The 57671-nt window shown below is 43.2% G+C and carries 46 protein-coding genes (2 of these 46 cut by a window edge); 29 read left to right on the forward strand and 17 right to left on the reverse strand.

Features of this window, described 5'->3' with window-relative positions; translation table 11 throughout:
- From cyoB to M9194_RS13500, 5 genes are all read right to left on the reverse strand, one after another.
- Positions 1-1965, reverse strand: partial view of a cytochrome o ubiquinol oxidase subunit I gene (cyoB, locus tag M9194_RS13480; RefSeq protein ID WP_250613198.1) — the 5' portion only. 63 nt of this gene lie to the left of the window's left edge; only the first 1965 of its 2028 coding nucleotides appear in the window; the start codon lies at positions 1963-1965; the stop codon falls past the left edge of the window.
- Between the two features lie 4 nt (positions 1966-1969).
- Positions 1970-2875: a ubiquinol oxidase subunit II gene (gene cyoA / locus M9194_RS13485; RefSeq protein WP_250613199.1), complete on the reverse strand. Its 906-nt coding sequence runs from the start codon at positions 2873-2875 to the stop codon at positions 1970-1972.
- Positions 2876-3379: 504 nt separating this feature from the next.
- Positions 3380-4030 (reverse strand): HAD family hydrolase, encoded by a 651-nt coding sequence (locus M9194_RS13490; protein WP_250613200.1) that lies wholly within the window; start codon positions 4028-4030, stop codon positions 3380-3382.
- A 133-nt stretch (positions 4031-4163) separates the two neighbouring features.
- Entirely contained in the window at positions 4164-5648 is a 1485-nt protein-coding gene (locus M9194_RS13495; protein WP_250613201.1) for an MFS transporter, read from the reverse strand.
- A 12-nt stretch (positions 5649-5660) separates the two neighbouring features.
- Positions 5661-7061 carry an alpha-amylase family protein gene (locus M9194_RS13500; RefSeq protein WP_250613202.1) on the reverse strand — a complete coding sequence of 467 codons (1401 nt, stop codon included), beginning with the start codon at positions 7059-7061 and terminating at the stop codon, positions 5661-5663.
- A 588-nt stretch (positions 7062-7649) separates the two neighbouring features.
- Here M9194_RS13500 and M9194_RS13505 point away from each other — a divergent pair.
- The 4 genes from M9194_RS13505 to M9194_RS13520 all read left to right on the forward strand — a co-directional run bounded on the left by M9194_RS13505 (position 7650) and on the right by M9194_RS13520 (position 11699).
- The gene (locus M9194_RS13505; RefSeq protein ID WP_250613203.1) at positions 7650-8060 is read left to right on the forward strand and encodes a GFA family protein; all 411 of its coding nucleotides are present in this window, start codon (positions 7650-7652) and stop codon (positions 8058-8060) included.
- Positions 8061-8460: 400 nt separating this feature from the next.
- On the forward strand, positions 8461-9645 hold the full coding sequence (locus tag M9194_RS13510; protein ID WP_348772054.1) for a hypothetical protein: 1185 nt from the start codon (positions 8461-8463) through the stop codon (positions 9643-9645).
- A 121-nt stretch (positions 9646-9766) separates the two neighbouring features.
- On the forward strand, positions 9767-10558 hold the full coding sequence (locus M9194_RS13515; RefSeq protein ID WP_250613204.1) for a substrate-binding periplasmic protein: 792 nt from the start codon (positions 9767-9769) through the stop codon (positions 10556-10558).
- Positions 10559-10709: 151 nt separating this feature from the next.
- Complete coding sequence (locus M9194_RS13520; RefSeq protein WP_431769411.1) at positions 10710-11699, forward strand: ABC transporter substrate-binding protein; 990 nt, start codon at positions 10710-10712, stop codon at positions 11697-11699.
- A 56-nt stretch (positions 11700-11755) separates the two neighbouring features.
- Here M9194_RS13520 and M9194_RS13525 read toward each other — a convergent pair whose 3' ends face one another.
- Positions 11756-12904: an S-(hydroxymethyl)glutathione dehydrogenase/class III alcohol dehydrogenase gene (locus M9194_RS13525; protein ID WP_250613205.1), complete on the reverse strand. Its 1149-nt coding sequence runs from the start codon at positions 12902-12904 to the stop codon at positions 11756-11758.
- A gap of 175 nt (positions 12905-13079) precedes the next feature.
- Between M9194_RS13525 and M9194_RS13530 the strand changes: the two genes are divergently transcribed.
- A complete protein-coding gene (locus M9194_RS13530) occupies positions 13080-13979 on the forward strand; it encodes a LysR substrate-binding domain-containing protein (RefSeq protein ID WP_250613206.1) in 900 nt (299 codons plus the stop codon).
- Positions 13980-14104: 125 nt separating this feature from the next.
- Positions 14105-14863 carry a substrate-binding periplasmic protein gene (locus M9194_RS13535; RefSeq protein ID WP_250613207.1) on the forward strand — a complete coding sequence of 253 codons (759 nt, stop codon included), beginning with the start codon at positions 14105-14107 and terminating at the stop codon, positions 14861-14863.
- A 39-nt stretch (positions 14864-14902) separates the two neighbouring features.
- Here M9194_RS13535 and pdxR read toward each other — a convergent pair whose 3' ends face one another.
- Positions 14903-16333 (reverse strand): MocR-like pyridoxine biosynthesis transcription factor PdxR, encoded by a 1431-nt coding sequence (gene pdxR / locus M9194_RS13540; RefSeq protein WP_250613208.1) that lies wholly within the window; start codon positions 16331-16333, stop codon positions 14903-14905.
- 99 nt (positions 16334-16432) lie between these two features.
- Between pdxR and M9194_RS13545 the strand changes: the two genes are divergently transcribed.
- From M9194_RS13545 to brnQ, 7 genes are all read left to right on the forward strand, one after another.
- Entirely contained in the window at positions 16433-17098 is a 666-nt protein-coding gene (locus M9194_RS13545; protein ID WP_250613209.1) for a pyridoxamine 5'-phosphate oxidase family protein, read from the forward strand.
- Between the two features lie 81 nt (positions 17099-17179).
- Entirely contained in the window at positions 17180-17938 is a 759-nt protein-coding gene (locus M9194_RS13550) for a DeoR/GlpR family DNA-binding transcription regulator (RefSeq protein ID WP_250613210.1), read from the forward strand.
- Positions 17939-17940: 2 nt separating this feature from the next.
- Positions 17941-18981, forward strand: a complete 1041-nt coding sequence (locus M9194_RS13555) for an oxidoreductase (RefSeq protein ID WP_250613211.1) — start codon at positions 17941-17943, stop codon at positions 18979-18981.
- A gap of 10 nt (positions 18982-18991) precedes the next feature.
- A complete protein-coding gene (locus M9194_RS13560; RefSeq protein WP_250613212.1) occupies positions 18992-19468 on the forward strand; it encodes a heme-degrading domain-containing protein in 477 nt (158 codons plus the stop codon).
- A 292-nt stretch (positions 19469-19760) separates the two neighbouring features.
- A complete protein-coding gene (locus tag M9194_RS13565; RefSeq protein WP_250613213.1) occupies positions 19761-21005 on the forward strand; it encodes an MFS transporter in 1245 nt (414 codons plus the stop codon).
- A gap of 684 nt (positions 21006-21689) precedes the next feature.
- Positions 21690-27854 carry a non-ribosomal peptide synthetase gene (locus tag M9194_RS13570; protein WP_250613214.1) on the forward strand — a complete coding sequence of 2055 codons (6165 nt, stop codon included), beginning with the start codon at positions 21690-21692 and terminating at the stop codon, positions 27852-27854.
- A 133-nt stretch (positions 27855-27987) separates the two neighbouring features.
- Entirely contained in the window at positions 27988-29322 is a 1335-nt protein-coding gene (brnQ, locus tag M9194_RS13575) for a branched-chain amino acid transport system II carrier protein (RefSeq protein ID WP_250613215.1), read from the forward strand.
- Positions 29323-29332: 10 nt separating this feature from the next.
- Here the strand turns inward: brnQ and M9194_RS13580 are convergent, their stop codons facing one another.
- On the reverse strand, positions 29333-29821 hold the full coding sequence (locus M9194_RS13580; protein ID WP_250613216.1) for a hypothetical protein: 489 nt from the start codon (positions 29819-29821) through the stop codon (positions 29333-29335).
- Positions 29822-30237: 416 nt separating this feature from the next.
- Here M9194_RS13580 and M9194_RS13585 point away from each other — a divergent pair, with 416 nt between their 5' ends.
- Positions 30238-31077 (forward strand): alpha/beta fold hydrolase, encoded by an 840-nt coding sequence (locus M9194_RS13585; RefSeq protein ID WP_250613217.1) that lies wholly within the window; start codon positions 30238-30240, stop codon positions 31075-31077.
- On the opposite strand, the gene M9194_RS13590 is transcribed toward M9194_RS13585, so the two are convergent.
- Complete coding sequence (locus M9194_RS13590; protein ID WP_250613218.1) at positions 31069-31212, reverse strand: hypothetical protein; 144 nt, start codon at positions 31210-31212, stop codon at positions 31069-31071. The two genes, M9194_RS13585 and M9194_RS13590, sit on opposite strands and share 9 nt — an antisense overlap.
- A gap of 252 nt (positions 31213-31464) precedes the next feature.
- Here M9194_RS13590 and M9194_RS13595 point away from each other — a divergent pair, with 252 nt between their 5' ends.
- From M9194_RS13595 to M9194_RS13635, 9 genes are all read left to right on the forward strand, one after another.
- Positions 31465-31971: a GNAT family N-acetyltransferase gene (locus tag M9194_RS13595; RefSeq protein ID WP_250613219.1), complete on the forward strand. Its 507-nt coding sequence runs from the start codon at positions 31465-31467 to the stop codon at positions 31969-31971.
- Between the two features lie 202 nt (positions 31972-32173).
- Positions 32174-32908, forward strand: coding sequence for a DUF481 domain-containing protein (locus M9194_RS13600; protein WP_250613220.1), 735 nt, complete (start codon positions 32174-32176; stop codon positions 32906-32908).
- Between the two features lie 119 nt (positions 32909-33027).
- Entirely contained in the window at positions 33028-34026 is a 999-nt protein-coding gene (locus M9194_RS13605; protein WP_250613221.1) for a 2-hydroxyacid dehydrogenase, read from the forward strand.
- A 295-nt stretch (positions 34027-34321) separates the two neighbouring features.
- Positions 34322-34741: a D-ribose pyranase gene (gene rbsD / locus M9194_RS13610; protein WP_250613222.1), complete on the forward strand. Its 420-nt coding sequence runs from the start codon at positions 34322-34324 to the stop codon at positions 34739-34741.
- A gap of 24 nt (positions 34742-34765) precedes the next feature.
- Entirely contained in the window at positions 34766-36271 is a 1506-nt protein-coding gene (gene rbsA / locus M9194_RS13615; protein WP_250613223.1) for a ribose ABC transporter ATP-binding protein RbsA, read from the forward strand.
- Complete coding sequence (gene rbsC, locus M9194_RS13620) at positions 36268-37251, forward strand: ribose ABC transporter permease (protein ID WP_250613224.1); 984 nt, start codon at positions 36268-36270, stop codon at positions 37249-37251. The genes rbsA and rbsC overlap by 4 nt, the downstream gene beginning before the upstream one ends.
- Before the next feature lie 59 nt (positions 37252-37310).
- Positions 37311-38189, forward strand: a complete 879-nt coding sequence (rbsB, locus tag M9194_RS13625; RefSeq protein ID WP_250613225.1) for a ribose ABC transporter substrate-binding protein RbsB — start codon at positions 37311-37313, stop codon at positions 38187-38189.
- Between the two features lie 127 nt (positions 38190-38316).
- Entirely contained in the window at positions 38317-39234 is a 918-nt protein-coding gene (gene rbsK, locus M9194_RS13630) for a ribokinase (protein ID WP_250613226.1), read from the forward strand.
- A gap of 11 nt (positions 39235-39245) precedes the next feature.
- Entirely contained in the window at positions 39246-40250 is a 1005-nt protein-coding gene (locus M9194_RS13635; RefSeq protein WP_250613227.1) for a substrate-binding domain-containing protein, read from the forward strand.
- A gap of 42 nt (positions 40251-40292) precedes the next feature.
- Here M9194_RS13635 and M9194_RS13640 read toward each other — a convergent pair whose 3' ends face one another.
- Entirely contained in the window at positions 40293-41087 is a 795-nt protein-coding gene (locus tag M9194_RS13640; RefSeq protein WP_250613228.1) for a substrate-binding periplasmic protein, read from the reverse strand.
- Positions 41088-41631: 544 nt separating this feature from the next.
- Positions 41632-43038, reverse strand: coding sequence for an MFS transporter (locus tag M9194_RS13645; RefSeq protein WP_250613229.1), 1407 nt, complete (start codon positions 43036-43038; stop codon positions 41632-41634).
- Positions 43039-43183: 145 nt separating this feature from the next.
- On the opposite strand from M9194_RS13645, the gene M9194_RS13650 reads away from it, so the two are divergent.
- Both M9194_RS13650 and M9194_RS13655 read left to right on the forward strand, forming a co-directional pair.
- Positions 43184-44023, forward strand: a complete 840-nt coding sequence (locus tag M9194_RS13650; RefSeq protein ID WP_250613230.1) for a helix-turn-helix transcriptional regulator — start codon at positions 43184-43186, stop codon at positions 44021-44023.
- A 53-nt stretch (positions 44024-44076) separates the two neighbouring features.
- Entirely contained in the window at positions 44077-44721 is a 645-nt protein-coding gene (locus tag M9194_RS13655) for a helix-turn-helix transcriptional regulator (RefSeq protein WP_250613279.1), read from the forward strand.
- 70 nt (positions 44722-44791) lie between these two features.
- Here M9194_RS13655 and M9194_RS13660 read toward each other — a convergent pair whose 3' ends face one another.
- Positions 44792-45238: a nitrogen fixation protein NifQ gene (locus M9194_RS13660; RefSeq protein ID WP_250613231.1), complete on the reverse strand. Its 447-nt coding sequence runs from the start codon at positions 45236-45238 to the stop codon at positions 44792-44794.
- 271 nt (positions 45239-45509) lie between these two features.
- On the opposite strand from M9194_RS13660, the gene M9194_RS13665 reads away from it, so the two are divergent.
- The gene (locus M9194_RS13665) at positions 45510-46205 is read left to right on the forward strand and encodes a PilZ domain-containing protein (RefSeq protein WP_250613232.1); all 696 of its coding nucleotides are present in this window, start codon (positions 45510-45512) and stop codon (positions 46203-46205) included.
- A 299-nt stretch (positions 46206-46504) separates the two neighbouring features.
- Positions 46505-48772 carry an ammonium transporter gene (gene amt / locus M9194_RS13670; RefSeq protein WP_250613233.1) on the forward strand — a complete coding sequence of 756 codons (2268 nt, stop codon included), beginning with the start codon at positions 46505-46507 and terminating at the stop codon, positions 48770-48772.
- Positions 48773-48867: 95 nt separating this feature from the next.
- Here amt and M9194_RS13675 read toward each other — a convergent pair whose 3' ends face one another.
- Together M9194_RS13675 and M9194_RS13680 are read right to left on the reverse strand one after the other, a co-directional pair.
- Positions 48868-50457, reverse strand: a complete 1590-nt coding sequence (locus M9194_RS13675; RefSeq protein ID WP_250613234.1) for an APC family permease — start codon at positions 50455-50457, stop codon at positions 48868-48870.
- A gap of 449 nt (positions 50458-50906) precedes the next feature.
- Positions 50907-52028 carry an aminotransferase gene (locus tag M9194_RS13680; protein ID WP_250613235.1) on the reverse strand — a complete coding sequence of 374 codons (1122 nt, stop codon included), beginning with the start codon at positions 52026-52028 and terminating at the stop codon, positions 50907-50909.
- Between the two features lie 345 nt (positions 52029-52373).
- On the opposite strand from M9194_RS13680, the gene M9194_RS13685 reads away from it, so the two are divergent.
- On the forward strand, positions 52374-53603 hold the full coding sequence (locus tag M9194_RS13685; RefSeq protein WP_250613236.1) for a YjiH family protein: 1230 nt from the start codon (positions 52374-52376) through the stop codon (positions 53601-53603).
- Between the two features lie 147 nt (positions 53604-53750).
- Positions 53751-54629, forward strand: a complete 879-nt coding sequence (locus M9194_RS13690) for an NAD(P)-dependent oxidoreductase (protein WP_250613237.1) — start codon at positions 53751-53753, stop codon at positions 54627-54629.
- A 193-nt stretch (positions 54630-54822) separates the two neighbouring features.
- Here the strand turns inward: M9194_RS13690 and M9194_RS13695 are convergent, their stop codons facing one another.
- The 3 genes in view from M9194_RS13695 to M9194_RS13705 are tightly spaced (each overlapping or abutting the next) and all read right to left on the reverse strand, a layout consistent with a single transcriptional unit that may run on beyond the window.
- The gene (locus M9194_RS13695) at positions 54823-55920 is read right to left on the reverse strand and encodes an ABC transporter permease (protein WP_250613238.1); all 1098 of its coding nucleotides are present in this window, start codon (positions 55918-55920) and stop codon (positions 54823-54825) included.
- Positions 55917-56843, reverse strand: coding sequence for an ABC transporter ATP-binding protein (locus M9194_RS13700; RefSeq protein ID WP_250613239.1), 927 nt, complete (start codon positions 56841-56843; stop codon positions 55917-55919). Before M9194_RS13700 ends, M9194_RS13695 begins: the two co-directional genes overlap by 4 nt.
- A protein-coding gene (locus M9194_RS13705; protein WP_250613280.1) for an HlyD family secretion protein crosses the window boundary here: on the reverse strand, positions 56840-57671 show its 3' portion. The gene runs 107 nt beyond the window's last position; only the last 832 of its 939 coding nucleotides appear in the window; its start codon lies off the right edge, out of view; the stop codon is at positions 56840-56842. The genes M9194_RS13700 and M9194_RS13705 overlap by 4 nt, the downstream gene beginning before the upstream one ends.

A 57671-nucleotide genomic window follows, 5' to 3' on the forward strand; every position in this document is an offset into this window, starting at 1 on the left:
AAATTGTTCGCGGCGTTCGCCTTCTATTCGCTTAATCTCTTCAACAGGGACATAGTAATCTAGGTCTTCTTTGAAGCTGTGCTTAATACACATAAAGATGATACCGAAGAAGCTCAGGCCAGCTAACCACCAGATGTACCAAATCATCGCAAAGCCAAATACTAGGGCAAGTGCTGAGATAATAAACGCATCACCGTCGTTTTTAGGCATATGAATTGGCTCATATTCCGGCTCTTCCATTGGATTGAACTCGCCACGTTGCTTCTGATACCAGAACGAGTCGATTTCATCGCCTTTTGGAATCACGGCGAAGTTATAGAACGGCGGTGGAGATGAGGTAGACCATTCTAGAGTACGTGCATCCCATGGGTCGCCTGTAAGGTCACGACGGCTCTCACGAGTGCGGACACTGACGACGATTTGCGTCGCTTGGCAAATAATACCAGCAAGAATAACAACAGTACCAAATGCAGCAACGGCAAGCAGCGGGAAGAACTCTGGGTTGATGTTTTGGCTTAGACGACGAGTCATGCCCATAAAGCCAAGTGCGTACAGCGGTAAGAACGCCAATGCAAAGCCAAGAACCCAGCAGTAGAACGCGCGCTTGCCCCATTTTTCATCAAGAGTAAAGCCAGTCGCTTTCGGGAACCAATACGTGATACCAGCAAAGCAACCAAATACCACACCACCAATGATTACGTTATGGAAGTGAGCGATTAGGAATACTGAGTTGTGTAGTACGAAGTCAGCACCAGGTACGGCCATCAATACGCCAGTCATACCACCGATAGTGAAGGTGATAAGGAAACCGACGGTCCAAAGCATTGGAGTTTTGAACTCGATACGACCTTTATACATGGTAAAGAGCCAGTTAAAGATCTTAACCCCGGTCGGTATCGCTATGACCATAGTCGCTATACCAAAGAAGGCGTTGACGTTGGCACCAGCACCCATCGTAAAGAAGTGGTGTAGCCAAACAACGAATGCCAAGATGGTGATAACAACGGTTGCCCAAACAAGGGACGTGTAACCAAATAGTTTCTTACGCGAGAAAGTTGCAACAACTTCTGAGAAGACACCAAATACTGGTAGAACAAGGATGTATACTTCCGGGTGACCCCATGCCCATATCAGGTTGATGTACATCATCATGTTGCCGCCCATATCATTGGTGAAGAAATGGAAGCCTAGATAACGGTCAAGCGTCAATAGAGCGATAGTGATCGCCAAGATTGGGAATGAGATGATGATCAGAATGTTTGCACATAGTGATGCCCAAGTGAATACCGGCATTTTCATCAGTGGCATGGTAGGAGCACGCATACGCATGATGGTGACAAAGAAGTTCACACCAGTAAGCGTTGTACCTATACCAGAGATCTGCAGTGCCCACATCCAATAGTCGACCCCGACCCCAGGACTGGCTTTAATACCAGATAGAGGAGGGTAAGCTAACCAACCAGTACGGCCGAATTCACCAACGAACAGTGACATGTTAGTCAGAACCACACCTACAATGAATAGCCAAAAGCTCAGGTTATTCAAGTAAGGGAAGGCGACGTCACGCGCACCGATTTGAAGTGGTACGGCAATGTTCATCAAGCCAATGATCAACGGCATCGCTACGAAGAAAATCATGATTACGCCATGGGCAGTAAAGATTTGATCGTAGTGGTGAGGAGGTAGGTAACCTGCTTCGCCTGCGGATGACAATAGCTGTTGGCTACGCATCATTATCGCATCGGAGAAACCGCGTAAAAGCATGACCATAGCCACAGCTATGTACATGAAACCTATTTTTTTGTGGTCAATACTAGTGAACCACTCTTTCCATAAATATGTCCACTTACGCTGAATAGTCACGTAAGAGAGTAAAGCAATACCAAGTATGGCAACAACAATAAATGTTCCCACCAGAATTGGCACGTCGTATGGGATTGCGTGTAGACTCAATCTTCCAAACATCAGATTATCCTTCGGTAGTGTTCTTGCAAGCTTTGTCAGATGCACTCATGTTCATTGCGCCAGGGAACTGGGTCACAATGTCAGAGAAGAGGTACGGTGGTACATTAGAGAAGTACGTGACCGGTCCATTGACAGTTGGTTTTGCAAGCTCGCGATATGCATTAAAGTCGCTCAGCGTTTTTGGACTCGCTTGGACTTGTTTCACCCATTTGTCAAAACTTGCTTGATCAGGTAGAGCGTGAGCGGTGAACTTCATATCAGAGAAGCCTTTACCACTATAACTTGCCCCAATACCACGATAGTTTCCTGCTTCGTTGGCAATCAGATTAAGTTTTGTCACCATGCCTGGCATCGCGTAGATTTGGCTACCTAAGCGAGGGATGAAGAACGAGTTCATGATGTTGTCAGACGTGATCTTGAACAGGACAGGGGTATCTTTTGGAAACGCCAGATAGTTGACTGTTGCAATATGTTGCTTCGGATAAATAAACAACCACTGCCAATCCAGTGAGACAACTTCGATGGTCATTGGCTTAACATCACTAACAAGAGGTTTAGAAGGTGATAGTGCGTGTGTTGAGCGCCATGTAATCGTACCAAGGATTAAAATGATGATGAGAGGAACTGTCCATACCACCACTTCTACTTTGGTTGAGTGCGACCATTCTGGAGCGTATTCCTCATCAGAACCTTTACGAGCTCTATACTTATATGAGAACCAGATCGTCATTAAAATCACTGGGATTACAACGATCAGCATAAGGAATAGAGCGGTAATGATGAGTTCTTTTTCCTGAACACCGACAGTCCCTTTAGGGTTGAGCAGCGCAGAATCGCATCCGGAAAGTAACAGAACCATACCCAGTCCCACTACTTTAAGAAGGATGCTTTTTATTTTTGAAGCTTCCATTAACTTTCTCAATTAGTTTCGATAAACAAGGCATGACGCCTTGATAACCAGTTTTAGTTATTAGAATGTTTTACGTTGGGTGTATGTATTGATGTTATGTTGATAAAAAGCTCAGTATGGTTTGCATTCACAGGGGTGAACAAGGAATGCGTTACATGTGAAACATTCATCGAAACACATCGTTACAACCGTCGCATTATCCTTACATTAATTAGTAAGCTCACCACTCATAATTGGTATGTAAGTTTTTATTTATGATCTCACTGGGTGGTATTTGACCTAATTAAGCATCAAAACTGTAATGTAATATTGGATAAAGCTAGATAGGAAAAGGGTTGAAAGTGATGTAAACAACTGGTCAACATAGAGACGTTTAGTGATAAAAATCACCATGTTAACAAAATGTTTCGTTTTTTCACATTTAATATTTGTGATCTGTATCACAAATATATCGTTCGGTTAATGGAACTAATTACAAAAGTGTCGACCAAGTTATGTGCGCTTCTAGTCATTTTTTTGTAAATCATTCAGCACATCTGATAACGATGCACAGATCTTATGCCCGAGATTGATGACTTCTTGCGTTGGTTGAACCAAGTCAGGGATCTGATAAGCAATCATGTTCGCTGCAACGGCTGCCATTATTCCATTGTTCGAATCTTCAAACGCTAAGCATTGATCAGTTGGAACATTTAAGCGACTAGCGGCAAGCAAATATATCTCTGGATCGGGCTTGCTATTTGTTACTTCGCAGCCAGTGGTTACCACTGAAAAATACTGGTCGAGGCAGGCAAGTTTTAATTTAGTCTCCGCCACTGTGCGCTGAGTGGACGTTGCGACGGCGAGAGGAATGTCCTGTGACTTCAACCAGTCAAGTAACTCAATCACGCCTTGCTTAGTGGGGATAGCTTGATGCAATACCACAGCGTTATAACGCTTCTTCCATTCGTTATGTAAGGATGGATAATCTGAGCCATAACCTTGGGTTAGAATGGCTTCACACCGTTTGCTGTTGCAACCAATAATCTTGAGATAGACAGATTCAAGAAAGGGGAGGTTAAGTGCATGGCATGATTGCTCAAAAATGTTTTTGCATACGTGCTCGGTGTCGAGCAGAAGGCCGTCCATATCGAAAATGGCCGCGTTATACTTCATTGAATTAAAACCGCTTATAGTATCCAGACACTATTGTTACATAGATTTGCTGAATCGTCTTGAAGAGATTTAATCGAAGCGTAATAGTGAAGTGTGAAATCTCCCCTTAGTGCCGATGCTAAGGGGAGTATTATTATTGAGTATCTAGTTGTGTCTTAGAACGAATATCTTGCTCTTCGGCTTCTGTTTGGGTTTTGTCCTCCTTTATCCAGGCCCAAGCGAGCGCAGAAATCGCTAACGATGCAGCGCTGATCTGAAATACAACGCTTTTATCGGCGGCTTGGCTGATGAAAAGGCCGATACCTAGGCTGACTATCAGCTGTGGTAACACAATGGACAGGTTAAATAGACCCATGTAATAGCCCATCTTACGCTGCTCGATTTTTTCCGACAGGATGGCAAATGGCAAACTCACAATAGCAGACCAGCCAACACCTAGGGCAGCCATAAGGACATAAATGACTAAGTGGTTTGCACCGGCCCAGCTTAACAATAGGTAAGACACGGCCATGCTTGCCAAGCAAAATGAGTGGACTCTCGCTCGGCCAAATCGGTTCGACAGAGGTTCAAGAATGAGCGCGGGAACCACTGTGGCGACAGCACTCAAGATTAAAAAGCACAACGCGATGGTTTGACCGAGCTCGCTGCTACTTTCTTGTGGCATTTTGTCTTGGAGAAATGCGAATAAAAATACGAACATAGTTTGCACGCCTATCCAGCTAAAGGAGTGCGCGGCCAGTATTTTGCGAAACCCGATGACTCCGGCTTGAGTCGTGCTTTTCCCTTTTTCACTGGTGGCCAGAGCTTGGCCAACGAAATAGATGCTAATCACTACTGCAATCAGCTCAGCCCAATAGTGCTGAGTTTTTATTCCGGCTAGATGTAGAGATAGCGCATAAATATCGTAGATCAAGAAGCCCCAAAGTGGGCGAATATCCACAAGGAAAGTCAACAGTGATTGAGCGGTATTTGGCGCTTCTGACTCGCTAGGTAAATCCGCATGAAGGACTTTTGGCTCCGTTATTAACATCGCGGGTAAAGTGGATAGCAATAAAACCACTGCCGCACCGATATAAATAAGCGTGTAGTTTCCCCAAGCAGCGCCGATGGCGTAGGCAGTGACACCCAATACACCGGACATGGTTTGCATCCAAGTAAAGCCTTTGGTTCGCTTTTCTCCTTCCGGGGTTACATCTGCAATGATTGCTCGTGTAGGGTTAAAGCTCACATTGATTGACAGGTCGAGTGTTAGGGCAATAGCAATGGCGACGCCTAGTATTCCGTCAAGTCCTAAAGCCGATGAGATCACATCGATGTTCGGCAGCGCGAGTAACATTAGGGATGAAAGCACTCCGCCAATGATGATAAATGGCCGTCTTCGGCCATTCCAAAACCAAACCTTATCACTGATGATACCGACAATAACTTGGCCTAGAATCCCAGCAATCGGCCCCGCTGCCCATACCAGCCCAACTTGATGGATATCCAAACCATACTTGGTATTAAGAATCCAGCTTAAAGCTGAAATTTGTATCGATAGGGCAAACCCCATCGATGCTGAGGGCATGCTTAACAGCATAAAAAAGGAATTGGTTAGGGTACGTTGAATTTTATGCATAATTGGATTCCACTACATCATGTACATTCTGGCTGTACGTGCAGGCAGGTTAAATGTGTGATAGCGAGAGGTGATTTGTTCTTTCGCACCACTCAACACATCTTTGTAGTCGACGTACCAGTTAAGCTCATATTGATTTGTGTCCACCGTCACGTTTTGTGCATCACCACATTTATTGATGCCAACAATGCCTTGCTTGCCACGTTTGAACAAAAGTGTGCAGTGATCACTATGTAGTACCGTCATCGCTTTGCCTTGCATGGCGTTGTGGAAGGCGATCATCTCGACCATTTGAGTTTTATCCCAAACGTTTTTCCAACGTCCATTGTCCTTATCTTCGGAAGCGGGTAGCTCATCACTGTACACCAACGGCGTTCCTCCATCTCGGCCCAAAATGTAGGCGTAGGCAAGAGTTTCATCGGTTGGGTCCATGATCTGATACCGGAAGCCATCATTGTTCGGGATGTCATGAGTAATGGTGAATGTCACTGCTCTTGAGCCTTCTAATGCCGCTCCATAGGCTTGTGGGTCGTGAAGCTCGTTAAGCCCGCCATTGATTGAAAACGCGTCACGAATGGTGGCGAATAATGGGAAATCATAGGCGGCATGCGTGGTGTTGTTCAGGTAGGGCGCAAGAAATACGTCATAGCTAACATCGCCTTTTCCACCACTGGTGATCACTTCTCCAAACACGTACATTCCGCTGATAATACTCGGTGTGAAAATCTGATCGATTTGGTATTGACTCATGTGTTTAACCGCATCGATACGAAAGCCTTTGACTCCGAGATCTTTTAGCGCTTGTAGGTATAAACGCTGTTGAGACACAACCCAATTATTCGGATCAAGATCGGGTAAACCTGTATCACCGTTACCACCACACAAGCGCCAATATTGTACGTTGCCTGGGTCATTCCAATCGGTGATGCAACCTGCAGGATGAAAGTCGTTCGCCGAGAAGAGCTCTTGGCTCAAATCTCCAAACAAAGTTTGTTTGGCATAGTAGCTACTACGATTTTTATAATCAGCAAGGACATCGGTTCCTGGATAGTTTAAGTCACTGCGCTTCCAACTCTCATTGGCCATATGGTTTAGGACCACATCAGCATAGACCTCAACACCGACTTTCTTAAGCGCCTGAATCATGTTGACGAAGTCTTCTTTATTGCCCAACGGAGAATCGATGACTCTGTAATCTTGTGGTTGATATCGCGCCCACCATTGGTCTCCGCTAGATTTCATTGCAGGAGCGACAAGTACCTGCTTGTATCCCGCTTGGGCAATTTGATTGGCTTTTGCAGCGACCTCTGAATATTTCCAGTTAAACGCATGCAATATGGTGTCAGCACTGACACTTCGTATTACGCCGAAGGTAAAAGATAGAATTATTAGTATATTAACCACTGCTTTCATAGAGCATACCCCGCTTTGTTATTTTGGGGCTCATAATATTTAACTAATTATTAATGCAAAGATAGATATAAAAAACTTTAGGATTCCATCACTGAAAGGGATAACAAATCCGATGAATCCTTAGTTGAAACGACATTATGTATGGTTTGGTGTGGTTTGCTCTAATCGGTTTGTGGGTATCCACCATTTGTGATCTATATCACTAAAATTTACCGTATGGATTTTAGCTTGAGGTTATTGATATTAAACAACAACTTTAGTATCTTCAGCCGCTTTTTAATATATTCCACCAGTGTTTTGAAGTAATGTGATATACCCAAATTACTTCGAGATGCGAGTTTCAGCGAGATAGATAAGGCTTCAATGCTAGTCAGGGATGTGAGGCATAGTCATTCTACGTCGAGCAGCCCTAACAACGCAGTGAAGCCTTATCTACTCGCCCTTTGGGAGCGGTGTGAGTGGCCCACTTTCGCGTCAAAGGCCTTTGAAATGGATGGCCATTCCTGCAGACCTTTTCCTTAAATTGGGCCACTCACATCGCTCTGAATTCTGCATCTTGAAGTAACTTGGGTATAAAAAGGAGACAATATGAAAAACAAACTTCACCGTGGCTCTTGCCTTTGTGGTTCTACTCAATACGAACTTGAAGGGGAGTTTCAATCTTTTTTCTTGTGCCATTGCAGTCGATGCCAAAAAGATACGGGCTCAGCACATGCATCCAATTTGTTTGCTCCACAGTCGAAGCTATCTTGGCGACAAGGAGAAGAAAACGTGAGCATTTATCAGCTTCCGAATAGTCGGCATGCTAAAGCGTTTTGTAAGCGATGTGGTTCAGCATTACCTCTTTTTGCCAAGGAGCTGGGCTTCACCATGGTTCCAGCTGGGAGTTTAGATACGCCAGTTCCTATATCGCCAACCGCAAAAATCTTTATGGCTAGCTGCGCGGATTGGCTACAGAACATCAATCATGATATTAGTTTTGATGAGTTTCCAGAATAGGTGGTTTGAAGCTTGATCTCCCGTTGAAGCTCGTATCTCAAATTAGTCTTGGTATAGCATTCTTTAAACAAGAATAGTGCATTAAATATTTTATAACAACAAGTGCCTATTCTTGATATTACTACTCTTACACAATGTTAACTTTACCTATTTAACCCTTCTAATATTTATATCACTATACAACGATTTAACGAGCTGAAATAAATAATATTTATTTTTCAAATGGTTGTGATTATTTGTCGATCCTTTGACTGTAAGCAACTAAATCTCCTAAACCATAAAACAACAAATTTAGAAACTTAATTTTTAATTTTAATATTATCAGTATTGTATATATATGATTAATATTAATCGTACGGTTAAATTTCAATCAAGGAGCGACGAGTGAGAGGATTTAAATATGATCGAACAATCCACAGTGTCAGAATACATACAATGGTTAATATCATTTCTACCAGGGTATGAAACCCCTAGCGTCCCAACCCCAAATATGATTTCCGAAGAACAGGTTCGGAAAAATAAAAGCAAAGTTCTAGCAAAAATAAATCAACAAAAAAGTATGTCCCAAGGGTTTAGGCTCGTTAATAATGTGCAATATAAAGCTAAGCTCGATGAATTACGCCGTAAAGTTGAACACTATAAATATGAGAATGAATCTAATAAAGCACAAGATAAAATTATATTGGAGATAATGACCAATAAAGATAAGGTAAACAATTATTTAGAGTCAAAGGTAAGCAACCAGCTATCATCAGGAAAAGCCGACTTTCACGCCAAGAATCAACTTGCTAATGCTCAATTGAAGAAAAAACAACTGTTTCTAATGTTTATGGAAATCACCGAGGCTCAAGCTGAATTGGTTGAATACGCTAGAAAAATAAAAGAAACAACAGGAGGGGTATTAAAGCAGCCACCCGGTGCGTATTTTGGTGTAAAAGATTTTCACGGTTCATTAGACAAAATCACGAATAGGAAGCGCCACTATGATATTGGCGATCTTAAAGATGCTGCGCGGATGACCATCATATTTAAAACGCTAGATGATATGGTAGCGGCAAAATCACTAATTCGTCTGTCAGATGAGTTTAAGCAGCTTCAGCACTTTCAATCTGCTATGAAAGATAGATACAAAACCAGTAAGGGTGATGATGCCAGATTCAATTGTGACGCGACTGATGCGGGTTATAAGGACATTAAATTCTTTTTGAAGATGAGCAATGGCCATATCGGTGAGCTACAACTCAACACAGAGAATATGATTGTTGCTAAGAAAAATGGACATGTGATTTACGATATTCTTCGCGATGGTGGGGCGTTAGATAAGCCATTTACGATCACCAATCATGAAGTGTTGGCGAAGATACAGCGGAACATGAGTGAAAAATGGTTTAACTTTATCCGCCAAAGAGTGCCAAAAGCGAAACCAGATTTAGGCATTCTTGTTAGCTTGGTTGACAGAATGAAAGCTAATGTCGCAAGAGGCAATCATTCCGTTGTAGTGTCTTTAGCTGAAATTGAAGCACTGTCTCGCGTTAGTCTATGTATTTACGAACAAGGTGATAACGGTAGAGCGCTGCTCGATTAAATTCCGTTTTGGCTCCATAGAGGATAGACGGATCTATCCCCCCAGCTATTTTATTCAAAATGAGCTGCTTAAAATATCGACTATGATTAAACATGATCGTTAAAAAAACACCATAACTGATATGAAAACAGTGCTCACCTTTTTCCTTTTAAGTTGCTCATTTATGGTAGCGAGTAAATCAACACACCTTCCTTTAGATGTATCGATAAGTGAATGGCCACCGTGGTCAATGAAAACACAAAATGATGAGTGGGAAGGGATTGCTGTAGATACAATGCATCTAATATCCATATGTTCGGATATACAATTTAAGTTCACCAATACAGTCAATACTAAGCGTATGCTACGTGAATGGGGTAAATCAGTATTTGCTGAGCCAGCTATCGCTGAAGTTTGGAGGAACTCGCAAGCTGATTCATCCGTCTATACAACCTCTATATTTAGTACAACCGATATCATTCTCGCCCAAAAAAAGATGAAAAAAATAAAGGACTATAAAGGCTTGCAGGGATATACAGTGGGAGTCATTAATGGTTTTGTTTACCCAGGGTTTAATGATGCGATCGATAATGGTGAAATCAAGGTCAGCGTGTCAGTATCAAAAGCACTTCTACCAAAACTTGTTCGGGGAAGAGTTGACGCAGTATTCGCAAATAAAGAAGAGGCTTTATATTATTTCAACCATAAAACAAAAAGAAATGACTCTATAAAAGACTACAAAATTATATATTGGTTTGAGGAAGTACCATTGAAAATTAGGCTTCACACAAGCAGAGCTCAGCTTGTTCCTATTTTTGACAGTGTCATTAAGCGACTAAAAGAGCAAGGGCATCTACAGAAAATCCAAAATTATTACCTAATGCACCATAGAGACAACAGGTTGAAGCCTAGGTTTGATGTGTGTCCTTTGTAATACGGGTGGTTTCAGTGTGGTGAAACTGGGTACGTTTTAATTGTGGAGTGGGAGGTGCTTTGCAAGATAAAATGTTTGTTGTGCAGCCTTTGTATACACGATTATCGGTACGCCATACAATGAGCGGATTATCTAAGGAAGGACCCTGAATATGAAGTTGCTTATCCCCTTGTGTTTATTGACATTTATGTACACTAGTTTGGTTAGTGCCAAAGAATGTGGCACGATCACCATTGCGGATATGAATTGGAGCTCAGCCAGCTTAATCGCCAATGTCGACCAGTTTATTCTCCAAAATGGCTATGGTTGTGACGCTGAATTGGTGCCTGGAGATTCAAATCCGACCAGCGCATCAATGATTGAGAAGGGCCAGCCTGATGTCGCTCCCGAATTGTGGACCAACAGTTTGAAGGATGCTCTGGAAGAGGGCGTTAGAGAAAAACGGCTAAGGATCGCAGGTAAAGTGCTTTCAGATGGTGGAGAAGAGGGCTTTTGGGTGCCTAAATATTTGGTTAGTCAGTATCCCGAATTGGCGACGATAGAGGGAATAAAAAAGCACGCCAAATTGTTTGAAAATCCGCAAGATCCCGACTCTTCAGGCATTTATGGATGTCCTGCGGGGTGGGCCTGCCAAATAACCACTGAAAATTTGTTTAAAGCCCTGAAATTAAAACAAGCGGGTTTTACCATCATAGATCCAGGTTCTGCAGCAGGATTATCTGGGGCGTTGGCGAAAGCGTACGAAAGACACAAGCCGTGGCTGGGATACTATTGGGCACCTACTCCTATATTAGGAAAATATGAGATGGTGAAAGTGGATTTTGGTAGTGGTGTCGATGAACAGGAGTTTATCAATTGCACCACACAAGCTGACTGCTTGAATCCCAAAGTGACTATGTATCCACCGGGTCCAGTTTATACGATTACCACGCAAAAACTTGCAGAAAGAGCGCCTGAAGCCTATCAGTATTTCGCAACCAGAAGCTTTACCAATCAAGATTTGAACCAGTTACTTGCATGGATGGAGGAGAACCAAGCCGATGGTAACGACGCTATGTATTATTTTTTAACTCATTATCCCCAAATTTGGCACAAATGGGTGCCTAAATCAGTCGCGGATAAAGTAGAGGCAGCCTTGTAGTCACTTGGATGTCCCGTCCTAAAACCGTCAACCTATTTTAGGACGGGACATTATGCTTAGATGTTCATATGAATCACAGTGCGAATACTTTTTCCTTCATGCATTAAATCAAACGCTTGATTGATGTTTTCCAGGCCCATGGTATGAGTAATAAATTCCTGCAAGCCAAACTCACCAGCCATATAGCGCTCGACAATTTCAGGTAGTTCTGAGCGTCCTTTTACTCCACCAAATGCACTACCACGCCAGACTCTTCCTGTTACAAGTTGAAATGGACGAGTAGATATTTCCTGCCCCGCACCTGCTACACCAATAATGACAGATTCTCCCCAACCTTTGTGGCAACACTCAAGCGCCTGACGCATGACATTCACGTTGCCTATACACTCAAATGAGAAATCGACCCCACCATCAGTCATCTCTACGATGACATCTTGTATTGGTTTATCGAATGATTTTGGATTGATAACATCAGTGGCACCAAGTTGCTGAGCTAGATCGAATTTACTTTCGTTGATATCGACACCAATGATACGGCTAGCGCCTGCCATACGAGCCCCAATGATTGCAGACAACCCTATGCCACCAAGGCCAAATATTGCAACGGAGTCACCTTGTTTAACTTTTGCTGTGTTCAGCACAGCGCCCATCCCAGTTGTCACACCACAACCTAGTAAGCATACTTCGTCTAGCGGAGCGTCTTTGTTTACCTTGGCGAGAGATATTTCAGGTAACACTGTGTATTCAGAAAACGTCGAACAGCCCATATAATGATAGATTGGTTGACCGTTGATAGAAAAACGCGTGGTTCCATCGGGCATAACGCCTTTCCCTTGTGTTTCACGTACCGCTTGACACAAATTGGTTTTTCCCGATAAACAGAATTTACACTCACCACATTCAGCGGTGTACAGTGGGATCACATGATCACCTACTGTTACGCTGGTTACACCTTCTCCTACCATTTCGACGATACCGCCACCTTCATGTCCTAAAATAGATGGAAAAATACCTTCGGGGTCATCACCAGATAGAGTAAACGCGTCAGTATGACAAACTCCGGTTGCTACTATCCGAATCAGAACTTCTCCCTTTTTTGGAAGCTGGACATCGACCTGTTCCATTGTTAACGGTTGGCCCGGTGCCCATGCAACAGCGGCCTTAGATTTAATAAACTCTTGGCCTGGTTTGATATCTAGTGACATGCTGAACTCCTTAAAACTAAAATATTTTCACGCCATGCATTAGAAATTAAGCAATACATGGCGTTTGATCTCGGCTATTCTAATTTTTCCCAATGAATTAATAATCCATGTATTTTGAAAATATCTTTTACATATATGTAATAATAAGATCTAAATTAGTAAAAAGAGAATCGTGATGAATGATTGGGAAGGGGTGTCGGAATTTGTTGCTGTCGTTGATAACTACTCGTTTACCGCGGCTGCCAAAAAATTGAAAACGTCAGTCGCTCAGATAAGTAGACGCGTATCAGCTCTAGAAGACAGGCTCGCGGTTAAGCTGTTGCTACGAACTACCAGAAAAGTAACGGTTACTGAAGCAGGTCAGCTGTATTACACGCACTGCCGAAACTTAGTTGAAGGCCTTGAAATCGCAGAGCTTGCAGTCACGCAGATGCAAGCCAGTCCCAAAGGGTTGTTAAAAATAACGGCTCCGGTTACCTTTGGTGAATCGCATATTGCGCCTTTGATAAATGAGTTCTTAGCACTCTATCCGCAAGTTGATTTGGAGTTGACGCTCACCAATTTAAAAGTAGATCTGGTGGATTCTGGCATGGACATGGCTATTCGCATGGGGCGCTTGGCTGATTCTAGTCTGATTGCAAAACGGCTCTCTACCCGGCAGCTGTATGTTTGCGCAGCGCCAAGCTATTTTGAACAACATGGTATGCCTACCACTCTTGCTGAACTGAGCGACCACAATTGTTTAGTTGGCTCTGCAGAACATTGGCGATTTTTGGATAACAAGAAAACTAAATCATTGAAGGTTTCCGGACGGATACGTTGCAACTCAGGATTTGCTTTATTAGATGCCGCCATACGAGGGTTAGGGTTGGTGCAACTCCCTGATTACTACGTGCATAAGGCATTGGAATTGGGAGAGTTGATAGAAGTCTTAAGTGGCTATCGAGATGAAAGAGAAGGTATCTGGGCACTTTACCCAAACAACAGAAACTTATCTCCTAAAGTTCGTTTGTTGATTGATTTTCTAGCTGAGAGACTTGGGGATGGTCTCAAAGGCGGCCTCCTGACAGACTAAATTAGGGCACGCACACCTTCTGAGGTTAAATCAATCCGAGTAGCGCGACCGTGTATTTCACATATACTTTATTAGGGCGTGGCCTAGTGACATAGGTGAAGTTTTTATCAATTTGGAGGCTGCTAATGAGACTACAGAAAGTTATTCAGTGGCTGGCATTGCCCCTGCTCTTTTTCTCATCCAGCCTTCCCGCTCAGATTACCCTTTACTCGATGGAAAACTTCATACCTTACGCTTGGGTTGAATCTGGAAAGCTAACTGGTATTGACGTGGAAATTATTCACCAGCTTAGCCAAAAGGTCGGTATCCCTATCACAATAAAGCTGGTTCCTTGGAAGCGAGTTATTCACCAGACCAAACACGGACATATAGATGGTGCTTTTTCCCTCTTTAGAAGTGAGGAAAGAGAGTCTTTCGCAAATTTTATACCCACCCCGATCCACGAGAGCACGTTCAAAGTCTTTGTCCGTAAAGGTGAAGAGTTTGATTTTCAATCTATTGATGATCTACATGGCAAATTTATTGGTATTAACACCGCTTTCTACTTAGGTGACGCGTTTGCTCACGCAAGGAAAAACAAGCTAATACAAATTGAAGAATCTTCTACGAAGCAGAATATACAAAAGCTTCATGGTAATCGGATAGAGGTATTTATCGGCAATCAACAAGAAGTCTATTACTGGTTATCAAAAATGGGTCTATCAGAGTCTATCATAGCGCTACCTAAACCAATGTTCCCACCAAGAGGGGCATACTTAGTCATTTCTAAAGCCGCTAAAACACCGAATCAAGAAGATCTAATTAGACGATTATCACAGGCACTGAAAGAAATGCAAGCAAGCGGTGAAATCGATAAGGTGTATGTAAAATATGGGCAGCGCTAGTATGAAATTTCAGCTGGTGAGTGTCTACATCTCGCTGATTTAGATATTGTCACCCGTGAAAAGCTGGGCAAGCAGAGCGATTTTAGGCGCAATATCTTCTAAAGCGGTATTACCATAGCCAATAATGGCGCCTTGCCAAGATCGATGACTGAAACCTAGGGATTCGTAGTAGGACAAAGGACGGATATTGATGCCTGCTTGTTTGGCTTGTTCAGTGAAGGTTTTTTCATTAATGCCAACTTGCCATTTTATCGTCACGTGTAGACCAGCGGCTTGGCTGATTATCTCAACACTATCGGCAAAATGGAGACTAATTGCTTGGGTAATAGTTTGATGTTTGAGCTCGTATAGTTTGCGCATTTTGCGGATATGTCGCACCAAATGGCCTTCTACAATAAAGTCTGCAAGTGCTGATTGAACATGAGAGGGTGAGTCACCAGATATGGCATCTTTTATCATTAAACATTGAGTAACTAAAGCATCAGGCACCACCATATAACCCAGCCGTAGGCTATTGAACATGACTTTACTAAATGAACCGATATAGATAACACAGTCATCTCTTCCCATTTGCCCCGCTAGTCCTTGCAAACTCGTATAAGGTCGATGAGCAAACTGAAATTCGCTATCGTAATCGTCTTCAATGATCCATCGATTAGATTGCTTGGCCCAATTAATAAGGGCTAGCCTTTGGTTGGTATCAAGTGTGGTCCCCAACGGGTATTGGTTACTTGGCGTGATATATAATGCTTTGGCGGCGCTTTGTGTGATGCTATCCAAATCCAAGCCGTTATAGGGGGTGACATTTGCCGCTATATATTGGATGCCCAGCAGCTCAATGATTTTACTCATTTGTGTGTAACCCGGCTGTTCCATCAAAATAGAATCTGACGGTTGAAGTGTCGCCATAAGCGCGATAGCCAGTGCTTGTTGTGCTCCCGATGTGATGATGATCCGCCCTGAGTGACAATGCACACTTCGACTTGTGGCAAGATAGTCAGCGAGAGCCACCCGCAGTTCTAGACACCCTTGAAGATCTTGATTGCCCAAAATTGACAAGCGAGAAGAATGTCGTTGCAGCATGCGTTGCCATGTTTTTAGTGGAAATTGCGCTAAGTCTGGAATTCCCGATGAGAATGGGGCATTGATGTCTAGGTCTTTTGCTTTGTTCGGTGGAACAGAGTGGCTCGTACTGCCGCTAAAATAGTGATCGGGTAATTCAATGCAAACATAAAACCCAGAGCCTTTGCGACTCTCAATATAGCCTTCGGCGACCAGCTGTTCATAAGCACTGGTCACTGTATTGCGACTTAGTGAAAGCTCATCGGCGAGCTTTCTGGTTGAAGGCAGTTTGTCACCTTTAGGCCATAATTGATTGACGATTTTGTCTCTTATTACTTGGAATAATAACGTTTGTTTGGCTCCCTTTGTTGTGGGCAGTGCTAAGTCACCAATGTCGATTAGAGCCATAACTGGACCTGTATATTTATTAAAAGTGGCTCTAAAAATAGTACCAGTTGATTGCTAAATTTCAATTATTCGTCAAATGTGCCAAACACTGGAGTGGAAATGATTTCGCAAAGTAAAAGAACACAGATTAAGAAAGCCCCACACAAAGCCGTTTTAGACCAGAAAATGCTCTATAAGATTATTGATGAATGTCTGATCGCTCACATTGCCATCATAGAGGAATCGGGGCCAGCCGTTATTCCCATGCTTGCATGGAGGGTCGATAACCATGTGTACATCCACGGAGCAAATAATAGTCGCTTGATGCGTAGTCTAAAAAAGGGAGAGTCAACTTGCCTGACGTTCACACTGTTTGATGGATGGATTCTGGCTCGTTCGGCATTTCATCATAGTGCACATTATCGCTCCGCAGTAGTGTTTGGCTCATTTGAAAACATTATGGACGTGAACGAAAAAGATCGTTTGCTCAACCACTTTGTCGAACAAATTGCCCCCGGCCGAACCAATGAAGTCAGATTGAGCAATGACAAAGAGCTTGCTGCAACGATGGTACTTCGGCTTTCTCTTGAAGAAGCATCAGTTAAGGTCAGTAATGGAGAAGTTAACGATGACAAAGCGGATCTAGAGCTTCCTGTCTGGGCTGGATACCTTCCCTATAAGACTCAGGTTGGTCCACTGGTTCCTGTTCAGGGTTTATCAGAGCAGATTACTAGTCCAGATTACAGCGGAGCATATGGAAGTCGGTGGTGTGAACAAGCCGAGTGAGATCATTTCAAAAATAAAGATCGTGCAATAGCCACTTAAAGCGCTTACAATTACTTAAATAAATAAGTAATTGTAAGTGTTATGACGCAAGAAGAACGATTGATATCGATGCAAACATGGTTAAAGAAAGCCAAGAAAATTACTTTAACGGATATTTGCCAACGATTTGAAATTTCAAGAGACTCTGCTCGGCGAGATCTGGTCAAACTGACTCAGTTACCAGGTATAGAGCGTATTAGGGGAGGGGCGATTTGCGTGTCTGTCACGGGAGGGGCTGTTGCCTATAGCGATAAGCCCATCAGCCAAGCAAAGCAAGAGATAGCTCAAGCTGCCGCAAGCCTAGTGTCACCTGACGATTATCTTATCATCGATACCGGTACGACGCTCACCGCGATGGCTTCTTACCTCAGCGAACCTGCAACGGTCATCACTAATTCCGTCGATATCTTATCTCAACTTTCTCAAGTGAAAATGACAGCCATACACCTCATTGGTGGACGATTTAACGACTTCCATCGGGCGATGTTAGGCTCGACTGCGATTGCTCAGCTTTCTCAGTACCACGTGAACAAGGCATTCATTGGTGTATGCGCCATTTCAAGTCACGGTGTTTCAACGACCAGCGAAGAAGAGGCCGCCGTGAAGAAAGCCATGATATCGCAAGCGCAAAAGGTCATTCTTGTATGTGAAAGCAGTAAGTTTGGCCAGCAGCATGTGTTTAAAGTTTGTGACCTCGAAAAAATAGACGTCATCGTTACCAATCAAGCCCCATCGGCTTCACTTTGCGACTTAATACGCACCCATGATATTCAATTGATAGTAACATCCAGCGAGAACTAAAAATGACTTCAGCGCCAATTAAAACCGCCGTTATTGGCTTTGGATTTTCAGCCAAAACATTTCACATTCCTTTCATCACCTCATTGCCTGACTTTGAGCTTTCAGCAATCAGCACCAGTAAAACGGACGACGTTAGACAGCAGTGGCCACAAACGCAGCCCTTCGCGAGTGCCGAAGAGCTATTGGAGCAATCTGATGCAGATTTGGTCATTATTACCGCGCCGAATGATGTGCATTTTACATTAGCCAAAAAAGCGTTAGAAAACGATAAACACGTGATTTTGGAAAAACCGTTCGTCACGAACTCTTCTGAGGGAAAGGCGCTTATCGAGTTAGCCGAGAAGAAACAGCGCGTGCTCAGTGTCTATCATAATCGCCGTTGGGATGGCGATTTTCTTACCGTTAAAAAACTGATCGAAGAGAATCAAATTGGTGAGGTGAAGTGTTTTGAATCGCATTTTGATCGCTTCCGTCCCCAAGTTCGCCAGCGCTGGCGCGAACAAGCGTCGGTAGGTGGTGGTATCTTGTTTGACTTGGGCTCTCATCTGATAGATCAAGCCGTTTACTTGTTTGGTGTGCCCAACGCACTAACGGCCCAGTGTGAAATCATGCGAGAGGGTTCAACCAATATTGACTATTTTCATCTGGTATTCCATTACCCAGAACATTTGGCAATCCTGCATGGGGACTTATATAGCGCCGGGCCAAACAAACGCTTTAGTGTAAAAGGGTCAAAAGGCAGTTATGAAAAATATGGTTTGGATCCTCAAGAAGAGCGATTAATCGCCGGAGTGCTTCCAATCACTGACGACTGGTCAGAAGAAACGGACAGTCAGTATGGGACTTTTTATAACATGGAAGATTCAGAACGGGTAAAAACGCAGCTTGGGTGTTACCAGCACTATTTTTCCGAGATGGCGAAAGCAATTCGAGGCGAGCAGCAGCCCCCAGTGGCGGCAAGCGACGCATTAAAAACGATAGAATTGATCGAGTTGGCAATGGAAAGTAGTCGATTGGGTAAAACGCTAGCTGTGGCTAAATAAGGATCATCAAATGAATACCATCAATTTAACCGAGCTGCTAGATCAAGAAAAACAATTGTTGTTTGCTGAATTTGATAACAACATAGCATGGCAAATAGGTTGTGCACTGAAGCAAGCCGCCGAGAAGTGCTCTGCCAAGGTTGCAATAGAAGTGTACGCTTTTGAACAAGTCCTATTTAGCTACGCCATGCAAGGTACATCTATGGATAATCAAGAGTGGATCCGTCGCAAGCGTCAGTCGGTGATGCGGTTTGGCCACAGCACTTTCTTCTCTGGCCAATATAATGCCTCGAAAAAGCGTGACTTTGAATCTCAGCCACATATTGATGCAAAGGAATATTGCACCCATGGTGGTGCCTTTCCCATTCGCCTTAAGTCAGGTGGATTAATTGGTGTTGTGACTGTCTCTGGGTTACCGCAAGAAGAGGACCATAATTTGGTGGTGAATGTGCTTCGAGGGATTATTTATGAGAACGAAGACACTTAACATTTGGCAGTGATAATCATTGTAAACCTAGCTCTATTCCTAAATTGAGCTAGGTTTCTTTGTATAATTATAATGAATTTATTCATGGTAAACTTATATTGATATTAAATATTGATAACCTTAAAGTAACTCATGTGATTTGGTAATAAAGATATAGTGTTAAGTAATATTTTTGTTGTTTTAATGGCTTACAGCACAAATTAGGTGACAGCATCAAGAGCTAGTTGTTATTAATGGTATATTCTGCTCGAATAGCCCCGATTTTCTATACTGGTTGTCTAAGAGATACCTAATGTCTATTTTCGCTCGAGTAGCACTACTAGCGGTCGTTTTTGTTGATTTAATAGGGCAGGGATTAGTCTTTCCTATTGTCAATGAGTTGATCATGTCGACACATCTTTCCTTTCTACCCTTGTCTACTTCCCAAGCAGAACGCCACTTATATTACGGCCTTTGTATCGGTATCTTTTTTATCGCTTGGTTTTTTGGCGCTATCTACATTGCTAAATTGTCAGACAGTATCGGTCGAAAAAAAGGCATTGTGATTTGTTTGTTTGGCGCTTTGATTGGGTATTTGCTTACGATCTTATCGCTGTTCGTAAATAGCTTATGGCTGCTTATTCTGGGCCGAGCAATCAGCGGCTTTACCGCAGGGAATCAACCGATCGCTCAAGCGGCCATGATAGACGCTAGTAATAGTGAGCAAGAAAAAGCGCGTAATATGGGACTGATCGTCGCAGGTATTAGCGCAGGATTAGTCGGTGGTCCAATAATCGGCGGAGTATTTTCTGACTCTAGCTTATTAGGACACTACGCGAGCCTCAAATTACCCTTTTACGTCGCGACTTTGCTAATTGTGGTGACCATTTTCCTCGTTCAACGCTACTACACTGATACCAAGCCACCCATAAAAGGCATTCGAATCAAGCTGTCAGAAGTGTTCACTCAACTGTTACACATTCGCCAGAAACCCGTCGTTGGTCGACTATTTTGGGCTTACTTTGCGTTTATGATAGCCAATAATGCGTTTTTCATCTTTATGACTAACTACATGACAAGTCGCTTCCATATTGGCTTGTTTGGCACCAACATGGAAATGATTGTGCTCGGCGTAGCAATGGCAAGCGCAAGTCTATTCCTAGTTGCTCCCATCTTGAAACGTTTTGATAAAATATCGATAGTTTCAACGGTCACACTGATTATGGCCCTCAGTACGTTAGGATTTGTGTTGAGCACTCACTTCCTGTACTGCTACGTGTTTATTGCCATCTTCTATTTAAGCTTTGGTGTGGCGTATCCTGCAATACTTAGCCTTTTCTCCGGTAGCGTCTCAGACGATGAGCAAGGTTGGGTAATGGGGGTAACGACGGCAGGCTTCACGCTGGCGGCTGGCTTGTCGTCCTTTGTCGGTGGCGGTCTAATGGCAATAAGCTTGACGATATCTTTCTACGTCACAGCAGGCTTTGCATTTCTAGCGCTATTGTTGGTTGTTTTCACTTGGCGTATTCAGCCGATTAAGCAGATTGCGAAAGCGTAAACTACAGATCTATAGCTAGATATTGCTCCAATCTGAACAATCATACTCAGCATGGCTTGAGCGAATTGAGCACGTCATAGCTGAGAATAGTGGCGTTTATAAATCTGCCAAGTTCTGTCCGTTTCTACGTTCTTTCCCTATTTATTAAATCTATATCTTGAACTTTATCAAAAATAAAATCCAATTTTATGGTTTGTTATTTCAATTGTTATTATGTTGTTTATCGTATGTAATGTTTATAGTTATTGTTTAAGCCTTTATTCTCTTAGTTAGATATTACTATCCATTAGCTTTATTTAATATTCTATTTATGGTTTGAGAGACAGATTTTCATTCGGATATAAAGATTTTGTTAAGTTTGTTGATAATGTAGCCAGTTATTGACAGTTAACTAACTTTGTCGATTTTCAATTATCCATAGTAGGTTAAAGTCAGTGTTTTCTAATATTTGAAATTAGAAAATCTAATCAATATTTGTATTGATTTATTTTTCTTTCCTCGTAGAATTCGCGACATATTTACAGATAGTTACAATTCAATTGCCTTTAATTGTGATTAAAATCACAATTGTTGTCATTTAGTCTGATTTTTTATGAATTGTGACCTGTGTTTTGTTTTTCCACATTTTAGTTCGTTATTAGAAAAATTGATCAATGTGGCTAGTACTATTTATTGAGGCTTCTTGTGTCTAACTTCTCTCAGTTATCATCTGACCTAATGCAACATTTGGTCGAATTCAATAGAACAAAATGCTCAGTGGAAGAGTTAAGCTTAGTAGAGCTTTTTCAAAGGAATGTACAATTAAACCCATCAGCTATTGCGGTTGAATATAAGAATATCTCACTGACTTATAAACAGCTTGATACAATCTCAAATCAAATAGCACGTCATTTAGTCGAGCAATTTGATGGTATTGATCTCCGTGGGAAAAATATTGCTTTTTGTCTAGAGCGCGATGAAAAGATGATTGCTCTGATTATTGCTATTCTAAAAGTCGGAGCGGCATATATTCCTTTTGAACCAACTCATCCAGACGAGCGCCTTAATTACGTATTAGAAGATTGCTCAGCCTGTTTGTTGGTGACTGATGAAGCTTCTGCTGGACGTCAGTCCATATGTCGGGAGGTAGTCTTAGAGAATGCAATTGGCGGAGATGACTCAGCAGCATTCAATATTGTTAAAACATCTCCAGAAGACTTGGCGTATATCATGTATACATCAGGTTCCACTGGGCAACCTAAAGGTGTTCTAGTCACACAGAAAGGGATCACACGCTTAGTTCTCGATAGCAGGGAAATTAACGTATCTCCAGAAGCGGTGTTTGCACAAGCTGGTAATATTGCCTTTGATGCATCCACACTCGAAATCTGGGCACCCCTTCTTCACGGGGCGAGGATTGCTGTTATTCCTTATGAAGTCGTGATTGATAGCATTGCATTGCAACATGAGCTCAAGGACAAGAGGGTTACAGATGCTTGGTTTACGGTAGCGCTGTTCAATCAGCTGGCAACTGATAACCCAAATGCTTTCGGTGGTCTTAATAACCTGATGGTCGGCGGTGACGCACTAAACCCAAAAACAATTGCGGCGGTATTAAACTCAGAGACACCTCCAAAGCAAGTTTGGAATGGCTATGGTCCAACAGAAAATACCACGTTTACTACCATGCACCGAATTCAAGCTGAAGATTGCGACAGAATCTCAATTCCAATTGGAAAACCTATCTCAAACACTACTTGCTACGTTTTGGATGAAAATTTATGTCCTGTTGAGCATGGTCATTCAGGTGAGCTTTACACTAGTGGACTTGGCTTGGCAAAGGGCTATCTTAATAAAGAAGACAAAACAAGAGAAACCTTTGTTCGAAACCCGTTTTATGACAACGAAACAGTACGAAGTGAAACGCCTGCAACGGAAATAATGTACAAAACAGGCGATAGAGTTCGCTGGTTGGATGATGGAAGTATAGAGTTTATTGGTCGTGTAGACAATCAGGTGAAGATACGCGGCTTTAGATTGGAGCTCGGTGAGGTTGAAGCGCGACTGACGGATCTAGAAGGTGTAGAACAAGCCGTCGTTATAGCACAAGAGCACAATGGTCAAAAGCAGTTGGTTGCGTATTGTGTTAGCGATTTATCATCTACTGACATACAGCGTCAATTTAGAGAGAAAGTCCCAACGTACATGGTGCCCTCTCAATTAATGTGTTTAGACACGCTCCCTTTGACCGCGAATGGTAAAGTAGATAAGCGGGCGTTACCTGCTGCCGATTTTGCGTTAGTAGGGAACGACGAGATAGTACCGCTAGAAACCAGCATGGAAAAAAACTTAGCGTCTATTTGGTCAGAAATCCTTAGCATAGAGCCTCCGATTAGCCGTAATGGGAACTTTTTTGAGCTTGGCGGCCATTCACTGCAGGTAGTGAAAGTAAAGCAACAACTACTAAGCAAAATGGGTGTTGAAGTTAGAATTGCTGATTTCTTTAAGTTTCCTATTTTATCTGAATTAGCGTCTTATATTGAAACACTGAAATGTGGCTCAATAGGAATCGCGAACAATGCGATACAGAGACGAGATCCAGAGCATCAATTAATACCGCTATCATTTGAACAACAGCGTTTATGGGTGATCGAAAAAACACAAGGTCCATCAGCGCTATACCATATCCCTTCAGCGTTTAAACTAGACGGGAACCTCTCACCATCAGCCCTTGAAGCGGCGTTTGAAAAACTGATTTCTCGTCACGAAAGTTTACATGTGCGAATTGTGGAATCAAACGGTCAAGGCTTCCAACAAGTTGGCTCTTGCGACTTTTCCCTACCAGTCGTCTCAGTAGAATCAGAGAATGCTTTAAACAAAGCGCTTGAAGATGATGCGGAACGCCCGTTTGATTTAGCAAACGAACCATTACTGCGTGTCAGGCTTTATAGGTATGACGGTGCTTACTATTTGCTGGTTAATATTCACCATATCATTACCGATGGCTGGTCTATGGGGAATTTCTATTCTGATCTAAAAGCTTTCTATCTTCAGGAAATTGGTGAATCGAATGCAGCGTTGGATGACCTTCATATCCAATATACAGATTACTGTGCTTGGCAAAAAGAGCAGAACTTTAGCTCATCTCTAGAATTCTGGAAGAGCAGTCTAGATGGCGTGAAGCCATTAGAACTCCCAACGAGCAGCAGTTCAGAGGTGAGTAACGAGACTATAGTGAGCAGTGTCACTCTTGGAGATACATTTTCCAAAGGGCTGGAGCAGTTGGCAATCCGCAACCAAACAGGTCTATTTAACATCCTGTATTCTGGCCTTTCCATAGTGCTGTCGAGATATTGTTCACAGCAAGATGTGCCTATTGCCAGTATCTGGGCGAATCGTCCAGTTAAGGAATTGGAAAAACAAATAGGCTTCTTTGCCAACACAATCATCTTGCGCACACAGGTTAATGAACAACAGCAGGTTGAAGATTTTATTCGCAATAACAATCAGATGCTGATGGAGTCATTTGAGCATGGTTCGGCGCCTTTAGACAAAGTGTTGTCTATGTTAGACATCCCACGTAATGGTGACCAGCACCCACTATGTTCGGTGGCCTTCGTACTACAGAATACAGATGGTGGTGATGGCAAATCGCTGGATTTACCGGGAGTGACTTCGAGTCAGCATATACTTAAGCCGGAACTCGCTAAGTTTGATTTGTTGTTCAACGTTACTTTTAGAAAAGAGTCAGGATTAAAGGTCGAAGCTTCGTTTCGTAAAGGTTATTGGTCTGAAGAAATTCAATCTCAGCTTTTATCAAACTATGAAAATGTTCTAAAAGCAATGACGAGCGGTGCGTCTAAAGTTAATGACATCTCCTTACTTAGTGAGAGTGATGTTAAGCATCATCTCGTAGAATTGAATAAAACGAGCGCACAGCTAGAAGAACTAGATCTCATTTCACACTTCCAACATCGTGTTCAGCAATACCCTAATTCTCCGGCTGTATTGTTTAAAGATCGTGTATTGACTTATCAGCAGTTGGATAAGCTGTCCGATAACGTTGCTCATGCATTACTAGAGTGTACCCATAGACAGTCTCTTCAAGGCAGCTCGATTGCGTTTTCCGTGGACAGAAATGATGCCATGATTGCCTTAATTCTTGGCATCATAAAAGTCGGTGCTCACTATGTACCATTTGATCCAAGTCATCCTGATGAGCGCTTACACTACGTTTTGCAAGACAGTGGCTCTTGTTTATTGGTGACTGAGATGGCTCACCAAGGTCGACAAAATATTTGTACAGAAGTGATGCTAGATCAACTGCTCACAGATCAGGATTTCGGGCCTTTTGAATCAGTTCATCAGGCGATAGATGATGTTGCCTACATTATGTACACGTCTGGTTCGACTGGACAACCTAAAGGCGTGAAGGTGCCAGTGCGTGGTATTACCCGTTTGGTTGTGGAATGCCCAACCATCACCGTTTCTCCAGATTCGGTGTATGCGCAAGCAGGTAATATCGCTTTTGATGCCTCAACGCTGGAAATATGGGCGCCACTGCTTAATGGTGCAAGTGTCGTTGTTATTCCTTACGAAACTGTCATCGATAGTAATGCGCTACAAGAAGAGCTTAAGAGCAAGCGCGTGACAGATGCTTGGTTTACAGTAGCACTATTTAATCAGTTAGCGGCAGATAATCCGAATGCATTTGGTAACCTCAATAACTTGATGGTGGGTGGTGATGCATTGAACCCGAAATCTATAGCGGCGGTGCTAAACTCGGCAACACCCCCGAAACAAATTTGGAATGGTTACGGCCCAACAGAAAATACCACTTTCACCACGATGCATCCAATACAATTAACAGACTGTGGTAGACGTTCGATTCCTATTGGCAAGCCGATATCTAATACAACATGCTACGTGTTAAACGAACACTTACAACCTCAACCCGTGGGGGTTCCAGGAGAGCTTTATACGAGTGGACTGGGGCTTGCTGATGGCTATTTAAATAAGCCTGAGAAAACGAAAGAAACATTTGTAGTTAACCCGTTCTTTGAACGTAAAGACGTTCGAGCGAATACGCCAGCAAATTCTATGATGTACAAGACGGGTGATAGAGTTCGTTGGTTAAGTGATGGTAGCCTTGAGTTCATCGGCCGAGTTGATAATCAGGTGAAGATTCGTGGCTTTAGGTTAGAGCTGGGTGAAGTAGAAGGGCTTTTGACCCAGATCCCGGAAGTTGAGCAAGCGGTTGTCATTGCAGTTAATCACAATGGACAGAAGCAGTTATTTGCCTACTGTGTCAGTGGGCTAAATCAGGCCGATATCTTAAAATCATTACGTTCGAATGCACCAGCATACATGATCCCATCAGGGATGATGGTGATGGATAGCTTTCCATTAACAGCAAATGGAAAAGTGGATAAGCGAAAGTTACCAGAAGCCAACTTTGCCGTCGCCCCTGCGCAACAAATCGTTGAACCAAGAACCGAAACTGAAAAGGTATTGGTGGGTATATGGAAAGGTTTGCTAAAAGATACGAATGAGGTAAGTGCCGATGACCACTTTTTCGAAGTTGGTGGACACTCTTTATTAGTCATCCAGATGATAGACCAAATTAACAAGCAATTAGGAATAAGACTCGAAGTTAAAACGGTCTTCTCTTCCCCAGTGTTGTCTGAGCTAGCGAGTATACTCGATGGTGATACGAAAAATGACGATACCGATGATGCTCAAATGTGCATCGAAGATCAGTGGTTAAAACTGGAGAAACCGTTCATCTCTTCGAATGATGTTGAGATAAAAAGAGCACTGTTAACAGGTGCTACGGGCTTCTTGGGTGCTCATTTGCTGCATGAGCTGCAAAATCAAATGCCAAATGTCACTGTTCATTGTTTAGTTCGCGGTGAGGATGAGTCCTCATGCATGAGCAAGATCCGCTCAACTTGCCAAAAGTACCGACTGGATGTGGACTATGAACGGGTTGAAGTATTGTGTGGTGATCTCAATGAGTCCAAATTTGGTTTGTCTACCGAGGTTTGGGGTGAATTAGAGCAAAGTATTGATGCAATATATCACTGTGGTGCGTGGGTAAATCATCTGCACAGTTATTCAACACTTCGCAACGCGAATGTAATCAGTACGTTGGACTTTTTAGAGCTATGCCAACAAGGCTCACCGAAGAAAATGTTCTATGTCTCAACCATGTCTTCGGCTCCAACGGATGACAGCGGTATTAGAGAGAAGTTTGTTGCTGAAGCGCCAAACGCAGATAATGGATATATTCAGTCAAAGTGGGTATCTGAGCGTTTGGTGGAACAGGCTTTTGAGAAAGGGTTGTTTGGTACTATATATCGAATGGGTAATATTACTGGTTGTACTCGACACGGCGCGTCCAATGCAGATATTAACCATACGTTAAACCTGATCAAGGGCTGCTTGCAAATGGGGGCTGCACCGGATTGGGCTTCGTATAATCTCGATATTAGTCCCGCCGACGTATTAGCTAGCTTATTAGTATCGAGCAGTATGACGAGTAAGCACAGCCAAGAGATCGTGAACTTAGGCTATCTTTCGTCCGTTAACTGGCGGCAAAAAATAGAGCACTTAGTGAAAAAAGGGCATGATCTACAATTTGTATGCCCTAAAGAGTGGGCAGAAAAATGGGTAGCTAATATTGATACTGATAACGCATTGTATCCGTTCAAGTCTTTCTACTTAGAGCCGAAGTTGCATCAAGAAATTGTCGTTGAACGGGAATATGTTGAGCAGTCAAACTTGAGCTTAAACATAAGTAACCTCTTGGATACTTATTATAGCTATTGGAATGATATTGGCTTTATTGAGCGCGAAATCAGTCATTAATTTATTATTGTGATTTGAAAGTAAGCCATCACGCTTTAGGTAAAAGTGATGGCTTACTATACCCTTCTTTTTTGTTGTACAAGGATGTCGATGGGAAATAGAAATTAAATACTTATAACTCTACAGGTTTTTCGTGAGTAAAAAATTAACCATTATTGATATATTTGGCTTAGGTTTTATGACCTTTGCCTTCTTTCTTGGCGCTGGAAATATTATATTTCCACCTAAATCGGGATTTGAGGCAGGGAGTAACATGCCTTTATCTGTAGTCGGATTTATTATTTCCGGTGTAGGACTGCCCTTGTTAGGGCTCATTTCTGTTGCTTTGTCCAAAGGCGGCTTCTCGAATATGACAACGCCTTTACCCCGGAAAGTAGCATTACTGTTTGGTATTGCGATAAACGTTATTTTGGGCCCGGCATTGGTGTGCCCCAGAGCTGGACTTGTGGCTTATAATATGGGCGTAGCTTCGTTTTTCCCTAAGTTCAGCTCGGTCGTTTATTCGATTATTTTTTTCACTGTTTGTGTGTACCTTGCACTTAAGAAAGGCACTTTATTGGATGCTATCGGAAAAGTGTTAACGCCAATTCTTATTGGATTACTAGTGGTACTGTCAATATCGGTTATACTTCACCCCCAAGGTGGAACCCCGTCTGCAACTGGTACATATATCCATCATCCATTTAGCTCAGGTTTTTTACTTGGGTATAATACGATGGATATTTTTGCCTCTCTCATGTTTGGTACACTAATAACGGATGTATTAAAAGAAAAAGGTGTGTCCGATCAACGTACCCTGTGTAAATATCTATCTTACTCAGGAATCATATCGGCTGCTGGCTTGTTATTTGTATATGTATCCTTATTTTATCTAGGTTCGACAAGTGAAGGCATCGCCTTACCTGGCCAAAATGGTGGACAAATAATAACCAGTTATATTATTAAATTATTCGGCACACCTGGTTGCGTTATTCTTGCTTCAATCATTACCTTGGCATGTTTAACGACAGTAGTAGGCTTATTAGCGGCTAGTGCCGAATATTTTAGTAAACACCTGAAATACTTTAGCTATCGAGCATGGGTAGTGATTAGTGGGATAGCGTGTATCTTAGTAAGTAACCTAGGCTTAAACGGTTTAATAAAGATTTCGTCTCCAGTATTGGAGTTTTGCTATCCGCTAGCAATAACCTTAGTTTTACTTACCTTTGTCCAACAAAAACTCTCTAGCCCTGAAAAGTCTTACCGCGTGATAATGGCAGTGACGGCTATGTTTAGTTTGTGCGACGCATTACGTGATATCGCTCAGCAGTATCACGAAATTCCTCGCTGGCTTTCTTTACCGTGGTTTGACCATTTACCATTGGCAAAGCAGGGTTTAGCTTGGGTTTTGCCAATGATCGTGGTATTGATTTTCAGCTTGAAAGATACGACTCAGATAGGTCTTTCTTACAGACGTAGCGATCGTTGAAGCCTCTTTCCTATATTGGCGCATTACCTGACATATGACGCCAAATCATACTGGACGACCAAAACTGATTGACTGAAGGGCGCTCTGGGCTACACCACCAGTGTTCCCTTTGTTCAAGATTAATCTTATGTTGTTTCCCGTCACTTGTTATGCCGATGTCCTTTTGTTCATCGTGACGTTTGACCATAAAGTTTTGTTCGGAATACAGTAAGTTACCTGAAACATGCTTGAGTGGACCATCGGACTTCAATAAGTTCCAACTGTTGGGCACGGTTTCAGGTAATTGAAGTTTGGCCCATCCAAAAAGATTACCACGACAAGCTATCTCATTATATCCACAGTCACCGTCTAACCTCACTCCTCGAAAGTGAGCGTCTTTTTCATTCTGCGGTCCATGGTAGGTGCCTAAATACAATTCGTTAGTCTGGATGTGCAGATATAATACTTGCTCATTTTCTGACGGCTTTGTTTCTTGAAAGTCGTTCCATTGGTACTGCATGTTAACTTCCTTATGATGGATATGTGTTTGCTTAATTTTTTGTAGCACGGCAATATTCCAAAGTCTATAAAAAAATTTTACAAAATAACTATTATTGATAAGTTTTACATATTGTTGTTAGATGTCTTATCGCTACTAATGAAACAAATTACTTATTTTTCAAGCAAACTATGTTTAATAGGGAATCGTACGGAAGTTTATATACACAATTCGGATTGATTAAAACACAATCATCGTATTTTTCGATATACCACTCTTCTAATCACACTTTGTTCAGTGAAAAACTCGTATCCGAAGTAGCAAATTTCAATATTGATGGTCAAAATAAAGACGACCGCACAGTAATATGGGTGAGAAGTAAGCAATAGCTTGGAGGCCGATGCTTCAGCTGGAAGCGGGCCTAGTAGAGGAAAGTGATGGTGAAACAAAGACTGTTCAGCGCGGCTATTTTAACGTTATTCGTTGGGTTTATTTTTAAATCCAACAGTTATGCGACAACAGCGAGTGTCGCGACCTTATATACCGATGGCGAATTAGCTTTCGTGAAGCAAGGTGATGTGAATAGCCACTTTCGCGTGATATTTATCCATGGCTCACCAGGAAGTAAAGAGGCCTACAAAATCTATTTGAACGACAAGTGGCTGCAAAAACATGCTGAGCTGATTTCCGTCGATAGAATAGGTTATGGCCAGTCTCCACACCGTCTAGATGCGAGCTTAGATTCACAAGCCGATTCTATTTTGCCCTTACTTGCAAAAGACAAAGCTAATATTCTTGTTGGCCATTCATTGGGTGGGCCCATCGCACTTGATGTTGCGCTGATGCATCCAGATTTAGTCCAAGGCCTAGTGCTCGTCGCTCCTGCTTTTGATCCTAAATTGGAAAAACCCAAATGGTATAACTGGATAGCAGATACGTGGCTGGTGAATGTATTTCTGTCAGAAAACTGGAGTCGTTCAAATGCGGAAATGATGCCACTTTCTTCTGAGCTTAATAAACTGAGCCATAAAAACTGGCTCAGCTTAAATAATGTACCTGTGACGTTAATTCACGGCGTAGACGACAGCATATCTGATCCAAATAATTCTGTTTTCGCATTGGCTCGCTTATCCGGAAAGTCTAAGAAGCTAGTGAAAGTCGAGGGCCAAGGGCATTTTATACTGTGGGATGATCCTCAAACCATTATTACTGAAATTAAGGCTATGCTGTCTTCAATCCCACCAGTTAAATCAACGAATAGCCCAAGTTCAAAGTAACTTGGGTATATTCTCGTTATTTTCTTCACTCGCTTCTCGGAAAGGGATTCCAAGCGCATCGCAAGCTTCCTTGCGGGTCATGTTGAGGTGCAGCATATACATAACAATGGCTACTTCCCAATTTGAATCGTTCATACACTACCTTAGTCTTATATTTTTGATGGTATAAAAGAGGGATGATTCCGTAAGAGTAAGTTACATATATTAACAACAATAATATCAATACAATATTGACACTAAGGAAAACAAAGATTTTTATAAAATTGATCCGGATGAAATATTAACAATAAACTTTCTTTGTTAATATTTATTCATTAAAGTGTCGTTTATATATACTGATTATGTCTGTATTCTGACATAATTTATTCATTCCAAAAGGAGAGGTTTGTGTTTACTAGTGAACGTCTATTTATGACCCTGATTGAAGCTCAAGATTGGCCTCTTTTTCTGCAACTGAAAACCGACCCACTCGTTGCAAAGTGGTGCTGGGATATTCCCACCAATGAACAAGTGAGAGAACAGTTTGAATCTCGATTCAACCCGCCGACAGAAAACGGTGAGCACTGGTTCACTTATGTGGTTAGAGAAAAGCAGTCTGAGCAAGCTGTAGGAATTACGGGATTTAAACTGTCCGGTCAAATAGCCCAAGTCGGTTATTTATTTCTGCCAAACTTTATGGGCCGAGGTTACGCAACAGAAAGTCTTGGTAGTGTTATTGATTGGGGTAAAAAACACCATCAAATTGACGCTTTCTCGGCCATTGTCACAGCTGGGAACATTGCTTCGGAAAGAGTATTAGAAAAATGCGGTTTTACGTTGAGTGAGGTTATTCCAGATGCGTATGAAATCGGTCATAACAAATACGACGATCATATTTTTTCGCTGAATTTATAAGCTTTAGCCCTTTATCTGAAATATCACTGTTAGATATTGTTACGACCGCTTTTATATAAAGTATCAGCTTGTAGTGGTTGATATGTCTATTGATAACCTTAAATTAACAAAATGTGAAACTTAGCCTTACAAATGGCTGACGGTCTTCATGATATATAAAGCTTGATATCAATAAAGGCTGATGTAATTTAAGGTTCAAAGGATGAAACAAAACCTCCCTTCTTATACTGTTTTGGTGCTGGTCGCATGCACGTCATTTTCCGCTGCTGCAGAAGAGAAAAAGGAACCACCCTGGAGTGGAAATGTTCAATTTGGTTTTAGTGCAACAGGAGGGAACACCACTTCGTCTAGCACTAATGGTGGCGTAACCCTGCAATACAAAGAAGACAAATGGAATAATAAGGTCAATTTTAATGCGATTAATAATACCAGCGAAGGAGAGACTTCCGCTGAGCTTTACGATCTAGAAGTCGGGGTAAACTACTACCAAACCAAGAAGGATTTCGTCTCTTATACCAGTAGTAATACGTACAATGAGTTTAGTACTTATGATATTACGATTGTAAATGCCATTGGTTTAGGTAAACAGCTAATAGGCAATAAAAAGGTGACGCTAGATGTTCAACTTGGCCCAGGTTATCGATTCCAACGTGTAGCGGAAACTGGTGAGAAAAGTGAGGAATTGGTGGGACAAATGTCCAGCGACTTTGTGTGGAATATCAGTAAAGTGGCATCGTTTGAGCAAACATTTAACGTCAATACAGGTTCAGATAATACCCAGCTTAAAGCGAAATCCGCGCTCACCACAAAGATCCTAGACAATCTAGGGCTTCAGCTTGGTTATACCATTACTCACAATACCAACCTGCCAGAGGGAAGCAAAAATACGAAGAAAACCGACTATTATTCTAGTGTTAATGTTATCTACTCTTTTTAAAAGCTTGTAGAGGCATCCAATAACATATTGCTTCTTTCCAGATAAACTTAGACACAAGTATGGATAGTGCTCCATAATGGAGAGCAGTATTATTAGAGTTATCGGTAAGGACGCATTTAATGACGCATATCACGATGTATAGCGCCAAATCTTATGATCAAGCTTCATTTTTAGTGGAAAATGAAGCCTATCAATACGATTTCACTTTCCATGAATTTCAATTGACCGAAAAGACCGCCGGGCTTGCAAAGGGCCACGAGGTCGTATGCGCTTTTGTTAACGATGATCTCAGTGAGCCAGTTCTGCAAGTGTTGAAACAAGGTGGAACGAAAGTTATCGCTATGCGATGTGCCGGGTTTGATCGCGTCGATTTAAAGGCGGCGAAACGACTGGGATTGCAAGTTGTGAGAGTACCTGCGTATTCACCTGAGTCTGTAGCTGAACATGCTGTGGGGCTGATGATGTGCTTGAATCGTAAAATTCACAAGGCGTATCAACGCACCCGCGATGCTAATTTTGAGCTGGAAGGCTTGGTTGGTTTCAATTTTTGTGGCAAGAAAGTTGGCGTCATAGGAAGCGGAAAAATCGGTGTGGCGGCCATGCGGATTTTAAAAGGCTTAGGCATGGATATACTGTGTAACGACCCGTATGAAAACCCTCAGGCCATTGAATTGGGAGCCAAATACTGCTCTCTCGATGAAGTATTCGAGCACAGTGATATTATTACTCTGCATTGCCCAATGACGGAGGAAAACTATCATCTACTCGATAAGCATGCCTTTAGCAAAATGAAAGATGGCGTGATGGTGATAAATACCAGTCGCGGTGAGTTACTCGACTCAGCAGCGGCGATTGAAGCACTAAAACAAGGTCGAATTGGCGCACTTGGGTTAGATGTCTACGATCATGAAAAAGAACTATTCTTCCAAGATAAATCTAATGATGTGGTGACCGATGACGTCTTTCGCCGTCTATCAGCTTGTCACAATGTAATTTTCACCGGACATCAAGCATTTTTAACTAAGGAAGCGCTACACAATATTGCCGATACAACACTTGCGAACATTAAAGCTTTTCTCTGTGGTCAAACGTCAGGCAATGAGCTAGTTATGGAATAAATCAATAAGGGTTTGTTCGTGTGAGAGTGCCTCTTTGTTAACCAGAGAAGCACTCCTATATTTATCTGCCGTACCCAACCAAAAGTGATAAAAATCACTAATACCTACTAACAACCTCGAAATAAATCGATCAAAATCACAAAAAAATACTTGTTTAAATACAAACCAATTTTTAGTCGCTAGGATTCATCGAAACGTTTCGATGGCGTTTTATCGATGAAATCATAGTAAAACGACTCCGATAGCTATTTCGCCATCGGAATGAACATGACGATATAGGAATGTTGGTATAAGTATGAAGAAGTCCACTCTTATAAACTCGGAGCTGTCGTATCTGGTCGCCAGTCTTGGTCATACTGATGAAATTACTATTTGCGATGCAGGATTACCGATCCCGGTGAATACGCACAAGATCGACTTAAGTTTAACGCGCGGCGTGCCGAGCTTTATTGGTACGGTAAAAGCCATTTTGTCTGAATCAAAAATTGAGTCTGTCACTTTGGCTACTGAATTTGCCGAAGTGAGCCCAGATCTTCATAACGCGCTATTGGATGAACTCCGATCTGAAGCACAGAAGTCGGGCAGTGAGATTGGTGTTCACTATCTCTCCCATGAGGAATTCAAAACTAGAACGAAGCAGAGCCGAGCGGTGGTGAGAACGGGAGAGTGTACACCTTATGCTAACGTTATCTTCCAGGCTGGCGTGGCGTTTTAATCTTTTCGAAGCTGAGGGTTGGTGATGACAGACGCTATTTTACAACTAAAAGATATTGAGAAGGCTTTCCCGGGTGTGAAAGCGTTGGATAAGGCATGTCTTAATGTTTACCCAGGGCGGGTGATGGCCTTAATGGGAGAGAATGGCGCGGGTAAATCAACCTTGATGAAAGTGCTGACAGGCATTTATTCGCTCGATTCCGGGCTCATTCAATATCAAGGCAAACCTACAACATTTCGTGGCCCCCGAGATTCCCAACAAGCCGGGATTAGTATTATCCACCAAGAGCTCAATTTAATTCCAGAGCTGACCATTGCGGAAAACATTTTCTTGGGTCGTGAGATAACTGGGGCTCTTGGCAGAGTGCAATGGGCCAAAATGTACCAAGAAGCCGATAAACTGCTGGCAAGGTTAAACGTTAAGCACAGTTCCAAAACGCCGTTAGGTGATTTGAGTCTGGGCGAACAGCAGATGGTGGAAATTGCCAAAGCGCTGTCTCTCGAATCAAAAGTGATCATCATGGATGAGCCAACCGATGCGCTCACTGATACAGAAACAGAATCGTTGTTTAATGTGATCAATGAGCTCAGGGAACAGGGTTGCGGCATTGTTTATATCTCTCATCGCCTAAAAGAAATTTTTGAAATTTGCGACGACATTACTGTGCTTCGCGACGGTCAATTTATCAACCAGTGTTTGGTCAGCGAGACTGACGAAGACCACTTAATTGAGATGATGGTGGGGCGAAAGCTAGAAGAGCAATACCCTCGCATCGAAGCAAAACATGGCAAGGTGTGTTTAGAGGTCTCAGGCCTGACAGGATCAGGTGTCCACGATGTGAGCTTTAGCTTAAACCGTGGTGAGATTTTAGGGATCTCTGGTCTAATGGGGGCTGGTCGTACGGAGCTGATGAAAGTGATCTATGGGGCACTACCAAGTGACAAGGGCACGATACGACTTGATGGCCAACCCATTGGACCGAAGAGCCCTCAACAAGGGCTTGCGCAAGGTATCGCCTATATCTCAGAAGATCGCAAAGGCGATGGGCTCGTTTTAGACCTATCAGTCAAAGAAAATATGTCACTTTGCGCACTCGATAAATTGTCCAAAGGTGTCCAAATTCAACACAGTCAAGAAGTCTTGGCTGTTGAGGATTTCATATTACTGTTCAACATCAAGACGCCTAGTCGAAACCAGATTATTGGTAACTTATCTGGTGGTAATCAGCAAAAAGTAGCCATTGCCAAGGGGTTAATGACCCGACCGAAAGTGCTGATTTTGGATGAGCCCACTCGTGGCGTTGATGTGGGCGCGAAGAAAGAGATTTACCAGTTAATAAACAAATTTAAGGCAGAAGGAATGAGCATCATCTTAGTTTCTTCGGAAATGCCGGAAGTGTTAGGTATGAGCGACCGCATTTTAGTGATGCATGAGGGTCGGATTACTGGCGAGTTTGATGCAACAAAAGCCAACCAAGAAATGCTGCTGGCCTGCGCGGTCGGTAAGAATGTCAACGAGGATGCAGCGTGAGCACGAAGACCATGAATAAACCTGTAACGACAAGCGGCAAAACATTATTGAGTAAAGAATGGTTGATTGAGCAAAAATCCTTAATTGCCTTACTTCTTTTGATTGCTGTGGTGTCGTTTTTAAACCCTAACTTTTTTACTGTCGATAATATCCTCAATATTCTTAGGCAAACCTCAGTCAATGCTATCATTGCAGTAGGTATGACCTTGGTTATTTTGACTGCTGGAATTGATTTGAGTGTCGGCTCTGTGTTGGCACTTTGTGGTGCATTTGCTGCCAGTTTGATAGCGATGCAAGTTCCGGTACTGGTTGCCGTACCCACCGCATTACTCGCTGGCGCGGTATTGGGTGCTATCAGCGGCATCATTATCGCCAAAGGCAAGGTACAAGCCTTTATCGCCACTTTGGTTACGATGACATTATTGCGTGGTGTGACAATGGTGTATACCGAAGGTCGCCCTATCTCAACAGGTTTTACTAATACCGCCGATGCTTTTTCTTGGTTTGGTACAGGATACGCTCTTGGTATTCCAGTGCCTGTTTGGCTGATGGTGATCGTTTTCGCCATCGCTTGGTATGTGCTCAATCACACACGATTTGGTCGTTACGTTTATGCCTTGGGCGGCAATGAGTCGGCGACTCGCCTATCAGGTATCAACGTGGACCGAGTAAAAATAGGCGTTTATGCCATCAGTGGTTTACTGGCCGCTTTAGCCGGGATCATTGTCACCTCCAGACTGTCGTCGGCTCAACCTACTGCTGGTACAGGGTATGAGTTAGATGCCATTGCGGCAGTGGTATTAGGTGGCACCAGCTTAATGGGCGGCAAAGGCCGAATCATGGGAACCTTAATTGGTGCTTTGATTATTGGTTTTTTGAACAACGCGTTAAACCTGCTGGATGTATCGTCTTACTACCAGATGATCGCAAAAGCGGTAGTTATCCTACTTGCGGTACTGGTAGACAATAAAAATAAATAGCAGCTTAAAACCTGGCTTGAATCGCTTGCCTCAAGCCACCCTACATTAAGGACATAACGATGAAAAAATTAGTAACTTTTATTTTTTCGCTATTACTAACTTCGGTTTATTCTGTCGCAGCTCATGCTCAAGACACGATAGCCATTGTTATTTCAACTTTAAACAACCCGTTTTTCGTTTCTATGAAAGATGGGGCGGAAGCCAAGGCCAAAGAATTGGGCTATAAGTTGATTGTGTTGGATTCACAAAATGATCCGAGCAAAGAGTTATCCAATGTTGAAGATTTGACGGTTCGTGGTGTGAAAGCGATTTTAATTAACCCGACTGACTCAGATGCGGTTGCCAATGCGATTCGCATGGCGAACAGAGCCAACATACCCGTGATTACACTAGACCGTGGTGCAAGCCGAGGCAAAGTAGTGAGCCATATTGCTTCAGATAATGTTGCTGGTGGTAAAATGGCAGGTGATTTCATTGTGAGTAAACTGGGTGATAACGCGAAAGTGATCCAACTTGAAGGCATCGCAGGTACATCTGCTGCACGCGAAAGAGGTGAAGGCTTCATGCAGGCGGTGAAAGCGAGCCATATGGACCTGCTTGCCAGCCAACCTGCCGATTTCGACCGCACCAAGGGCTTGAACGTAATGGAGAACTTGCTCGAAGCGTACCCAAATGTACAAGCTGTTTTCGCTCAAAATGACGAAATGGCATTAGGCGCACTACGCGCAGTTCAGGCCTCCGGAAAGAAAGTACTGATTGTTGGTTTTGATGGCACGAAAGACGGCATTGCGGCGGTAGAGCGTGGCAAATTGGCGGCGACGATTGCTCAGCAGCCAAAACTGATCGGTGCGCTAGGGGTGGAAACAGCAGACAAAGTACTAAAAGGTGAATCTGTCGCGAAAAATATCCCAGTTCCACTAAAAGTCATTTCTAAGTAAGATACTCGAGCCGCTTTTTCTATCGTTTTGAAACGAATTAGAAGGAGCGGCTATCATGATGTCGAAATTAAACCCAATACATGTCAGTCGCCTGTTGTTAGCAACCTTTGAGATTTAGGATTCTAATATGAATAAGTTAGTGGTGATCGGAAGTGTCAACGCCGATCATGTGCTCCAAGTCCCTTCCTTTCCTCGTCCTGGAGAGACCTTACACGGTTCCAACTATCAGGTGATTCCTGGAGGGAAAGGTGCCAACCAGGCGGTTGCCGCAGCGCGGTTAGGCGCTGACATTGAATTTATCGCCAGTGTGGGGGATGATGCATTTGGTACAAATATCCGCCAGCAATTCGAGCGCGACGGTATCAATGTGTCAGGTGTAAAGACACAACAAAACTGCCCAACGGGGATAGCCATGATTCAGGTTGCTGATAGTGGAGAAAACAGTATCTGTATTTCCGCTGAGGCGAATGCCCAGCTAACCGCGAAAGCTTTGGAGCCTGACTTTTCTCGTATTCAGCAGGCAGATTATGTGCTAATGCAACTGGAAACACCGATAGATGGCGTTGAAAAAGCCGCACAGATTGCGCAGGAGTACGGTACACAAGTGATTCTTAACCCTGCACCCGCACGCCCACTTTCAGATCGTTTACTGTCAATGGTTGATATTATTTCACCCAACGAGACAGAAGCCCAAGTACTGACCGGCATTGAAGTGACGGATGAGCCTTCCGTGCAAAAAGCGGCAGACACATTGCACGAAAAAGGCGTCAATTTGGTCTTAATTACGCTAGGGGCCAAAGGCGTTTGGTGCAGTGAGAAAGGTAAAGGTAAGCTGATTCCAGGTTTTCGAGTTGATGCGCAAGATACAACTGCAGCAGGGGATACCTTCAATGGCGCGTTTGTGACAGGTTTACTTGAAGCTATGCCATTAGAATCGGCCATTCGATTTGCTCACGCAGCGGCCGCTATTTCAGTGACTCGTTTTGGCGCGCAAACTTCCATCCCATCTCGTGATGAAGTGGAAGCCTTTTTAACGAGTCGATAAGGAACATATCCATGGCGACAATGAAGGACATAGCCAAGCTCGCCGGTGTATCAACGTCGACCGTCAGTCATGTCATCAACAAAACACGCTACGTGAGCGAAGAGATTTCAGAGCGCGTGAATAATGCGGCGAAAGAGCTGAACTATTATGCGCCCTCTGCGCTAGCGCGTAGCTTGAAAGTAAAGCGAACACGAACGATTGGTATGCTAGTGACCACCTCGACGAACCCATTTTTTGGTGAGGTGGTGAAAGGCGTGGAACGAAGTTGCTACCAACAAAATTACAATTTGATTTTGTGTAATACCGAAGGTGACAACCAGAGAATGAAAGCGTCCATCGATACTTTGTTGCAAAAGCGTGTCGATGGTTTACTGCTGATGTGCTCGACATTAGAAGGTGAACACATTGCAGGACTGGAGCGTTCACCCGATATCCCGATTGTGGTGATGGATTGGGGGCCGATGTCGTTTGAGTGCGATAAAATTCAAGATAACTCCTACCGTGGCGGCTATATCGCGGCCAAGCATTTGATTGAATCGGGTCACAAGGCCATTGGCTGTATCACCGGGCCACTGTCTAAACACCAAGCTGAGTATCGGTTTAATGGATTTACCCAAGCACTTGAAGAGCACCACTTACCAATACAACAAAATTGGATTGTGGAAGGGGACTTTGAATGCAAAGGCGGCTATGAAGCCTTACATAAAATGTATCAACAAGGCCCACTACCCAGCGCATTATTTGTCAGCAATGATATGATGGCAATGGGCGTTATCAATGCGGCCAACGAATTAGGCATTAACATTCCAGAAGATCTGTCTATTATCGGCTACGATGATATCCATATTGCCCAATATATGACACCATCGCTCACCACGATTCATCAGCCTAAATATCGGTTGGGACAAGCCGCGGTGGATACCTTGCTAAAGCGTTTGGAAAAAGAACTGACGGAGCCCGCTGTGGTCCAGTTAGAACCTACACTGGTTGTTCGAAATAGCGTGATGGAGAAATAGACTTATAGAGGTTGCCCTACACGAGGAGTTAAGTTGAGTCATCTATTTGGGCAAAGATTCAACCAGATACTTCTCCGTGTGGGTTGAATAAATATCTTCTCTTACGTCTCTTATCCTTTGCCAAATTTTGTTCGCTAGCTCGGGGTTGTTTTCGACAAATGGGTGGCTCAGCACCAAGTAGTAGTCTTTGGTGGTAATTGGTGGGTGGAGCTTTTTAATATGATTGCCACTTTGGCTGCCTAGAAATTTCTGAGCCATGGTGTCTTGGACGGCAATGGCTGATACACGCTGTCGCCTTAGCATGTTAAATAACTGCTCAGTAGTTTTGACTTCATAAACGTTAAAATTCTTATTCTTAAGCTCTCGAACAATAGAGAAGCCTAAATGAGCGCCCACTTTTTTGTTTGAACCAACAAGGTTCTCTCCATTCCATGATAACGGCTGGCCTTGAAGCACATAGAAGTAGTAACCTATGGTCGCAATTCGTTTGCTACGGTCCGGCTGTTGGTCGTGCATTGGATAATTCGCATATTGCGCTCGTTGCGTGTTGTAAGAAAAAATAAACCCGCCATCGACGCTGCCAGTCTCGATGTCTTGCAACACACGTTTACCTGGCACTCGTATGTATTGAACTCGTAAATCAAGCTCTTCAGCTACGGCATTGATGACATCTAATGCTAGCCCTGGAGGGGTACTCACTTCTGTACCATTTCCCATCTGGAATGGGTATGACTCTACGTCGGAGTATGCCAATCTTAGTGTAGTTTCGGCTGATGCATAGATGGGTATAGAGGCTGCTACCACCAAGACGAACAGATTGCGGATCACTTGAATCATATTCTTTACCTTCCTACTTAGTTTGAAGATAGTACAGTTACTCAAGTTAATTGAACGCTAATTGCCCACCAACGCCTCATTTTTCGATTCTTTTCGACCACTTTCAATATCATTAATCTTTAATAAGTAATACGGATCAACAAGGACAAGTATAGTTCTGTGTCTGAATTCAAGCATATGCATTGTTGTTGCTTTTCGACATGACTAATAATTATGCGTTATTGCTCAAGTGAATAATTTTATACCTTGTGGCCGCTTAATCTGAACGATAGTCTCGTATTTGTCATTTGGACCAAGCTTTATCAGGTCAATTCAGGGTTATTTTTTAGGGAAGAAACATTGAATATCAACATCACAAACAAACAAATTATTCAGTGCAGATCAAAAGACGCCGGATCATGTGAAGGATGCGCATTTGACGGGGATATGGAATGTAGTCGGCCCGAGCTGGGGCCGGAAATGGTCGATTTTTTAAATTGTGAAAAGCACCAGTGCATTTTTGTCGTAACGGATGTTGAGCCGAGCCAATAACGTTGGAATGACCTTACTGAGGTTTTATACTGGCGAGCTGCCTCACGGGTCTTTTGGCATACACAATAATACCCACTACCATCAGTATTGCTGCCAGCACAGTCAACACTGATGTCATGGTCACCACTTCATTAAAAGAAGAGGTAATTGAGTAAATCTCACCAGAGATTGCAGTACTAATTGGGAAACAACCCTGCATGACGGTATTTAATACCGTGCTGGCCCCACTCGCTTGGTTTTGCTCGACGTGTGAAAGTGCTATTCGATATGCGCTAGAAGCTAGGCATGAATTGCCAAATCCAGCAAACGCCGTCGCAATCACCAGATCCCATACTTGTATCTGATTACCGAACCAATCTATGGCGTAGGTGGTGCTAATAAAACCAATGACCGTCAAACTAATGCCAATAATGTAATACCGGTAATCGTCAATACGTGCGCCAATGCGCTTGCTTAATATGCTACCCAAAAAGTAAAGAAGCCCCATCGAAATAAAGGTGTTCCCAGATTGCAATGGTGTAAAGTGCAACTTACTCTGCAACGTTAAAGCGGTAACGAAAATATAACCAGGGAATGTAAGAGCAACGCCCATCAAGCATATAATTCCAACAACAAACTTTGGTGTGTTAAATAAAGACGGGGGAAACACGGGGTTTTGTTTCTGAGCCTCTTTTCGTACTTGGAGATTCCAAAGCATCCAGCTTAGTGGAAGGGTGAATAGGAGTAACCACCATAGTTCTGGCCAATGGCTGCCGACAGACATTGGGACGAGTAAGCAGGTTAACAACAAAGTAAATAGAGAGATACCCGCATAATCCATTTTAGGAATGGCTTGCGTTTGGGATTCGGGAATGACTTTAAAGCCAAATATCAACACAAATACGCAAACGGGAATATTGACGAAAAAGGTGAGTCGCCATCCTAAATCAAAGACATTGGCAGATACTAGCCACCCTCCCAACGACTGACCTAAAACAAAAGAAAGGCCGCCAATTGAGGTATAAATGCCCACTGCTCGGCTATGACGTTCACCTGAGAGCGAAGAATGTATGATGGCAAGAATTTGCGGAATGAGCAGAGCGCCAAAGACGCCTTGTAATAGCCGTCCTATCAGCATAACCGTCAGATTCTCCGACATACCACAGATCACAGAAGCTAAGCCAAATCCTATAACGCCAATCAGAAATATCTTTTTTCTGCCATAGCGATCCCCCAATCGCCCCCCTGTTGCGATCATGGCTGCATAGGCAAGGCCATAAATGGCAACAATCAGTACCAGTCCAATGTCATTAGTATCAAGAGATTGTCCGATCCTTTCTAATGCGACATTGACGATGGAAAAATCAATTTGAGGTAATAGCTGCCCTGCAACGAGCAAGATTAATGCAAATGTGCCAAGTGAATTTTTCTGAGATTCCATAATATGCTATCCCTATTCAAGTCACCCTGATTCCTCACCTTGAGGTAACGGGGTATACCAATTGAAAATGAACCGCTATTATGAGACCTGCGTGATCTGCATCAAGAAACTACTTAGACTCGTATAAATAGTATCAGGATAAACCATGGCCAATACAAATTACCAAATGATTGGCGATTTTCTTCGTCGTAAAAGAGAAAGCATTGCACCAGAGGAGATGGGGCTACCGACACCACTACGTCGACGTACGCCAGGGTTGAGGCGTGAAGATGTTGCCCATCTCGCAGGGATGAGCACCGTTTGGTACAGTAAAATTGAACGAGGTAAGGCTGCGGGTATATCAGACATCGCGCTGATGGCGCTAGGTGATGCGCTTCGGTTAAACCCCTCTGAGAAGCAATATATTAAAACCTTGGCTACCCAACAGTATTCCATTCCTTCTGAAGCTTGCTTTCAAATATCAACTGAGTCAAAAAGGTTGCTTGATCAACTAGACCCGCTTCCCGCTCTGGTGATTAATGATTACTTTGATATTCTTGCATGTAACCAGTCTTACAAGAGAATGTGTGGGATAGACTTGAGCATGTTGCCGCTAGAAGAGCGAAATTATGTTTATTTAACAATTACTCACGCCAAGTGGCAAAAGTTTATGCAAATCAACGACTCGAATTCGTTGGATGAAAACCTGCAGCGGATGGCCGCTATCCTTCGGGCCATGTCAGCACCAAAAACAGATGATCAAATATTAAAGCAACGTATCAAACGTTTTCAGGGCATCTCCGATGCATTTAGCGATTTTTGGAGCGAAAAATCAGTACGCTATTGTGAAGAAGCAGAGTTCGAATTTTGCCACGCAGAGTTGGATTTAATGATCTTCAAAAAACAGATTTGGTGGAATTTTTCTGGCAATACGAGCGGCAGGATGATCGTTTATCATCCGCGCACAGACGTTGAGCATCAGAAGTTGGCAGGTATTTGGAATTAAATTAACGTTATGCTAAATAAGACAATAAGTTATGTGCCTTTGGAGTCGTTGTGATGACCACCCTAGAAAAACAAACCAATGCTGACAAACTAATAAACGGTTATGCCAACGTTGCAGATGGTATCGCACTGTTGTTTTCAGACTATGTTGAAGTCATCATTCATGACATGGTTAGCCAACAAGTGGTGTATATCGCTAACAACCTATCGAAAAGAAAGCTGGGGGATCCTTCAGCACTGGATGAAGTGGACTTTGATCCATCAGAGAATGTGATTGGCCCCTATGAGAAAATTAACTGGGATGGTAAACGCATTTGCTCAACCAGCGTTGTGATTCGTGATGAAAGGTCAAAACCGATTGGTATGCTGTGTATCAATATGAATACGGCCCCCGTCGAAGAAGCAAAGGCTTTACTAGAAACCCTCTTACCAGTTAAGACGCTCATCCCGCAGCCAGAAAAGCTGTTTCATGACGATTGGCAAGAAAAAATAAACAGCTTTGTACATTCTTGGTTGTCGAATAATAGAGTGACCTTGTCAACATTGAGCCGAGCGGAAAAGAAAAAGTTGGTAGAAGCTCTATTTAATGAGGGCGCGTTTAAGGCCAAGAGTTCAGCAGATTATGTGGCCAATGTGCTTAATATGGGGCGAGCAACGGTATTTAATTATCTGCGTGAAATCCGCAATCGAGGAGCGTGATTTAATGACGGTACGATTGGAAAAAGTAGCCAGTTGTTCAAAGCCAATTTTGAAGTATAGAACGCCTGAATCAGGCGCTATAACACTCACTGTAACTAGGGCACTCGCTGCACGAGGCTGAAGGGCATATTGGCAAACCAGAACTTAAACAAAATTGTCGATAAAGGAATTTTTTCCATCGCATTGCATTGCCAATGTTTTTTTCCGCAAGGGTTGGAAAGTAGGTATGGAAAAGGCTCGATACCTTCTGCCTTTCCTCGAATCCCATATCAGTGTACAAGTGCGTCTTACCGCAACACGCTATGGCGATTTTATGGGCCCAAACTTTAGCTTGGACGGATTGGTCTGAATGATTAAGCATCAGCTCCACTAAGTCATCGTAAAACTCTAAAGGGAGAGGGTTTGCGGTGATGAGTTGGCTATATCTTTTCACCTCTGTATCTGGAATAGAGTGACGTTTACCCGCCATTGCTTGAAGTTTTGAAACGTAGAAGGTTTTAGATTGGTCAATATCCATATGAAAATCCATCTGCTATAAAAGTCCTTTTAAAATAAGTGGTTAAATTTTCCTTAGCCACAAATAATACACTAATATGATTAGATAGATATATCAATTTGGTATAGCAGCAAGACCATTTTTGTCGCGCTAAGACTCGCATCTTGAAGTGATTTAGGTATGTAACTAAGCTGTAGAGAAACCAGTCCATTCACAAGCTTGGTAAGGAAATACACCGTTGCTGGGGAGTAATTATTGAACTTCAATAGCTTATTGGTAAGGAGCAGAGCGAATGTTTAACAAAGATGATGATACGGCGAGTGGTGAATACGCGATGTCTCTTGTGTCTTCTTCGAGCGAAATCGCGTTTTATGTCGCTGCTGCCAATAATGAAACTTTGCGCTGCCGCACCAAATACATCGGCGTCCACTCTCAAAACCTGTTACTACTTGAATCTCCGCCAATTTCTCCTGATAAGTTTTCCCAGTTCATTAAAAAAGGCCATCGCGTGAAAGCGTGTGCACTGTCGCAACGCGGAGAAGGTGCCAAAATCTACTTTAAAAGTGCCATTGAACATATTATGCCTTTGGGGAAAAAGAGCATTTTATTTATATCGTTGCCTAAAGAGGCTCATATTAAATACGGAATTCGCGCTGAAGCACGGCTTGAGATAGCGTTAAATGGGGTAGTGAACCCAGAAAGTAATAGTAGCCAGTGTGAAATTAGAGACTTCTCAGGGCGAGGTTGCCAAATGTTTATTGCTCTCGACCAAGAGGAATATCAAAAAGAAGACCCAGTCGAACTCCAAATCCAAGACGATAGCCACACAGAGGACAGCATTCGTCTACAAGGTGTCATTAAAAATAAAAAACGCTCGAACCAATATTGGAAATATGGTGTGATGATTAGTGAAGAGTCTAACGAAGCGGCTCAAGACATGCTAGAGCGCCTATCGTTTGATCAAGCACTGCATCACTTCTTGCTTTGACTGTGAATATTGGGATATTGATCTCACTATCGATATGTAACAAGTTGATCTAAACCCTACCTTTCTGTCCTATGTTATCCAATGTAAAAGAGTCAGTATAAGCATGGTGAATATATTGAATTTATTTGAAAATTAACAGTATGTATATTTTTTAAGTATTCTCAGATTCAATACTGAAATAGCGTTTTGACTCCTATTGCAAAGTGTGAAATTGGACTTTTGCCCTTAGTGGTAATTATTCAATGTCGTGAGTTGTTCTATTATTGAAAATACTAATAATAAAATGGAATATTAACGTCATGAATGGCTGCCAAAAATGGATTTCTGGTATTACTGTTCTTTTCTTCTCTTCACCTAGCATGGCAAACGACAATATTGCCCAAGTTGTAAGTAACTTAGATGTTCTTTGGGTGCTTGTTGCAACAGGACTTGTGTTCTTTATGCAAGCAGGCTTTACCATGCTTGAGTCAGGGATGATACGCGCAAAGAATAGCTACAACGTTGCCGTTAAAAACATCAGTGATTTTACCGCTGCGGTTTTATCGTTTTGGTTTGTTGGCTTTGCTCTTATGTTTGGCAGCAGCGCTGGTGGATGGCTGGGTAGCGTATTCAATTCTGGAATACAACTGTCAGAGCCTATGGATTACGCTTTCTTTATATTCCAGGCCACATTTGTGGGTACGGCGGCAACGATCGTAGCGGGAGCTGTAGCTGAACGAATGAAGTTCAATGCGTACCTGATTATCTCTGTGGTGATCAGTACCGTTATTTATCCAATAAGTGGGCACTGGATATGGGGCAGTGCTTTACTAGGTGGAGATCCTGGCTGGCTTGAAGCAAAAGGCTTCATGGACTTTGCTGGCTCAACGGTCGTGCACTCTGTGGGGGGATGGGTTGCGTTAGCCGGAGTCATTGTATTAGGTGCGAGAAAGGGCCGATTTGATGAGAATGGTGAGCCTCAGGATATTCCGGGTCATAATTTACTCGTGGCCACGCTCGGCGTATTCATATTGTGGTTCGGCTGGTTTGGATTTAACGGTGGAAGTACGTTAACCGCAGATGGTTCCATCGCGAAAATTATTGTTAACACGGTATTAAGTGGCTGCGCTGGTGGATTAACCGCACTGTTTATTTCAGGCGTATTTAACCAAGGCTTGATTCGAGTGGAGCACGCGTTAAACGGTATTTTAGCGGGGCTAGTGGCGATAACCGCTGGGTGCGCTTTTGTTGAGCCAAATAGCGCTATTCTCATTGGTATTATAGGTGCGGCGATTGTTTATTCTGCCGAAGTAATTTTACTGCGCAACTTTAAACTGGATGACCCGGTCGGCGCGATTGCGGTCCATGGCGTTGGTGGCATTTGGGGTACGATTGCGATTGCATTTTTTGCCGCCGAATCGAGCTTGGCGGCAGGCAGTCGTATCGACCAATTTTTCGTCCAATTGACCGGAGTCGTGAGCGTGTTTATCTGGGCATTTGGTATGGGGTTGTTGAGTTTTTACATTTTGCGTCTTTTCCACGACTTACGTGTATCGGACGAAGAAGAAGATCAAGGCCTTAATGTTGTTGAACATGGTGCGAAAACCGTATGGCTAGACACCATGAGAACCATGCAAAAAATCGTGTCTACTGGGGATTTACGCTCAAGAGCTGAAGTGGAGTTGGCGACGGAGGCCGGAGAAACAGCAATTTCGTTTAACCACTTGCTCGATCGCTTTCATCACAGCATCTCGCTGATGTCTAAGTCCTGTAGCGCTCTCCAAAATGATACACAACAGCTTGATCAAGTAGTGAACACCACCAAGAAGCAAACCAGCCAACAAACGGACTCAGTAAGAGATATTTCAGGACTGGTAACTAGAATACTCGACTCGGCAAAGTCTATCAGTGAAAGCTCTGCAGAGAACTCGTCAAAAGCAAGCAGCGCTTCAGAAAAAGTGAACAGCAGCGTGGGACAAATTAAGAGATTATCGCACTCGATAGAGCGGTTATCCGAAGATTTAGATACGGCTTCACAGCGGGCGTTACAGGTATCGGAGAAAACCAACAGCATTAATGAAATATTAGTCCTAGTACAGCAGATAGCGGAGCAGACAAACTTATTGGCTCTCAACGCTGCAATTGAATCCGCCCGGGCAGGAGAATTAGGCAGGGGGTTTGCTGTGGTGGCCGATGAGGTCAGAAATTTGGCCCAACGTACTCAAGATGCGACATCCAATATCCAAGGACAAATAGAGCAGCTGCAAAGTTTGGCTGGTGAATCGTCGAAAGAATTGCTTTCCTACTCCAAGCAGATGACGGAGAGCTGTGAAGATTCTCGTGGTGCAATGGAGTCTTTATACTCTATGATTGATGCCATAGATAGCATCACCGAGCTAAATAAAGAAGTGGAAAGTGCCAGTCGAAACCAGAGTACTCTTTCCAACCAAGCCAATGAAATTCTCGAAAGTATTCAGAACAACGTAGAAGAAAATGTGCGTTCAACCGAGCAGTTGGGGAGCGTGTCTGAGTCGCTGAAATTAGATTTTGATCGTTTTAGCAGTAACGTATCGAAATACCGAATTTAGATGTCATCTTTAACATCGCTTCCCCCGTTAGCCGGGGGAAGGTGAAGGCAAAGCATGCCCGGACCATATCTTGAAGTTTGGATATGCTAGCGAGGTTATTTAGTGGCCACTGCGTCTTCAGAGAACGTCTTAACATAGTGCTGTGTGTCGGCGTTGGGTAGCCTAAAACGCATAGCAAGCATCATGATGGCAGCGCAGAAAATACCAATGATGACAAAGTCCCAACCGAACGGCAGCAGGTGGTGGCCTGTGCCGAAATTGCCCACGTAAGAAAGCACAGTTAAGCCGATAAAATATGGCCACATCCACGTCGACTCTTTCCAATCTATTTTGAATGAACGGCCGCGCTCACTAAAACAGTGGTAACCGAAAAAGACAACCAAACCAATGGCTAACGCAATGCTGATTTTTGATACGGTTTCCCAGCCGCTCCAGTACGACATCAAGGTCGCGATGTAAAACGCAAGCCAAGACCAGACTGGGGTGAACGGCAGCTTAAATGGGCGCTCTATATCTGGCATTTGTCTGCGTAGTGCAAGCAGCGCGATAGGGGCGATGGCATAAGTTAATGACATGAGCGATGATAAAAACCCAACCATTTTATCCCAACCCGGTAGGGGCGCGAACATCAGCATGCCGACAACAAAGTTCACCAAAATCGCAATCATTGGGTTCCCTTGTGCGGTAATACGCTGCAATGCCAAGGGCAGGTAGCCATTTTTACTCATACCGAAAAGCGAACGGCTTGAGCTGCTGCAATACATCAACCCTGATGCAAGTGGCCCGGCGAGCGCACCAATATATAGTAGGGGCAACAACGCAACGAGGTGGTCTTGTTGCAAAATGGAAGCTAATGGGCTCATAGCGCCACTCAGATCCAGATGATGCCAGCCGTTGGCTAAGTTCTGCTCGTTCATTGAGCCGAGAAATGCAGCTTGTAAGAGTAGAAAAACCACAAGGCAAATGACGATGGAGCCAATAATCGCAAACGGCAACGCTTTGGCTGGGTTTTTGGCTTCGCCTGCCAGCTCTGCGGCTTGCTTAAAGCCTGTAAAAGCAAACACAATTCCACCCGTCGTAATAGCGGCAAAGACACCGTGCATACCATAAGGGGCAAAGCCTCCCGCTTCTTTATGGACGAAATGAGCTGGTTGGTGGAAATAGGCCAACACCACGAGGGATAAGATAATAGGGATAAGAAGCTTGAGATAGGTTAATGCGCTGTTGGCTCGAATTAACCATTGTAGCGAATACGTATTGATGGCGCTGACTGCAAGCATTAACCCCGTAGCCACAATATACCCCTCAGAAGTTAATGCCCCTTGTGAGTGAGTTAGGTTGGGAAAGTAAAAAGCGATGTATTGGACAACCGCTTGAACCTCTGTTGGCGTGAGGGCCATGTAGGAGAGCCAAATTATCCACGAGAAAACAAAGCTAACGAGCGTTCCGTGACTAAGTAGGGGGATTCGTGTGCTGGAACCTGTGACAGGGAAAGCGGTGCATAACTCTGCGAAGACAAAAGCAATCACGACAGAAGTGATACCACCGATGACCCAAGCTAATATGGCGGCAGGGCCTGCCAATTGGGAGGTAAAGTACGCGCTAAACAACCAGCCAGAGCCCAAAATGGCACTGACTGAAGAAAAGAGTAAAGCTATGGGGGAGATACTACGTTTTATTCTCACACTAGGACCTACTGAGCTTAATAAATTTATTAAAATAAATATTTATAATGTAAGGGAAATTTAAATCTCACTGGGATTGATGCTTATAAAGAAAAATGGCTAGAAAATTCATCATTCCTATAAATAACTATCCTATTTTTTAATATAAAATACCCATATTTAGTTATTGGATTGTGTAAAAGCGCTTGGATGATACACGCTAACTTTTTACGTATCTAGTATGGTATGTTCCTTAATTAATGGTATTAATGCAGGACAATATGCTATTTAAAAATAATAAGATGGTATACTTTAGTATTATTGTTAAAATTGTTAGATGTATATCACAAAGAATTGCGCCAACTATAGATATACCATCTAGAGAAAATAATTTTGATATACTCAAGTTACTTCGAGGTGTATTAAAGAGAAAGCTCCGTAGAAGAAGCTTTCGGTGGTGTGGGGCATTTTTACGACCGGTCGGCGAGGAATTCCGATACCTTTTGCAGGCCAGTTTTGAGCACATCGGTATTGTTTGCGTATCCAATTCTTACATATCCTTCGATATCCAGTGCACTTCCTGGTGTAAACATCACGCCTTTTTCTTCGAGTAGCTTGATACATAAATCCTTGGACGGGATATCGAGATCGTATTTGAGCAAAGCCGTTGTACCTGATTGAGGCTTAGTGTAGGAGATTAAGGGTTCCTGATTTACCCAATTATCAAGTATCGCTCGGTTTGTTTTACAGATTTCTCGGTTACGTTTTAATAGCGGTTCTTTGCATTCTAGGGCAATGCTTGCGAAGTGATCGTCTAGCATACCGACGCTGATGGTGTTGTAGTCCCGATGAATGGTGATCTTCTCTATCAATTGAGTTGGCGCTGCGATCCAACCTAAGCGTAACCCCGCCAAAGAAAAAGTTTTGGACATGCTGCTGGTCGCAATGCCTTTTTCATATATATCTGCAATAGATGCGGTAAAGCCATCTCCGTGGACGTCAGTGCCTCTATACACCTCGTCACAAAGGATATAAGCGTCGCATGAGCGTGCGACTTCCACTATTTTTTGCAAATATGCTTCATCCATCAATGAGCCTGTTGGATTATTTGGGTTGTTGAGCGCGATGAGCTTGGTGTTGTGCTTTATCAGCCCTTTCAACTCATTTATGTCAGGTAGGAACGCATTCTCTTCTCTCAGCGGTAATATTTGCACATCTGCGCCAAAACTTTCAGGAATGGAGTAGTGCTGCTGATAGGTGGGCAAGACAGAAATGACGTGATCGCCAGGCTCAACAAGTGTTGCGTACACTAAGGCATTACCACCAATAGCCCCATGAGTAACGAGAATGTTATGGATACCTTGGCTATGGTAGAGCTGGCAGATGTTACCTCTTAACCGTTGTGAGCCTTCAATCGCCCCATAGGTGAGTTTCATTGGTAGCAATTCATCTAAAATTGTTTGTCGCTTTCCTGACATATCTAATAGTTGCTCGACGGTGAGCGACTCTACGCAGGTTTCTGCGAGGTTATACTGACAAGTATTTTCATACTCGTTCATCCAGATTTCTACACCAAACTTTTCAATTTTCATTGGTTATTTCCTTTAACATCTATTGAGAGCCTAACAAGGACCATATCACTCGCGCGGATTAGCGTGGTCAAGCGTATGATTGTTAAAACAACGAAATCGTTAACGAAATTCCTGGCTTCATCATACAATAACTTATACTGTTTTATATATTCTATACTATATTGTTTTGTGGACTGTTTTGTTCCACATATGTTCACACTTTCTTTTATAGTGCCTTTCTTAACTGTATGGTTTTTATATATTAGCCTCCCGCACATGGAGGTAGCATGAATCAACTAGTCAAACCTAACCAATCACTATTTACTAACTTTTGTAGGCTGCTTGGATTAAGTAGCGTCGGGATTTTTGTTTTTTTTTGTCCCAATATCGATTAATAACAATCAAAGTATCCCGTTAGATCATCTAGTAAGTTGGTTTAGACAAGGGTTGGGAGAAGGCGCTTCATGGTACGCATTATTCATGATTCTCGCTGGCGCGGTGTATCCAATTGTCACGGGGAATTGGCGAAATAGCCGAACAGAAAAAGTATTTCTTCTCTTAAAATGGTTCGGTGTTGTTGCTGCAGTTCTCGCTATAACAAAATCTGGCCCTGCGTTTTTACAATCACCTGATATGCTTCCATTTTTATTTGAAAAACTCGTGATACCGGTTGGCTTAATTGTCCCAATTGGATCTGTGTTTCTTGTATTTCTAGTGAGTTATGGGCTTTTGGAGATCGTAGGGGTTCTTCTACAAAGGGTAATGCGCCCCATCTGGCGGACACCTGGGCGATCAGCAATAGATGCAGTAGCTTCATTTGTTGGCAGTTACTCTATTGGCCTACTCATTACAAATCGCGTATACCTTACCGGCTACTACTCACCTCGAGAAGCGGCCATCATTGCAACTGGTTTTTCAACGGTATCAGCAACCTTTATGCTAATAGTGGCTAAAACGCTCAACCTGATGGAGTTTTGGAATATTTACTTTTGGGTCACGCTTTGCATTACTTTCATTGTAACAGCCATTACTGCACGTCTACCTCCTCTTTGCAATATCACTAACGAGACAGCATACGTCGAAGAAAAAATTGAGAGTGGTAACCGAATAAAAACGGCCCTATGTAAAGGCGTTGAAGCTGCTGGGAAAGCGCCTTCGGTGAGAGGGAACATACTCGACAGTCTCAAGGATGGTTTAATTATGACGATTAGCATCTTACCGACAATCATGTCAGTTGGGATCATTGGACTACTTGCAGCGAAGTTCACCCCCATCTTCGACTGGATTGGTTATTTATTCTACCCAATAACTCGTGTTTGGGGCTTAGAGCACAGTATGGAATTAGCGCGTGCCAGTGCAGCAGGTTTAGCTGAAATGTTTTTGCCAGCTTTATTGATGAAAGATACAGACATCGTTGCCAGGTTTTCTACTGGGGTTGTTTGCGTATCGTCTATTCTGTTTTTCTCTGCATCAATACCTTGTATTTTATCAACGAAAATACCTTTAAAGGTAAGCCAACTTGTACTCGTTTGGTTTATCCGGACGTTCTTGAGCCTAGCACTTGCAATACCAATAGCAATATTACTTTTTAAATAACGGAATAGTTTCGAATAACCGCTTATGCCCAAGCCACATCGCTTTGAATCTTTGCTGAAACGAATTACTATGCTTTGTCATATGTGGGGTAGGTGCTCTACCTGCCGGGTCAGCGATTAAGCGAGATGTAAAGCGAGGCAAGTTGAAATGGGTGTTGGAAAAGTCGCATTTGTCGGTTTGGGCGTCATGGGTTACCCAATGGCTGGTTTTCTGCAAAAGTCAGGTTACCCAACGACAGTATTCAATCGAACGATTGAAAAAGCTAAGCGCTGGTCAGAAGAATATAACGGTCAGTACCGAGCGACTCCGAAGCAAGCTGCTGAAGGGTGTGATGTCGTATTTGTTTGTGTGGGCAACGACGATGACGTGCGCAGTGTCGTTTATGGTGACGATGGTGTTTTAGCAGGGCTAAGGCAAGGAGCTGTATTGGTCGATCATACTACGACATCGGCTGAATTAGCCCTAGAGCTTGCGCAAGAATGCGAAAAACTTGGCGTAAAGTTTATTGATGCGCCAGTCTCTGGTGGGCAAGCGGGCGCGGAAAACGGCGTTCTCACTGTCATGTGCGGTGGCGCTCAAGCAGTTTTTGATCGCGTGAAACCCGTTATTGACTCGTACGCAAAACAAATCTCATTGCTTGGCGAGAATGGTCAAGGTCAGCGTTGTAAGATGGTGAATCAAATCTGCATCGCTGGTGTGTTGCAAGGTTTAAGTGAAGCGCTTCTTCTTGCACAAAAATCCAATTTGGACATCAACAAAGTTGTCGAAACACTAAAACATGGCGCGGCAGGCTCATGGCAAATGGAGAACAGAGCTTCCACTATGGCACAAGATAAGTTTGATTTTGGTTTTGCCATTGATTGGATGCGCAAAGATTTGGGCTTTTGTTTGTCAGAAGCGGAGAAAATCGGCTTGGAGTTACCGCTTACTAAGAACGTCGATAAACAATACGCCCAACTTCAAGAAAAAGGGTTAGGGCGTATGGATACATCGGTGTTAATTAAAGCGGTTGAAAATAATCAGTAAAAAATGAAGAGCTCTGAGGTATCAAAGAGTTTAAAAAAGTAGAAGTTTTTCATTGCCTGCTCCCTAGCTTTATTCGTTTTATAGTTATACCCATATCTGTGATATGGGTATAACTAACTTTAGGATAGAAAATGAAGGCCTTCCATATTTAATACAGAAAAGGTTTTATACAGAAAAGCTGAGCATGGAAAAGTTAGTCGAGCGATTTCTTAAATCTGGCCGAGGAAACTACTAAGCCTAAAATCATAAAGCACACCATCCACAATGTATCTTTCCAAAGCCCAGCAAGATCCGCACCTCTTAACACAATTCCCCGTATCATTCGCATAAAATGAGTCGCGGGTAAGGCTTCAGCAATCCATTGTGCCGCCACGGGCATTCCCTCGTAAGGAAACATAAAACCCGACAGCAATATCGAAGGCAGCAAGATAAAAAACGTCATCTGCATGGCTTGAAGCTGCGTATTTGCCGCGGTGGAAATCATGAGGCCCAACGTTAGACTTGCACCAATAAACAATAGGGTAGCCAAGAAAATTTGTGACAGCGCGCCGTTGATTGGCACGTTAAAGATGAGATGCCCAAGTGCAAGAATGATGGTCGCTTGAATCAAGCCCACGCCAATATAGGGAATGATTTTAGCAACCATAAGCTCAAATGAACTCACAGGAGTCGTGATTAACAGCTCAAGGTTGCCGTGCTCTCTTTCTCTTACAATTGCTGTGCTGGTGAACAAAACCATAGTCATGGTTAAAATGATGCCCAAAAGCCCAGGGACAGTATTGACGGCTGAACGACTACTCGGATTGTAAAATAAGGTCATTTCAAAAGTATTAGTTTGCGAAGAACGTATCTGTATAGCCGTATCTCCAACAGGCATATTTTGTAATGCCATGATGGCGCTACTTAAGACTGTATCGCTGCCATCAATGATCCATTGACCTAACACTCGGCCTTGTACCGCTCTTTGGGTGAGATCTCTAGGCAAGATCAAGGCTGCACGCACCACACCATCTTGAATTGCCCGCTCGGCTTGCTTAGGGGTGGCGTAGTACTTAATAAAATTGACAACTTGTGTCGCTCTTATCGATTCAACCAGATTTCTGCCTGCTGCGTTTTGACTTTGATCGACGACAGCAACCGGGATATTTCTTACGTTGGTGTTGATGGCGTAGCCAAACAGGAGCAGTTGGATAAGAGGTATCATTACAACCATGGCGAACGTAATGTTATCTCGTGAGAGCTGCCTCAATTCTTTTATAAAGACGGCTTTAATTCGGTTTATTGAATTCATTGTCTTCCCGTCCCAGTGACTGATACAAAAACATCTTCTAGGCTTGGACGTGCCAAGTCCATCTCGGCTTGAACAAGCTCAGTGAATGTAGACCTAAGCCAAGCAATGGGATCAGGTACACTGCGACTGATGAGCACTCGCAATCGAATGCCAAGTTGGGCGGCAGATCGGACTTCAGGCAGCTTAAGTAAAGCCTCTTTGAGAGCCCTTAGACCTCCAGCATTAATCTCTACAATGTTAACACCCATGTCATCCATCAGAGATAATGGCTCGCCATCAGCTCTGATCAGTCCCGCTTCCATAATGGCGAGGCGGTGGCAACGTTCGGCTTCGTCCATATAATGCGTGGTCACCAATATGGTGGTGCCTTGATCGGATAAATCAAACAGCTGTTCCCAAAATTCACGCCTGTTTTCTGGGTCCACGGCAGAAGTTGGTTCATCGAGAAACAACAGTTCGGGGTTATGCATCGTCGCAGCAGCGAGAGAAAGGCGTTGCTTCTGGCCACCACTCATGCCTGACACGCGTTGTTTTCGGCGTTGGTCCAGCCCATAAGTTTTTAGTTGTTCGTTGACACGATTGGCAAGTGGTTTTCTGCCCATGCCAAAAATCTGTCCAATAAACTGCAAGTTCTCTTCAACGCTTAGATCTTGATAAAGCGAGAATTTTTGAGTCATATAGCCTATTTTTAGGCGTAATAGTTCAGATTGCCGCGGGATGTCTAATCCTAGAACATCAACCGAACCTTCAGTTGGGGTAAGTAGGCCAGTGAGAACTCGAATCGTGGTGGATTTTCCACACCCATTTGGTCCAAGAAACCCATAGATGCTCCCTTTGGGCACATTGAGCGTGATGCCTTCAATCGCCGTAAAATCACCAAAACGTTTCACTACATTTTGAGCTTGAATCGCGTAGTCGTTCATTGGCCATCCTTAACTAAATCAACTTGAGCTGGTATACCAGATGGAAGGTTGGCTGCCGCATCTCCCAAGTCAATTTTGGCTTTATACATTAGACGTGAGCGATCTTGCTCTGTCAGTGCGTAATAGGGAGTAAAGGAAGGATCAGTGGCAACCCAGCGCACCGTACCTTGGAATGTTTGCTCAACGCCATCGACGTGAACCGTAACCTTTTTGCCCGGAGTGAATTGGGTACGGTAAGTTTCCGGCACATACACCTGAGCGTAAGGAATACGGTTGGCTTGAACGACCGCAACTATGCCGTCAACAGGGACTCGCTCGCCGAGGTTATAGGGCAGGCTATCTAGGATGCCATTTCGTGTAGAAACCACAGTGAGTTCATCGAGTTTTTGTTTTTCTAAAGACACATCAGCGATGGCGGCATCAAGCTCGGCTTTCGCCTGAGCGACGTCTTCAGGTCTGGAGCCTGCCGTAAGCTTCTCGAATTCTTCATAGGCCGAGCGATAGTTTGCTCTAGCAGAGTCTCTATTGGCGACGGCAGAGTCCAGATCCGATTGGCTAATCAAGCGCTTTTTTCTAAGCTCATACGTTCTTTTGTAGCTTTTTTCTGCCTCGGTGAGTTGTGCATCGGCCAATGACACGCTGGCCTGAGCGGAGGCAATATCTTGTGGTCGTTCCCCATTGGTAAGTTTCAACAGATAAGCTCGAGCTTTGGCTTCTTGAGCAATGGACTGAGCGAGTATGGCTTGCTGGTTCTTTGTATCGAGCTGGACGAGCACTTCGCCTACTTTAACTGGGCTTCCTTCTTGTACAGGCAATTTTCGAATAATT

Origin of the sequence: Vibrio sinus, assembly GCF_023634645.1 — a bacterium.
GTDB lineage: Bacteria > Pseudomonadota > Gammaproteobacteria > Enterobacterales > Vibrionaceae > Vibrio > Vibrio sinus.

Coding starts and splice junctions, on each gene's coding strand:
- M9194_RS13600 (WP_250613220.1), top strand. CDS start 32,174: ATGAAACAAAACCTCCCTTCTTATACTGTTTTGGTGCTGGTCGCATGC.
- M9194_RS13555 (WP_250613211.1), top strand. CDS start 17,941: ATGACTTCAGCGCCAATTAAAACCGCCGTTATTGGCTTTGGATTTTCA.
- M9194_RS13655 (WP_250613279.1), top strand. CDS start 44,077: ATGACCACCCTAGAAAAACAAACCAATGCTGACAAACTAATAAACGGT.
- M9194_RS13535 (WP_250613207.1), top strand. CDS start 14,105: ATGAGACTACAGAAAGTTATTCAGTGGCTGGCATTGCCCCTGCTCTTT.
- rbsB (WP_250613225.1), top strand. CDS start 37,311: ATGAAAAAATTAGTAACTTTTATTTTTTCGCTATTACTAACTTCGGTT.
- M9194_RS13580 (WP_250613216.1), bottom strand. CDS start 29,821: ATGCAGTACCAATGGAACGACTTTCAAGAAACAAAGCCGTCAGAAAAT.
- M9194_RS13490 (WP_250613200.1), bottom strand. CDS start 4,030: ATGAAGTATAACGCGGCCATTTTCGATATGGACGGCCTTCTGCTCGAC.
- M9194_RS13505 (WP_250613203.1), top strand. CDS start 7,650: ATGAAAAACAAACTTCACCGTGGCTCTTGCCTTTGTGGTTCTACTCAA.
- M9194_RS13550 (WP_250613210.1), top strand. CDS start 17,180: ATGACGCAAGAAGAACGATTGATATCGATGCAAACATGGTTAAAGAAA.
- M9194_RS13660 (WP_250613231.1), bottom strand. CDS start 45,238: ATGGATATTGACCAATCTAAAACCTTCTACGTTTCAAAACTTCAAGCA.
- M9194_RS13650 (WP_250613230.1), top strand. CDS start 43,184: ATGGCCAATACAAATTACCAAATGATTGGCGATTTTCTTCGTCGTAAA.
- M9194_RS13500 (WP_250613202.1), bottom strand. CDS start 7,061: ATGAAAGCAGTGGTTAATATACTAATAATTCTATCTTTTACCTTCGGC.
- amt (WP_250613233.1), top strand. CDS start 46,505: ATGAATGGCTGCCAAAAATGGATTTCTGGTATTACTGTTCTTTTCTTC.
- rbsK (WP_250613226.1), top strand. CDS start 38,317: ATGAATAAGTTAGTGGTGATCGGAAGTGTCAACGCCGATCATGTGCTC.
- M9194_RS13605 (WP_250613221.1), top strand. CDS start 33,028: ATGACGCATATCACGATGTATAGCGCCAAATCTTATGATCAAGCTTCA.
- M9194_RS13590 (WP_250613218.1), bottom strand. CDS start 31,212: ATGAACGATTCAAATTGGGAAGTAGCCATTGTTATGTATATGCTGCAC.
- rbsA (WP_250613223.1), top strand. CDS start 34,766: ATGACAGACGCTATTTTACAACTAAAAGATATTGAGAAGGCTTTCCCG.
- M9194_RS13515 (WP_250613204.1), top strand. CDS start 9,767: ATGAAAACAGTGCTCACCTTTTTCCTTTTAAGTTGCTCATTTATGGTA.
- M9194_RS13510 (WP_348772054.1), top strand. CDS start 8,461: ATGATCGAACAATCCACAGTGTCAGAATACATACAATGGTTAATATCA.
- M9194_RS13545 (WP_250613209.1), top strand. CDS start 16,433: ATGATTTCGCAAAGTAAAAGAACACAGATTAAGAAAGCCCCACACAAA.
- pdxR (WP_250613208.1), bottom strand. CDS start 16,333: ATGGCTCTAATCGACATTGGTGACTTAGCACTGCCCACAACAAAGGGA.
- M9194_RS13695 (WP_250613238.1), bottom strand. CDS start 55,920: ATGAATTCAATAAACCGAATTAAAGCCGTCTTTATAAAAGAATTGAGG.
- cyoA (WP_250613199.1), bottom strand. CDS start 2,875: ATGGAAGCTTCAAAAATAAAAAGCATCCTTCTTAAAGTAGTGGGACTG.
- M9194_RS13525 (WP_250613205.1), bottom strand. CDS start 12,904: ATGTCACTAGATATCAAACCAGGCCAAGAGTTTATTAAATCTAAGGCC.
- M9194_RS13665 (WP_250613232.1), top strand. CDS start 45,510: ATGTTTAACAAAGATGATGATACGGCGAGTGGTGAATACGCGATGTCT.
- M9194_RS13585 (WP_250613217.1), top strand. CDS start 30,238: ATGGTGAAACAAAGACTGTTCAGCGCGGCTATTTTAACGTTATTCGTT.
- M9194_RS13690 (WP_250613237.1), top strand. CDS start 53,751: ATGGGTGTTGGAAAAGTCGCATTTGTCGGTTTGGGCGTCATGGGTTAC.
- M9194_RS13560 (WP_250613212.1), top strand. CDS start 18,992: ATGAATACCATCAATTTAACCGAGCTGCTAGATCAAGAAAAACAATTG.
- M9194_RS13640 (WP_250613228.1), bottom strand. CDS start 41,087: ATGATTCAAGTGATCCGCAATCTGTTCGTCTTGGTGGTAGCAGCCTCT.
- M9194_RS13520 (WP_431769411.1), top strand. CDS start 10,710: ATGAAGTTGCTTATCCCCTTGTGTTTATTGACATTTATGTACACTAGT.
- M9194_RS13680 (WP_250613235.1), bottom strand. CDS start 52,028: ATGAAAATTGAAAAGTTTGGTGTAGAAATCTGGATGAACGAGTATGAA.
- M9194_RS13700 (WP_250613239.1), bottom strand. CDS start 56,843: ATGAACGACTACGCGATTCAAGCTCAAAATGTAGTGAAACGTTTTGGT.
- rbsD (WP_250613222.1), top strand. CDS start 34,322: ATGAAGAAGTCCACTCTTATAAACTCGGAGCTGTCGTATCTGGTCGCC.
- M9194_RS13495 (WP_250613201.1), bottom strand. CDS start 5,648: ATGCATAAAATTCAACGTACCCTAACCAATTCCTTTTTTATGCTGTTA.
- M9194_RS13565 (WP_250613213.1), top strand. CDS start 19,761: ATGTCTATTTTCGCTCGAGTAGCACTACTAGCGGTCGTTTTTGTTGAT.
- M9194_RS13530 (WP_250613206.1), top strand. CDS start 13,080: ATGAATGATTGGGAAGGGGTGTCGGAATTTGTTGCTGTCGTTGATAAC.
- M9194_RS13635 (WP_250613227.1), top strand. CDS start 39,246: ATGGCGACAATGAAGGACATAGCCAAGCTCGCCGGTGTATCAACGTCG.
- M9194_RS13645 (WP_250613229.1), bottom strand. CDS start 43,038: ATGGAATCTCAGAAAAATTCACTTGGCACATTTGCATTAATCTTGCTC.